Here is a 41,095-nt window from a genome sequence, read left to right as displayed (position 1 = left end):
CATCTCCCCCTCAAGGGGGGAGATTGGCAGTTCCGGCGCCGGTTCTTTCTTAGCAACGTCGAAGATTGGCGAAAGCGGAGACGAAAGCTTAATCTCCCCCCTTGAGGGCGAGATGTCCGGCAGGACAGAGAGGGTGAAGGAACTCGACCTATCCAGCCGCGCAATATTGCTCGACGATGCGGGATACGCACAAGTCACAGGGAGTAGCCCTCACACCTTCACCAACTGCTCCACCCGCCCCTTCTCGCCGAAGATGCGTAAATACCGCTTGATCTCCTTCTCGTCCCCCGTCGCCTTGGCGGGATTGTCGGAGAGCTTCACCGCTGGCCGACCGTTGGCCTCCGTCACCTTGCAGACCAGCGAAATCGCATCGAGGCTGTCGGTTTCGGTCGGGGCGCAGCCTTCGAAATCGTTGGTGAGGTTGGTGCCCCAGCCGAAGGACATGCGCACCTTGCCGCGAAAATGCCGGTAGGTCTCCTCGATGGTCTCGACCTCCAGACCGTCGGAGAAGATGAGCAGCTTCTGCTTGGGGTCCTTGCCCTTCTTGCGCCACCAGTCGATGATTTTTTCGCCGCCCTCGATCGGCGGCGCGCTGTCGGGACGGAAGCCGGTCCAGTCGGCGACCCAGTCGGGCGCGTCGCGCAAGAAGGAATCCGTGCCGAAGGCGTCCGGCAGCACGATCAGGAGATTGCCGCCATAATAGCGCTGCCAGTCCTGCAGCACCTTGTAGGGCGCCTCGCGCAACTCCGCCTCGGAATTGGCAAGCGCCGCGAAGACCATCGGCAGCTCATGCGCGTTGGTGCCGAGTGCTTCCAGGTCGTTGTCCATGGCCAGAAGCACGTTGGAGGTGCCGGTGAAGGCGTCGCCGATGCCTTCCTTCAGCGCCTCGACGCACCAGCGCTGCCACAGGAAGGAATGGCGGCGCCTGGTGCCGAAGTCGGAAATGCGGATGCCGGGCAGCGCCTTCAGCCGCTCGGTCTTGGCCCACATCTTGGCCTTGGCGCGGGCGTAGAGCACGTCCAGCGCGAACGGGCCGTAGGAGCGCATGGCCGCGCGGGAGCGCAGCTCGTTGATGATGGCCAAAGCCGGGATTTCCCAGAGCGTCGTGTACATCCAGGGGCCGGGGAAGGAGAGCTCGTACTGGCCGTCGCGCCTGGACAACTCGTAGTCCGGCAGCTGGAAATCCTCCAGCCAGGCGAGGAATTCCGGTTCGAAGATCTGCTTGCGGCCATAGAAGTTGTTGCCGCCCAACCAGATCATCTCCTTCTTGGAGAAGCGGAGCGTACGGGCATGATCGAGCTGCTCGCGGAGTTCCCCTTCGTCGATGTCGTCGGCGAGGCGCACCGAGGTCGTGCGGTTGATCAATGTGAAGGTGGCGTCGACCTTGGGATACATGCCCCAGATCATCTGCAGCATCAGCAGCTTATAGAAATCGGTGTCCAGCAGGCTGCGGACGATCGGGTCCAGCTTCCACGTGTGGTTATAGACGCGCCGCGCTATATCGGTCTTTGCCATGCTCGCTCATCCATAAAGCGCAGCGCACCGAAACGCAGGCGCCACGCTTCAAATCCTTGTTCGAGCAATTCCGGATGGAAGACCGCCGCGCGGTTTTCCTGGAATTGCCTTAGCCAACTGCCTCTTAGCATCGTATTTCCGAACGCGCTTGCTGCTTTGCAAGCTGGCCCGACAAAAAGCAGCTATGCAAGTCCAGCCATCAAGACGCGGTTCTGGCCCCGATAACCTTGAGCGACGGGCGTTTCCTGCGGCTGGGCACACGGCCGGCCACCGGCGCGTCGGCGCGGCCCTCGTCCTGCTCCTTCTCGGCGAACAGCCAGTCGACGAAAAGCTGGACGATCGGCGCCGAGCGCATCTCGTTGCGGCAGACGACGTAGAAATCGTCGACCGCCGGCACCGACAGGGTGAAGGGCGCGACGAGCATGCCCCTGGCGAGCAAGGCGCGCGCCGTGACGGAATCGCCGAGCGCCACGCCATGGCCGTGCACGGCGGCCTCCGTCGCCATGCGCGCATCGCCCAGATGGTGGCGGCGGCCGCGTTCCAGATCGAGCGCGTCGGCGGCGGCCAGCCAGGTGTGCCACTCGCGACCGTCGTCGCCATGCAGGAAGACATGATCGGCAAGGTCGCGCACGCTTCGGATCGGGCGGTTGTTGATCAGCGTCGGGCTGACCACGGGAAACAGTTCGAGCCCGGACCATTTGCGTATCCAGCAGTCGCTCCAGCTGCCGTCGCCATAATGCACGCAGACGTCGATGTCCGCGGCGCGGATGTCTTTGGGATCGTTGGACGGGATCAGCGTGAGCTGGATGTCGGGATATTGCGCGGTGAAGGAGCCGAGCCGCGGCGTCATCCAGAGCAAGAGCAGCGCCGGCACGCAGGATACCGACAGCGCACCGGCGCTTGCCGGCCGCGTCATCCGCTGCGTCGCGGCGGCGATGCCGTCGAAGGCGGCCGAGACCGCCGGCAGGAACTCGGCGCCATGCGGCGTCAGCTTCACGCGCTGGCCGGTGCGCTCGAAGAGCTTTACGCCGAGCGACTGCTCCAGCGCCTTGATCTGGTGGCTGACGGCGCCGTGGGTGACATTCAGCTCACCCGCCGCCTTGGTCAGCGAGGCGTGCCGCGCCGTGGCCTCGAAGGCGCGCAGCGGGTTCAGCGGCGGCAGGCGCTTGGCCATGGAAGGGCTCCTACATTGTGAGGTTTTCTCACAACCAGGACCCTAACAATATCAATTGATTTTTCAATGCGGCTGCCCGACACTTTTACCCGGAACAGCTTCAAGAGACGTGAAATCCGCAGCGCAGCCGGCGGGCAACGATCCAGCCCGACAACAGGCTGGCTTGGCAAATCGTCCATGCGGGCCACGCTGCAAGCAGGCAAGAGGAGGATTGGACATGGGTTACGATCGCGGCAAGCTCGAAGCGTTGCGCCGCAAATATGGCGATAGCCATGGCGGCGAGATGTTCGACCCGAAGTTCCGCAAGGTCGCCGACAAGATCTTCAACAAGTCGGGCACGCGCCTCGCCCCCTATTCCGGCATCCCGACCTTCCTCGCCGCGCCCTATCGCGAAATCGCCGCCGAGAACCCGGATTTCGGCGACCTGCAGGTGGCGATGATCGGCGTGCCGATGGATCTCGGTGTCACCAACCGCCCCGGCTCGCGGTTCGGGCCGCGCGCGCTGCGCGCCATCGAGCGCATCGGCCCCTACAATCATGTGCTGGAATGCGCGCCGACGCATGAGCTTCGCGTCGCCGACATCGGCGACACGCCGTTCCGCAGCCGTTACCGGCTGGAGATCAGCCACGAGGACATCGAAAAACGCACCAACCAGATCGTCGACGCCGGCGTGCTGCCGCTCTCGATCGGCGGCGACCACTCGATCAGTCATCCGATCCTGAAGGCGGTCGGCAAGAAAGCCCCGGTCGGCATGATCCATATCGACGCCCATTGCGACACCAGCGGGCTGTTCGACATGACCAAGTTCCACCACGGCGGGCCATTCCGCAACGCGGTGCTGGACGGCGTGCTCGATCCCTCGCGCACGATCCAGATCGGCATCCGCGGCTCGGCCGAATATCTGTGGGAGTTCACCTATGAGTCCGGCATGACGGTCGTGCATGCCGAGGAGGTGACCGGGCTCGGCATTCCGGCCATCATCGAGAAGGCGCGCAAAATCGTCGGCGACGGCCCGACCTACATCTCCTTCGACGTAGACAGCATCGATCCGGCCTTCGCGCCTGGCACCGGCACGCCGGAAGTCGGCGGTCTGACGACGCGCGAGGTGCTGGAGCTGCTGCGCGGGCTGAAGGGCCTCAACATCGTCGGCGGCGACGTCGTCGAGGTGGCGCCGCAATATGACGCGACCACCAACACCGCCCATGTCGGCGCGCAGGTCCTGTTCGAGATCCTGAGCCTGATGGTGTTCAGCCCCGCAATCAAAAAGGGCTAAAGCAAAACTAATTACGGCCGCCGCGCTGGAGCCGGCGGCCGGTTTCAACAACAAGCTTCCAGCAGGGGAACAACAATGACTCTTCATGCCAAGTTCAAATCATCCATCGCTGCGGCGCTGATGCTCGCGACGGCAGGCTTCGGCCTCGCCACCCAGGCCGCGAAGGCCGACGCCGTCGACGACATCACCAAGGCCGGCGCCATCAATGTCGGCATCTTCTCGGACTTCCCGCCCTTCTCCTCGGCCAGCGCCGACATGAGCATCAAGGGCTATGACGTCGACGTCGCGCAGGCGATCGCCGATTCACTCAAGGTGAAGCTCAACCTGGTCAGCGTCACCGGCCAGAACCGCATCCCTTATCTCACCGACAAGCGCGTCGATATTTTGATGAGCGTCGGCTACTCCAAGGAGCGTGAGCAGGTGATCGATTTCGCCGCCGCCTACGCGCCCTACTACATCGCCGTCATCGGCCCGGCCGAGCTCGCCGTCAAAGGCAAGGAAGACCTCGCCGACAAGTCGATCGCCGTCAACCGCGGCACGCTGGAGGACACCTCGCTGACCCAGGCGGCTCCCGCCTCCGCCGATATCCGCCGCTTCGACAACTACAATTCCGTCATCCAGGCCTTCATCTCCGGCCAGACCCAGCTGATGGTGGTTGGCAACGATGTCGGCGCCCAGGTGCTGGCCAAGCAGGATGCGCTGAAGCCGGAGCAGAAATTCCAGCTGCTCACCTCGCCCTCGCATATCGGCCTCAACAAGAACGAGGACCGGCTGAAGAAGGCGGTCAACGACGCCGTCGCCAAGATGCTGGCCGACGGCAAGCTCGACGAGAGTTCGAAGGCCTGGCTGAAGACGCCGCTCAATCCCGACAACCTCAAGGATTGATCTCCCGGGCGGTTCAGTTCGCATAAAGCGCTGAACCGCTCCCGCTTTTGTTTCCTGCGCAACGCGCTGTCCAACAAGGTCAATCGCCATGGGCTACAGCCTGGACTTCGGCTGGCTTGCGGGTGCGGCGGGCGCGATCGCGCGCGGCGCGGCGACGACGGTCCTTTTGATCGCCGTCACCACGCTCGCGGGAACCTTTCTCAGCATCCTCGGCGCTGCCGGCAAAAGAAACGGCCCCAAGCCGCTTCAGCTGGCGATCGGCTGTTATGTCGAGGTGATGCGCAACACGCCGTTCCTGGTGCAGCTGTTTTTCATCTTCTTCGGCCTGCCCAGCCTCGGCATCAGGCTCGACCCGATCCTGGCCGCGATGCTGGCGATGACGCTCAACATGGCCGCCTATACGATCGAGATCGTCGGCGCCGGGCTCGACGCGGTGCCGCGCGGCCAGACGGAGGCGGCGTTGGCGCTTGGGCTCAGGCCTCGCCAGGTGTTCGTCAAGATCGTGCTGCCGCAGGCGCTGAAAGTGATCTATCCTGCGCTGACCAGCCAGATCGTCATCATGATGCTGGAATCGGCCGTGGTGTCGCAGATCGCGGTGCGCGAGCTGACCTACGAGGCCGACATGCTGCAGGCGCGCACGTTTCGCGCCTTCGAGACCTATTTCGTCGTAACGATGGTCTATCTCGGCCTGTCGATGGGGCTGCGCCGGCTGCTGGTCGGCGGCGGGCGCCGCGTTCTTGGAGCCGGCGTGTCATGATCGAATTCACCTTCTGGGACATATTGCGCAACCTGCTGCTCGCAGCGCGCTGGACGGTGCTGTTGTCGCTCGCCGCCTTCGTCGGCGGCGCGCTGGTAGGGCTGGCGGTGCTGTTCTTCCGCATCGCCCGGAATAAATGGGTGAAGCGGATCGCTTCCGGCTATATCGCGCTGTTCCAGGGCACGCCGCTGTTGATGCAGCTGTTTCTGATGTTCTTCGGTCTGCCGATGCTCGGCCTTCGCATCGAGCCGTGGACGGCGGCGGTGCTCGGGCTGACCTTCTTCGCCAGCGCCTATCTGGCCGAGATCTGGCGCAGCGGCGTCGACGCGCTGCCGCGCGGCCAATGGGATGCCGGCGCCAGCCTCGGGCTGCATTATCTGCAGGAGCTTCGGCTGATCATCCTGCCGCAAGCCTTCGCGATCACCCGCGCGCCGACCGTCGGCTTCCTGGTGCAGCTCATCAAATCGACGGCGCTGACCTCGATCATCGGCTTCGAGGAACTGGTCAGGACCTCCAACGCCATCAACAACGCAACCTTCGAGCCGTTCAAGGTCTACGGGCTGGTGGCGCTGATCTTCTTCGTCCTGTGCTTCCCGCTGACGCAATATGCGCGGCGGCTGGAGCGGCGCGCAGGGGCGCGCTAGAAAGGCTGCCGGCTGGACCGGCAGCGTTTGTCGTCAATGCCCGAAGGACAGCGCCGGCGCGATCCGATCGCGCCGCAGCCAGCGCGCCAGCAAAAGCGCCGCCACCACGGCGAGCCCTGTGGCCAGGCCGATCCAGATGCCGACGCCGTTCAAGCCGAAGTGGAAGGCCAGCAGCACGCCGAGCGGCAGGCCGACGCCCCAATAGCCGATCGCCGCGTAGATCATCGGCACCTTGGTGTCGTGCAGGCCGCGCAGCATGCCGGCGGCCACCGCCTGGGCGCCGTCGAAAATCTGGAACAGGGCGGCAAATACAAGGAACGACACGGCCAAGGTGATCACCCTGGCATTGGCCGGATCGGCGAGATCGATGAAGGCGCTGATCAGCGCATGCGGCCACAGGATCATCACCAGGCCCATCAGCGCCATGAACGAGACGCCGATGACGAAGGCGGTCCAGCCGGCCCGCGAAACCCCTTCCGGATTGCCGGCGCCATGCGCCAGTCCGACCCGGACAGTGACCGCCTGGTTGAGCCCAAGCGGGACCATGAAGGAGATCGAGGCGATCTGGATGGCGATCGCGTGGGCGGCCAGCGAATCCGCGTCGATCAGGCCCATGAGCAGGGCCGCCGCGTTGAAGATCGTCACCTCGAAGGCGAGGATGCCGGCGATCGGCATGCCGAGCCTGAGCAGGCCGCGGAAACGCGGCCAGTCGGAGCGCCAGAAGCGCCCGAACAGACGGTACCGCCGGAACTTCTTCTCCTTGATCACCACCGCCGCCATGCCGATGAACATCAGCGTGCTGGACAAAGTGGTGGCGAGGCCGGAGCCCGCGATGCCCATCGACCTGATGCCGAGATTGCCGAACATGAACACCCAGTTGAAGAAGGCGTTGCAGGCGACCGCGACGAACACGATGATCAGCGCCCAGCCCGGCCGCTCCAGCGCCGAGATGAAGGAGCGCAGCACGATATAGAAATAGAAGGGCAGCACCGCCCATTGCAGCCAATGCAGGTAGATGCCGGCCTGATGCGCGAGCTCGGGCTTCTGGCCCATCGCCAAAAGCACCTCTTCGCCATGCGAGAGAAAAAGCCAGATCGGGATCGAGATAAGGATCGCCAGCCACAGTCCCTGGCGCACCGTGCGGCGCAGGTCGCGCACCGAATGACGGCGGCGGCCGAGCTCGGTCGCCATCATCGGCGAGGTCGCCAGCATCAGGCCGAGGCCGAAGATCAGCGGCATGAAATAGAGGTTGGAGCCGAGCGCCCCGGCGGCGAGCGTGTCGGACCCCAGACGGCCCATCATCATGACGTCGGTCGCGGTCATGGCGGTCTGGCCGAGATTGGTCAACACCATCGGCCAGGCGAGCGCGATCGTCGCCCTGATTTCCTGACGCCAAAGATTTTCCGGCGCGCGAGCGCCGGCTTCGATCGCAGACATTGTTCCGCTCTTTCAGAACACGGCGCGTCGGCCAAAGGGCCGGAAGCCGCACAGCAATGGCGCAAAATGGCGCCATTTGCGTCGCCTTGTGAACGAAATGCGACATGTTGGCAAGGGAGGAGGCCGGCTAGCGATTGATCCAGCCGCCGCCAGATGCGGCGGCGTTCAGGCCTCCGCGCGCGAAATCAGCGGTTTGCGGCCACCGAGTATATAGGCGACGGACTCCAGGATGATGCCGTTGGTGTTGATATCGCTGACCTCGATGCGCTTGCCCGTACGCTCAGACACTCCGGCGGAAAAACCCATTCCCTTCATCTTGGCGCGCTCCCTGACGTAGTCGACCAGCTTTTGCGCGTAGTCGCCCGGCCGGGCCGCGAGCCACAGATAGGCGCCCTTGGAATTTACCAGCCGCAGCGAGTCGGAAAGCTTCGCCGCCTTGTCGGGCGCGGAGGTCTTCAACGTGTCGACCGGGAAAATGCCGCCATCGTCGGTCAGTTGGTAGCCCTGATAGGTGAAGTAGGGAGGCCCTGCCATGGCGGACTCCGAGACGCAGGTCAGGATGCCGGTATCCTGGAAGCGTTTCATCTGGGCGGCGTAGAGGATATCGGCGATCAGGCGCCCGTGCGGCGATGCGCCCAGCTCGATTTCCTCGGTGACATGGGGCTCGGTCGCGATGCGGCCGCGCCGCTGCACTTCCGCGATGGTCGCGAGGGCGGCGTCCATATCGTTGCTCGGATCCGGCGTGGTGAAAACCGGCGCTATCGCCTCCCCCCACAGGCTGTATCCGCGACCGGCATAGCCGGCGTAGCTGTTTTCCTGGACCGACGAAATCCTGCCGGTATCGCTGACCACATGCATCTCGCCGTCCTTGAGGACCGGCCCGAACGACCAGTGCTGCACCAGCTTGAACACCGGAAAGGCGCCAGCCGTGTAGCTGTCCAGAATCTTCAGCGCGACCAACAGGCGTCCGGCGTCGGCGCTGTCGAAACCGTCGCGCTCGCCGCCCTTCGAGCTGAGCCGGCGCTCGGTATTGGGCAGCTTCACCCGCGCGAAGCTGAAATCACCCTGGCCCAGGAATGCGAGAATGCGATTTGTCATCTTCTCGAATGCGGTCTGGTCGATGATGCCCAGGCGGTGAGCCGAAACCGCCGCCAGGATGTTCGATCCGATATCCCACATCGTCGTGAACGGATATCCGGTCGACCTGCCAAATTCGACCCACGCCGTGGCGGGGGCCATGCCGTTGAAATTCTTGGCGCCCCAGTCGAAATAGGTCCAGGCCAGTTCGGCGTCGGCTTTCAACACGTCAGCATCCGGCTGCTGCGGATCGGGTCTTCTCCAGTCCTTCACCGATACGTCCGCACGCGCTTGCCTGATGCGATCCGCTTGCGGCATGGCCGGGCAGACGGCCCGGTAATATTCCGCGAAATTGACCAGCGTCGTGCCGGGCTCGCTCGACATCCTCGCGAAGGAGTCGAGGATAACCTTCTTTTTCTCCGGCGTGTTGGCGGTGTCCGGGTGGATGCAGAAGACCGCGTCATTATCCGCGCCGAGGTAATCGAAAAGCTGCTCCTCGGAGAAGTAGGGAATGTCGCCGGTCCAAGCACTTTCGAACTTGACCGTGTTGGACACGTGCAGGATTCCGCGCTTGTCCAGCCCGTTGAACCAGCGCAGGTCTCCCTTCTCCGCGGCGAACATCGGCGTCCCGGCGCCGGCTATGGCATCGAGCGTGTTGTCGTCGAAATCGTCGTTCGGGGGAATATAGGTCATCGGCAGCTTGCCGGTGGTGCGGTAGATTTCGCTCATGCAGTTTCTGATGAGGTCGACATCCTTCTCGAACGAATTTCCGAGCAGTTCGGACGGCGTATGGCGCCAGCCGTGCCCTGCGATATCGAACCGCCGCTCGGCGGACATCGATCGCAGATAGGCTTTGCAGCGCTCGTCCGCGGAAAGCATGCCTGTTTTGGGAGCCGGAATGATAGCGTCGGTAACTGGATAGCCGGCTTCAATAAGGCCGCGAACGAAGGCCATGTGGCTCGGGTCGGTATCCATGTCGACACGCAGGTCGTCCACCCGGACCACGATGTAGCGCCTGGCGGTGTCGCGGCTTTGCGCATAGAGCTTCTGCGGCGCCAGGACACGCACGGCGCCGGTTGCGGTGGCTGCCAGCACCGCTTTGGCGACACCGGCCGCATAGCCAGCCGCGTCGACGACGGACAGACCGGCCAGCGCCGCAAAGGGGATTTCGACGACAATCGGATCGTTGCTGGCGGCAAGAGCCATGATGTTTTGCGCAAGCGTGTCCGGCGCCGTCAGGGCGAGCGTCCCATTGCCCGATGTGGCGGAGGTGCGCGCCGAGGCAAAGGTGTTCACAAGGCCGGTGCTGCTCGTCCAGTAACCCCCATCCGAGGGCAGCGAGCCCACCTTGTCGTCCTGCGCTCCCGCGAGACGGATGACGGTGCGGATGCCGGCGGACCGCATCGATGCGGCGTCTTGAAGCGATTGCAGCGGCTGATTGGTGGTCAGCGTCAGCGCGGTGATGACAGCCTTGGCCTTGTAGCGCTCGAACGCGTTGATCATGTGCGAGAACGCGGCCTGCATTTCGCCGGCCTGACGGGCCTGAAGATAGGGATCGTCCGCCGCGATTGTCGCGGCATGGACGCCGAATTCAATGGCGTCCGGAGCCATTTCCACGGACTGCCTGATCCAGTTGGCCAAACCGGAATTGTAGTCCGGGATGTTGCTGGGGTCGCCGGCCATGTCGATGGTCATGGCGATTGGCAGCGTCGCGGACGAGAAGGCATTTGCGACAGCGCCGAGCTTGCCTGTATCGGCGCCGGCGTCGACGCCGCTGACGATCACCATCAGCGGATTGGGCAGGCGCGCCGCAGCCGTGGCGGCGACACTTCGGCCAGCAACGGCCAGAAGCGGGATGCTGATGCCGCCGAGAAGAACCGAACGCCGGCTTATGTTCATGAGTGCCTCCTGTCGGCAGCGGGGATCGCGTATCGCGCCGGGCTCACCCAGCGGCCATCGGATTTAGCGGTGAAGGATTTGACCAGGGCGCGCAGGAAAAGCGCGGCGTCGAGAAGCCGGATGGCCGGAAAGGCGATGCCGTAGAGCATCAGGCTCGGCCGTCGCTCGATGATCGCGACGACAAAAGTGAGCGCATAGTCGACCGCGAGGAACAGAGCGAGGAGAATGAGCGGCGAGACCGGCCGTATCGCCAATTGGCCGACCGACAATGCGGGGACTTCAAAGCCTGTCGTCAGATACGCCAGGGTGGCCAGGGGCAAAGCGAGGGCGAAAATCGATATGACGAGCAGTTCCGCCAGCAAGCCGCCGAGCGAAAGCCAGAAACGGCTTGGCCAGACCCCGTGCCGGCGCACCGTCTGCCAGAAGCCCAGATACCAGCGTTGCACCTGCTTGCGGTAGTCGGAGAGGTTGAACGGATCCTCCGACGAGCACCGCGCCCTCGGCGTATAGGCGACGCGGCCCAGCCCTTTGTGCTGCACCTCGAAGGTCATGTTGAAGTCTTCGATCACGAGGCCCGGGGCGGTGATGTCGATCTGGGTCAGCGCCTGGGTGCGATACATGCTTGCAAAGCCGGGCGCGATATAGCTCACTCCGGTCCATTTCCAGGACTGGCCATACTGGAACGCGGTCTGCAGGACCCTGTAGAGACGCGTCCGATAGGCGGCGAAGAGCATATCCAGCGTCGGCAAGCGTTGATCGCGCCAGCGCGAGAGAACATGGCCCGCGACGACGCAGACGCCCGGATCGTCGAACAGCGGAAGAGCGTAATCGAGATAGCGCGGGTCGATTTCGGAATCGGCATCCTGGATCAGCACGGCCTTGAACCGCTCGCAAAGGCGATAGTGCTTGATGGCCCGGTCTATGGCCTTGGCCTTGCCCCCGTTGGGCCGGATGTCGAGTGCCCTGCAGCCCATGCTCCGGGCGATGGAGACCGTGGCGTCTTTCGATCCGTCGCTGGCGACGTAGATCTGCCGAGCCGGGATGATCGCCTTGAGGGCGGCAATGCATTTGGGAAGCGCGATCTCTTCATTATGCGCGGGGATGACGACCGCGACATCGGCGACCTTAATCGCGCGAGGGCCAGCGGCTGCCTTGCGGCTTCCCAGCTCGGTGATGAAACGCAGCAGCCCGACCGTGCACCAGAACGTGATGTTGATGCCCAGCGACGCGCTGAGCACCATCAAGATGACATTGAGGACGGCCGTCGCGCTCATGGCTAAGCGAGCTGCGGCGCATCGCCCAGGACCAGGGCGCGGTCGGTCTTGCCATGCGCTGGGAAGGCCGGACGAGCCGGCTTGATGCCCAGCGAGCGAAGCAGGTCCTGATAGCTCTGGCGGATACCGGCTTCCAATGAGATGCTCGGTCGCCAGCCGAGGGCCCGGAGCTTGGTCGTATCCGGCCAGCGGCCGCGGTGGTCCTCGATGAAATGGTCGCGAAAGACCGCTTCGCCGGCGAGGCCGGTCGCCTTCTTCACCGTGGCGAAGAGATCGCGGACCGTGATCTGCTCGTCGCCGCCGACATTGTAGACTTCACCGCTGACGCCTTTCTCGACGACCGTGAGAAGTCCGTTCACGAGATCGTCGACGTGCAGGAAGGTTCGCGTCTGCGTTCCGTCGCCATAGATCGGCACGGGCTGGCCGGCGATGAGGCGGGTCAACATCTGCGGGATGACACGCTGGTCCTTGGGCGACATGGCGGGACCATAGGTGTTGAAGATGCGCACGATGCGCACCTCGATACCGTATTTGCCGCCCCAGAAGCGGGTCAGAGCCTCGCCGAAACGCTTGCCTTCCTCGTAAGGACTGCGCGGCCCGACGGGATCGACCCGCCCGACATAAGTCTCGGGTTGCGGGAAGACGTCCGGATCGCCGTAAGCCTCGGCGGTGCTGGCGAACAGATATGTCGCCTTGCACCTGCGGGCGATCTGCAACAGGTTCAGCGTCCCGGCGGACGAAGCCATGAGCATCTGCTCGCCCAGCCGCCTGATGTTGGGAACGCCCGTGGGACAGGCCAGATTGTAGACGTGGCTGTATCGACGGCGCTGCAACCGCCGGCAAATTGCCGGATCGGCGACATCCATCTTGATGAAGCCGAAGTTCGGGTGGCGCGACAGCTGGTCGACATTCGCCTGGCGACCGGTAGAGAGATTGTCGACGACATCGACATGCGCGCCCTGACCGAGAAGGCGACGGGCAAGGTTGGTTCCGAGACACCCCGCGCCGCCCGCGATAAGGTACCTCACTTCGTTGCTGTTCATGCTCATCGAGCGACAATCCTCACTTGCATAAAGAAGAAAGCCGCACCCTCATTGTGCGCCCTTCCTTCATCAAACGAGGATTTCCCCAGGCAACGCAACTGATAGTTAATAATATGCTAAACGACAGTGGTTAATTACCGCATTGTAATCGTTGCCTTTTTTGAGATTCACTTTTCAACGCGGCCTAAAACGACGCAGCTGTGTGCGAAATCGGTACAACCAGCGCGCTTGACAATCCGCAGGATCTTGATCCGCGCAGGTCGCGGCTTCCCCTGACTTTGCGGGCTCCGCGCAAGGCTCAGGCGCGGCAGAAACGTCGTGGCACAAGAGTTGCATAGCGACCTGCGGCAACGTGGGGTTATGACGCCGGCTACAGAAGTCCTGTTCCGTCAGAATTCACGTCATTGCAATGAGCGCCGGTTCCGGACCAGCGCCACTGATGGAGGCAACAATGGCTTTGGTCGAGCAGGCTCGCGGCGCGACAATTCATTCAAGACTTGAATCACGGACAGCCACGATCGGCGTCATAGGGCTTGGCTATGTCGGACTGCCGCTAGCCGCGGTGGCGGCGCGGGCCGGCTTCCGGGTGATCGGCTTCGATATCGACAACAGTAAGGTCGAGAGACTGAAGATGGGCCGCTCCTATATCGGCGCCGTTACCGACGAGGCGCTGCAGGACATCAGCGCCAGCGGATCTTTCCAGGCGACATCGGATTTCGCGGCCCTCGAAGAATGCGATGTCATATCCATATGCGTCCCGACGCCGCTGACAAAACAGCGCGAGCCGGACCTTTCCTTCGTGGAAGGAACAACGCGCGCCATCGCGGCTCATCTGCGCAAGCATCAGTTGATCGTGCTGGAATCGACCACCTATCCCGGCACCACCGACGAGGTGATGAAGCCCATACTGGAAGCGACGGGCTACAAATCCGGCAGGGATTTCTTCCTCGGTTATTCGCCCGAGCGCGAGGATCCGGGCAGCATCGGCTTCGAAACAGCCACCATTCCGAAGGTCGTCGCCGGCGACGGGCCGATCGCCGCGAAACTGGTGGCGCTCTTCTACGGCGCGATCGTGGAGAAGGTGGTGCCCGTCTCCAGCATCAAGGTGGCTGAAGTGGTGAAGCTGACGGAAAACATTTTCCGCGCCGTCAACATCGCCTTGGTCAACGAGCTCAAGGTGATCTATTCCGCGATGGGGATAGACATCTGGGAAGTCATCGAGGCGGCGAAGACGAAGCCTTTCGGCTACATGCCGTTCTATCCCGGCCCGGGGCTCGGCGGACATTGCATCCCGATCGACCCCTTCTACCTGACCTGGAAGTCGCGCGAGTTCGAAGTGTCGACGAAGTTCATCGAGCTTGCCGGCGAGATCAACGTCTCCATGCCGCACTACGTCATGTCGAAGCTGTCGGAAGCCCTCGACACGCAGCTTGGCCTGCCGCTGAGCCAGGCAGCCATCCTGATCGTCGGCGTCGCCTATAAGAAGAACGTGTCGGACGTGCGCGAAAGCCCGGCGCTCAAGCTGATCGAGCTGCTCGAGACACGCGCCGCCGACATTGCCTATCACGACCCCCACGTCGCGCGCATACCGAAGACGCGCAAGCACCCGACGCTGGCCGGCAAGGATTGCATCCGCCTCAACCGCGACTCCATCGCTGCCTATGACGCGGTCGTCATCGTCACCGATCACGACGGGGTCGACTACGGGCTCCTGGCAAATCATTCGCGCCTGATCATCGACACGCGCAATGCCATGCAGCGCAACGGCATCGTCTGCGACCGGGTGGTGAAAGCCTAGAGCGGCTCGCCGGAGACAGCCTCGGATTGGCGCCAAGGCTCGTTCACTTGGCTGAGCCAGCCTGCTACGGATTGCTCTGATGCGGACAGCCGGCGCGCCACGCCGGGAGGAATGGATGCCGTTCAGACGCAGAAAGAACACGGCCGCGATCCCGCGCACGGTGCCCGCCTTCGAGCACATCGTGACGGAGGCCAGCGACAGTTTCCTGTGGCGGCTGGACGACTATCCGTGGGAGCGCAATGTCTGGAATTTCCATCCGGAATACGAGATCCATCTGCTCAGGAAATCGTCCGGCGTCGTGCTGGTCGGCGACCATATCGGCGAATTCGGGCCAGGCTACCTGACCATCGTCGGCGGCGGCTTGCCGCATGACTGGGTGACGGCGGTGCAGCCGGGCGAGCTGATCGAAGGCCGCGATATCGTGCTGCAATTCGATCCCGAGCGGCTGCGCGGCTCGGCCGGGCTGCTGCCGGAACTGCGCGAGCTGGAGCCGTTCCTGGAACGCTCGCTGCGCGGCATGGTCTTCCATGGCCAGACCGCGCTCGACGGCGCCGAGCTGATGGAACGGATGGGAGAGGTGCATGGGCTGGCAAGGTTCCGCCTGTTCCTCGAACTGCTGGACCTCCTGGCCACCACAGACGAATACGCGCTGTTGTCGTCGCCGGATTTTTCCCCACTTCTCGACGCCGAGTCGCTCGACATCATCCAGCGGTCGCTAACCTATCTGTTCCAGCACTTCGCCGAGGATTTGAAGCTGCCCGACGTGGCTCAATTGGCCGGGATGAGCGAAAGCACCTTCTCGCGTTTCTTCCAGAAGAACACCGGCAATTCGTTCAGCGACCATGTCGCCAAGCTGAGACTCTGGCAGGCCTGCAAGCTGCTCGCCGATACCGAGATCCCGATCACCGACATCTGCTTCCAGGTCGGCTATATGAACATATCCAACTTCAACCGGGCCTTCCTGCGCAAGCACAAGATGACGCCTTCGTCCTACCGCAAGCTGTCGCGGCAGCGGCTGACGCTGCGGGCCTGATCAGGCCAGGTCCGACCACTTCTGCTGGTACTGATACTCGTGTGACGAGCAGACTCTGCCATCGCCATATTTTGCGCCGCACAATGCATAAAAGTACAGGTCTGCTGCAACGGGCCTTCTAGTCTCGCTCCTTCCAACCGCTCATTTTGGCGACGGATGGGAAGTCACAAAGGCGACGGTGAGGGTCGCTTAGCCCAAGGACTTCCTGCTTCCGCGAGTGTTCCTGGAGGAGAAAGTTCAATGAATTCAAATCGGCTAGCTGCCAGCCTCGGCGCAGCGTTCGTGCTTACCGCTTCCGTTTCAACCGCAGCACTTGCCCAGGCGCCGGTCTGCTCCGCGCCGGTCAAGGTGCTGGCGCAACCGCGCGACGGCCTGACGCTGCTGGAGGACTCCAAGGACGAGTTCAAGAAACTCTCCGGCGCCTCGTTCCAGATCGACTACCTCAACGAAAACGACCGCCGCGCCAAGTCGCGCGCCGACGCCTCCACCGTCGGCAATTACAACGTCTATTATGTCGACGAGGCCAATGTGGCGCTGTTCGCGTCCTCGGGCTGGATCGTGCCGCTGACCGATTATTATCCGGCCGACTACGACTACGCCGATTTCGACCCGGGCCGCCAGAAGGTCGCCACCTATGACGGCAAGGTGTGGTTCGCCCCGCTGACCGGCGGCGGCGACCTGATGGTCTACCGCAAGGACGTGCTGGAGGCCGCCGGCATCCAGCCGCCGAAGACGCTGGACGAGCTGATCGCCGACGTGCCGAAGCTCACCAATGCCGACAAGGGCATGTATGGCATTGCGCTGCGCGGCGCGCGCGGCTCGGGCGCCAATGTCTGGCGCTGGATGCCGTTCTTCAAGGCCTATGGCGGCAAGTGGTTCGACGGCGACAAGCCGGCTTTCAATTCGGACGCCGCCGTGAAGGCGACGGAGACCTACCTGAAGCTGTTCAAGGACTCGGCGCCCGGCACGCAGACCGGCAGCTGGGATGAATCGACCGGCGCCTTCCTGTCCGGCCAGGTCGCCATCCTCGTCGAATCGACGCCGCTGTCGGGCATGGCGGTGGACCCCAAGACCTCGCAGGTGGTCGGCAAGGTCGGCTTCCTGCCGCCGCCCTCGCCGCTGCCGGGCGGCGGTTACGGCCACGGACTCGCCATCGGCACCAAGGCCAATGCGGATGACGCCGCGAAGAAATGCGCCGGCCTGTTCATCGCCTGGGCGACGTCCAAGGAGAGCGAGAAACGCCGGCTCGACGCGCATCAGTTCGGCGAGCTCAACCGCACCAGCATCCTCACCAGCAAGGAATTCGCCGACATCTATGGCGCCGATCTCGGCAAGGCTCTGGCCGATACCGGCAAGGTGACGGCGGTGAACTTCTGGCAGGATCCGCGCTGGCCGGATCTCGGCGACCGCTGGGGCATCATCCTGGAGGAACTGGTCACCGGCACCCGCACCGACATCAAGGGCGGCCTCAACGAGCTCGAGGCCTATGCCAACGAGCTGGTGAAGAAGAAGTAATCCTCCCGCCCGCGGCGCGCGATCCACGGCATTCGAAGGAATGGCGGGATCCGCGCCGCGGGATCTTCACCAGACAGCAGCAAAATCCGAGGACAGGCCATGCGCCGACGCTCTTCCCTGCCAGTCACATTTCTCGTTCCGACTTTGGCCATCCTTCTGGTGCTGTCGATGGTGCCGACGCTCTACGCCATCGTCATCGCGCTGCAGAACCGCGAGCTGAGCACGACGGGCTATTCCTGGGTCTGGTTCTCGAACTTCGCCGATCTCTTTACCGACCGCCGCTTCCTCAACGCCGTCTGGGTCTCGGTGAAATGGGAGATCGTCACGGTCGTGGCGACGATGGTGGTGGCGATCGGACTGGGTGTCCTGATGTTCGAGGCCGCCGGCCCGCGCATGCGCAATTTCTATTGCCTCCTGTTCATCGTCCCGGTGCTTTTGCCGCGTGTGTCGGCCGCCTTCGTGTGGAAGTTCGCCTATCACCCGCTCTACGGCATCGCCACCTATCCCTACCGGCTGATCACCGGCGGGCTGATCTTCGACCCGCTGTCCAAGCCGGCAACCGCGCTGTTCGCCGTCGCTTCGGTGGATGTCTGGCAATGGGGGCTGTTCTTCGCCGTCATCGTGCTGAAGCGGCTCGAGACCTTGCCGCCACAGCCGATCGAGGCGGCCAGGCTCGACCACGCCAGGCGCTGGCAGATCCATGCCTATGTGACCTTGCCGATGCTGAAAGCGCCGCTGATCAGCCTGATGTTCGTCAAGATGATCGAGTCGCTGCGCTCCTTCGACCTCATCTATGTGATGACGCGCGGCGGGCCGGGCGTCGCGACCGAGACCCTCGACATGTACGCCTTCTCGCAGGGCTTCATCGAATCCGGCAAGGTCTCCTACGCCTCGGCCATGGCGGTGCTGATGATGATCGCGACGGTCATCACCTTCACCATGCTTTGGAAGCGGGTGCAGGCATGAAGCCCTATCCGATAAGACTGGGCCGCCTGATCGCCAAGGCCGTCCTGGCGCTGGCCGGATTCCTGGCCGTGTTCCCGCTGGTCTGGACGGCGCTCAACGCGATGAAGAACAATGTCGACATCATCACGCGGGTGCCGAAGGTGATCTTCACGCCGACGCTCGCCAACATCAGCTACATCCTCGGCCGCGACAGCGTGCTCACCGGCCTCTACAACTCGGTCGTCGCCTGCGGCTCGGCGGTGCTGATCGGCATCGCGCTCGGCCTGCCGGCGGCCTATGCCGTGGCGCGCTATCCGAACCGCTTTGCCGGCGACATCCAGTTCTTCGTCCTGTCGCTGCGCTTCCTGCCGCCGGTGGCGGTCGCCATTCCGCTGATGGTGATCTGGTTGCAGGTCGGCCTTTACGACACTTTGCCGGCGTTGATCGTCACCTATTCGCTGCTCACCATCTCGGTGATCATGTGGCTCGCGATTCCCGCCTTCCAGGGCGTGCCGAAGGAGATCGAGGAAGCCGCCTTCGTCGACGGCTACGGCGCCTATTCGGTGTTCTGGCGGATCGCGCTTCCCGTGGCGGCGCGCTCGCTGATAGGCGCCATCGCCTTCAGCTTCGTGCTGGTCTGGAACGAGTTCCTGATCGCGCTGATGCTGTCGAGCTCCAACGCCAAGACACTGCCAATCGTCGCTTCCGAGCTGTCGCAGCAAGGCATGAACGTGCCGTGGGGCATCCTCAATGCCTCGGTCGTGCTGCTGTCGCTGCCGCCGCTGCTGTTTCTCGGTGTTTTGAGCGGCTTCCTGAATTCCGTTTTCCGGCAAAAGAAAAATTGAAGCGAGGCTTACCCGATGCGGGCACTGGTGCTTGAGAAAAAAGGCGAACTGTCGCTGCGCGAGATCGCGCTGCCGCAGGACGTCGGACCGGACGACGTCAGGATCGCCATCCACACGGTCGGGGTCTGCGGCAGCGACGTGCATTACTACACGCATGGCGCCATCGGCAGCTACATCGTGCGCCAGCCCATGGTGCTCGGCCACGAGGCGTCGGGCACGATCGTCGAGGTTGGCGCCAATGTCGCGAGGCTGAAGGTCGGCGACCGGGTCTGCATGGAGCCCGGCGTGCCGAATCTTTCGTCACGCGCGACGAAGCTCGGCATCTACAATGTCGATCCGGACGTCCGTTTCTGGGCCACGCCGCCGGTGCATGGGGTGCTCGCGCCCTACGCCGTTCACCCGGCGGCCTTCACCTACAAATTGCCGGACAATGTCTCCTTCGCCGAAGGCGCGATGGTCGAGCCCTTCGCCATCGGCATGCAGGCGGCGGCGCGCGCCCGCATCGTGCCCGGCGACGTCGCAGTCGTCGTTGGCTGCGGCCCGATCGGCATCATGATCGCCTTGGCCGCGCTGGCGGGCGGCTGCTCCAAGGTGCTGATCTCGGACTTCTCCGCGCCGAAGCTTGCGATCGCCGCCCAGTATCCGGGCATCGTGCCGGTCAATATCGGCGAGCAGTCGCTGGTCGATGCGGTGCGATCCGCGACCGACAGTTGGGGGGCCGACATCGTGTTCGAGGCGAGCGGCAGCCCGAAGGCCTTCGCCAATCTGTTCGACATCGTGCGGCCGGGCGGCGCGGTGGTGCTGGTCGGGCTGCCGGTGGAGGCGGTCGAGCTCAACGTCCCGGCGGCCATTTCGAAGGAAGTGCGCATCGAGACCGTGTTCCGCTACGCCAACATCTTCGACCGCGCTTTGCAATTGATCGGCTCCGGCAAGGTCGACCTCAAGCCGCTGATCACCGGCACCTATGATTTCTCCGAGAGCATCAAGGCGTTCGAGCGGGCGGCGCAAGGCAAGCCGCAGGACGTCAAGCTGCAGATCCTGCTGACCGGCGAGAAGGGATAAGGGATGTCCGCGATCGTTTGCTCCCATGTCGACAAGGCCTATGGCGCCACGAGCGTCATCCGCGATCTGAACCTGTCGATCGAAGAGCATGAATTCGTCGTGTTCCTCGGACCCTCCGGCTGCGGCAAGTCCACGCTGCTCAGGATGCTGGCGGGGCTGGAGGATATCAGCGGCGGCGAGGTGTCGATCGGCGGCAAGGTGGTGAACGATCTCGACCCCGGCGACCGCGGCATCGCCATGGTGTTCCAGAATTATGCGCTCTATCCGCATATGACCATCTTCGACAACATCGCCTTCGGGCTGAAGCGGCAGAAGGTGCCGGCGGCCGACATCAAGAAACGGGTCGAGGCGGTTTCGCGGACACTCGGCCTGGAGCCCTATCTCGGGCGCAAGCCGACCGAGCTTTCCGGCGGCCAGCAGCAGCGCGTGGCGATCGCGCGCGCCATGATCAAGACGCCGAAAGTGTTCCTGTTCGACGAGCCGCTCTCCAATCTCGATGCCAAGCTGCGCAACCACATGCGCGTCGAGATCGCCAGGCTGCACCAGTCGCTGAAGACGACGACCGTCTATGTCACGCATGACCAACTCGAGGCGATGACGCTGGCCGACCGCATCGTGCTTCTGAAGGACGGCGTGATCGAGCAGATCGGCTCGCCGGCGGAGATCTATCGCCGCCCCGGCAACCTGTTCGTGGCCGGCTTCATCGGCACGCCCAACATGAACTTCATCGAGGCCATGGTCGGCCGGAAAGGGGATGGCTGGACGCTGACCGGCGCCGGCACGGTGCTGTCGCTGCAAGGCAGCGACTTCCATCTCACCCACGGCGATCGCGTGATGCTCGGCATCCGGCCTCCGGATCTGAAGACGGCACAAGCCGGCACAGCAAACCTGTTGCAAGGCACCGCCGACCTCATCGAGTTCCACGGCAACGACGCGCTGGTGACGTTCGGATCGGGCGGCAAGGAGATCAGCGCGCTGGTGCCGGCCCGCGAATGCCCCGAGCCGCGCGCGCCCGTGCGCTACACGTTCGACGAGGAGAGCCTCCATCTGTTCGACGCGGAGACCGGCAAGTCGCTGCGCAGACAATAGACGGATAGAGCGTTCCTGGGCGCCCTATCGAACCGCGTCGAGCGCCTGCCGCTGGCGGTGCATTTCGAGGAAGATGCGGTAGTCGCGGTCGAAGCGGGCGCCGGCTTCCTTGTTGGGGGCGCGGGTCTTGCCGCCCTGCTGCATGGCGACGCAGGCCGCGTTGAGATCGCCGTAGATACCGGCGGCGGTCGCCGCCACCATGCCGGTGCCGAGCAGCACCGCCTCGTCGGCCAGCGGCTCGACCACCGTGCAACCGGTGGCGTCGGCATAGAGCTCCATCAAAAGCGGGTTCTTGGTGTGGCCGCCGGTGACATGCAGCGTGTCGATCAGATAGCCGTTCTCGTTCAGCGCCTCGAGCACATGGCGCACGCCGAGCGCGATGCCGACGGCGGTGCGCCAGTAGAGCTTGCACAGGCTGTCGAAGGAGGAATCGAGCGTCAGGCCGCTGATCACGCCGACGGCATGCGGGTCGGCGAGCGGCGAACGGTTGCCGTGGAAGTCCGGCAGTACATGCAGCCTTGCGGCCAGCGCATCGCCGTCCTCGGCGCGCAGCTCGGCGACGCGCCCGGCGATCTTCATATGCATGGCCGCGTCCGGCTCGCCGCCGGCGCCATGCCAGCGGATGATGTGATCGAGCAGCGCGCCGGTGGCCGACTGGCCGCCTTCCGACAGCCACAGCGTCGGCAATGCGGCGCCGAAATAGGGACCCCAGACGCCGGCAAAGGGCTGCGGGTCGGGCGACATGGCCATGACGCAGGACGATGTGCCGGCAATCAGCGCCAGATGCCGGCCGATGTCTTTCTCGTCGCCGGCAAAGCCGCCCAAGACGCCGAGCGCGCCGGCATAGGCGTCGATGACACCAGCGCCCACGCGGCATCTTTCGGTCAGGCCTAGCTCGGTTGCCGCCAGCCGCGTCAGCGGGCCGATATCGGCGCCGACGGGGCTTGCCTTTTCCGGCAGGTTGCCATGCTCGAACAGATCGCCGAGGCCGACCAACTCGAAGAAATCGCGCCGCCAGCTTTTTTCCTCATGCGCGAGATAGGTCCATTTCGCCGTCAGCGTGCATTGCGAGCGGGCGAGCGAGCCCGATGCCTTCCAGGTCAGGAAATCGGCGAGATCGAATAGATAGCCGGCTTCATTCCATGTGTTCGGCAGATGGCGCTTCAGCCACATCAGCTTCGGCGTTTCCATCTCCGGCGACATCACACCGCCGATATAGTCGAGCACGGCGTGACCGCTCGTCGTGCATTCGTCGGCCTCGGCGATGGCGCGATGATCGAGCCACACCATCGTGTCCCAGCGCTGCTCCCCGGTGACCGAAACGCTGAGCTGGCCGCCCTGCCTGTCGCGCGCGACCAGCGAGCAGGTCGCGTCGAAAGAGATGCCGGCGACATCGCCGGCGGCGACGCCGGATTTCTGCAGCGCGGCCCGCACGGATTTGCACACCGCCGACCAGATGTCTTCCGAATCGTGCTCGGCATGATCGGGCTTGGGCTGATGCATGGCGATCGGATGATCGGCGCGGCCGAGCAGGTTGCCACGCGCGTCGAGAATGCCCGCGCGAGCGCTCCCGGTGCCGACATCGACCGCGCAAACGAAACTCTTCGTCAAGATGCTTTGTCTCTCGCTCCCAGGCCTGCAATCAGATCGGGCAATTGCAGCATGTCAGCGAATATAGAGTCCGGTTCCGTCGACGCAAGCCGCGCCTTCAGCGCCGGATTGGAGGCATGCGAGCCGCCGGTGAAAGCAAGCACCCGCATGCCGGCCGCGCGCGCCGCGGCAACGCCTGCCGGGCTGTCCTCGATCACCAGGCACTTGCGCGGATGCGCCCGCATCGAGGCGGCGGCATGGAGAAAAAGATCGGGGGCCGGCTTGCCGCGCTTGACCATGGCGGCGCTGAACAGATGCGGCTCCAGCAAGGGCAGCAGGCCGGTGACGTCGAGCGCATAGCGGATGCGCTCCAGCGTGCCGGACGACGCGACGCAGCAGGGCAGGCCGAGCTTGGGCAGAACATCCTTGACGCCCGGGATCGGCTTCAATTCCTCGCGGAATTTGCGCATCAGCTCGACGCGCATGGCCGTCAGATGCCGGTCGCTGATTTCCAGTCCGAAGTCGCGGCCGAGGATCTCGCGCACGCTCTTCATGCTCTTGCCGAGGAAGTGCTCGTAGGCGGCGTCCTCGCTGACCGTGCCGCCGGCGAGCTCGATCATGTTGAGCAGCGCCGACACCGAAAGCGCCTCGCTGTCGACCAGCACGCCGTCACAGTCGAAGATGACCAGTTCCGGCGTCATGGCTGTGCTTCCAACTATGCAAGGAAAAGTGTGAGCGGTTTTCCGTCCGGAATTGCGTCAAAGAGATTTCAGAGCTTGCCGGCGAGATAGCGCGTCAGGGTTTCGCGCGCGCCGTGCGCCCACAGCGCCTTCAAGGCATGGGCGAAGGCCTCGGCGAAGACGGGTGAGCGGCCGACATCGCCATAGATGTCCTCCATCGCCAGCCAGGCCTTCGGGTCGTCCTTCGCCGCCTTCGCGGTCGCCTGCATGCGGTCCCAGCTCGGGTCGTTCGGCTCGATGACGGCGCCGCTGTCGGTGGTGCCGAAGCAGTAGCGGCACCAGAGCGCGGATTCCAGCGCGAGGCCGGCGACGCCCTTGCCCGCCTTCAGCCGGTCGGCGATCGTCGGGATGATGAATTTCGGCTGGCGGTTGGAACCGTCGAGGCAAAGCCGGCGGATGGTGTCGCCGATCTTGGGATTGGAGAAGCGGCGCTCGATGAGCTGGTAATACTCCTCCAGATCGGTGTTGGGCACCGGCGGCACGGTCGGGATGATCTCATCATGCTCGAGCTTCGACAGGAAGGCCCGCACCAGCGGCTCCTGCATGCCTTCATGAACGAAATGGATGTCCATCAGCCCGGCCGGATAGGCGATGGTGGCGTGGCCGCCATTGAGGATGCGGATCTTCATCAGTTCGTAGGGCGAGACATCCTTGACGAACTGCACGCCGACCCTTTCCAGCGCCGGGCGGCCGGCGGTGAAACGATCCTCCAGCACCCATTGCTTGAACGGCTCGCAGAACACCGGCCAATTGTCCTCGAGCCCGAAATCGTCGGCGAGGATCTTGCGCTCGCGGTCGCTGGTAGCCGGCGTGATGCGGTCGACCATGCCGTTCGGGAACGCGACCTTGTCCTCGACCCATTTGGCGAGATCCTCGTCGATCAGCCGTGCCAGGCCTATGACGCCGTCGGAGGTGACGTGGCCGTTGTGGGGGATGTTGTCGCAGGACATCACGGTGAACGGCACGATGCCATCGGCGCGCCGGCGCAGCAGGCCGGCAAGGATGATGCCGAAAACGGTTTTCGGCGTTGCACCCGGCTGCGCGTCGGCAACGATGTCGGGATGGGCCGGGTTGAACTTGCCGGAAGCCGGATCGATGAAATAACCGCCTTCAGTGATAGTCAGCGACACGATCTTGATCGCCGGATCGGCAAGCCGCTCGATGATCGCGGCCGCGTCCCCAGGCGTCAGGAAATCGATCATGGCGCCGGTGACGCGGGCGCTCATGTGACCCTGGTCCTGCTCGACGACGGTGGTCAGCCAGTCCTGTTCCTGCAGCTTGGAACGGCCGATCTTCTCGCCTTCGAACACGCCGGCGCCGATCAGCGCCCAGTCATGACCCTCGCCGGTGCCGAACAGGTCGTCGAGATAGACCGCCTGGTGCGAGCGATGGAAGTTGCCGACGCCGAAATGGACGATGCCGGCCTTGAGGGCGGAGCGGTCGTATTTCGGGCCGGCGACCTTGGCCGGCAGCTTGGCGAGGTTCGAGGAGGAGAGTTTCACGGTCATCTCATTTACCCTTTGGCCGATCTGCAGCCCGACTGATTACGCCTCCTGCGAGAGAGCGAGGATGAGGGGCAACACCCGGTGTTCCAGTATGCTGCCCCTCACCTGCCCCGCGGCGTCTTCTCCGGAGGAAAGAAGAGAAGCGCCTCCCCCTCACATTCCCGTCAACTCATCCCCATCAACTCATCCATTGCCCGCCATCGACATTGTAGGTCTGGGCGACAATGTATTCGGCCTCGTCGCTGGCGAGGAAAACCGCCATGCCGGCGAGGTCTTCCGGCTTGCCCATGCGGCCATACGGAACGCCTTCGCCGACCAGCCGCCTCTTTTCGCCTTTCGGCCGGTTCTCGTATTTGGCGAACAGCGCGTCGACCTGATCCCACATGTCGCTATCGACGACGCCCGGCGCGATGCCGTTGACGTTGATGCGATGCTTGATCAGGTCGAGCCCCGCCGACTGCGTCAGCGAGATGACGGCGGCCTTGGTGGCGCAATAGACCGCGACCAGCGGCTCACCGCGGCGGCCGGCCTGGCTCGCCATGTTGATGATCCTGCCGCCCCGGCCAGCGGCGATCATCGAGCGGGCGGCGGCCTGCAGCATGAACAGCGTGCCGGCGACATTGACCGCGAACAGCTTTTCGTAGCTCGCCTTGGTTATCTCGACGATCGGCGCGAGGTCGAAGATCGCCGCGTTGTTGACCAGCACGTCGAGCCCACCGGTCTTCGCCTCGACCGCTTTCACCGCCGCCTCGATCGAGGATTGGTCGGTGACGTCGAGTTGGACAGCGTAAGCTCGTGGACCGATCGTTTTCGCCGTCGCTTGCGCCGCTTTGAGGTCGATGTCGGCAATCGCCACCGTCGCACCTTCGCGCGCATAGGCTTCGGCGAAGGCCCTGCCGATGCCACGCGCCGATCCGGTGATCAGCGCCGATTTGCCTTTCAGCCTCACTGTCCCGTCCTCACTGGATCAGCGCCTTGCCGTCGGCGCCGAAGCGATGCAGCTTGGCCTTGTCCGGGGTCAGGTAGACGGTGTCGCCATGCCTCACCCCAACCTCGCCATCGGCGCGCACATTGACGGTGCCGATGCCGTCCGCCTGGACGTGCAGGAAGGTGTCGGAACCGAGATGCTCGGCAACGCCGACCGTCGCCTTCCAATCGCCTGACGTGGTCGAGATGTTGAGATGCTCTGGCCGGATGCCGATGGTCTTGGCGCCATACTTTTCCGCCGGCGCGCCTTCGATCATGTTCATCTTGGGCGAGCCGATGAAACCGGCGACGAAGAGATTCTTCGGCGTCTTGTAAAGCTCCATCGGCGAGCCGACCTGCTCGATGTTGCCGGCGTTGAGCACGACGATCTTGTCGGCCATGGTCATGGCTTCGACCTGGTCGTGGGTGACGTAGATCATGGTCGTCTTCAGCTGATGGTGCAGCTCGCTGATCTCGAGCCGCATGGTGCCGCGAAGCGCGGCGTCGAGGTTCGACAACGGCTCGTCGAACAGGAAGGCCGAGGGCTGGCGCACGATGGCGCGGCCGATGGCGACGCGCTGGCGCTGGCCGCCGGACAACTGGCCGGGGCGGCGCTCGAGATAGTTGGTGAGGTTGAGCACGCGGGCGGCGTCCTTGACCTTCTTGTCGATGGTCGCCTGGTCCTCGCCGGCCATCTTCAGCGGGAAGGCGATGTTCTTGGCGACCGTCATATGCGGGTAGAGCGCGTAGGACTGGAAGACCATGGCGAGCTTGCGCTTGGCCGGCGCCTCCTGAGTGACGTCGCGGCCATCGATGGTGATGGTGCCACCGCTGACGTCCTCAAGCCCGGCGATCAGCCTGAGCAGCGTGGACTTGCCGCAACCCGAGGGGCCGACGAACACGACGAACTCGCCGTCCTCGATATTGAGGTCGATATCCGGAATGATCGTCGTCGACCCGAAGGACTTGGAGACGTTCTTGAGCGTGATGTTTCCCATGGTTTCCTCCCGGGGGTAGTCTTCGTCGTCCGCCGCTTGGGCGTTGTTACTTCACGGCGCCAAAGGTGAGGCCGCGCACGAGCTGCTTCTGGCTGAACCAGCCCATGATCAGGATCGGCGCGATCGCCAGCGTCGAGGCCGCCGACAGCTTTGCCCAGAACAGGCCTTGCGGGCTGGAGAAGGAGCTGATGAAGGCCGTCAGCGGCGCGGCATTGGTGGTGGTGAGCCGGATGGTCCAGAACGCTTCATTCCAGGCCAGGATGATGTTCAAGAGCATCGTCGAGGCAATACCGGGAACCGCCATCGGCGTCAGCACATGGATGATCTCGTTCCACAGCGAGGCGCCGTCCATGCGCGCCGCCTCCAGGATCTCGCCCGGGATCTCGCGGAAGTAGGTGTAGAGCATCCAGACCACGATCGGCAGGTTGATCAGCATCAGCATGATGGTGAGGCCGATGCGGCTGTCGAGCAGGCCGGTGTCGCGGAAGATCAGGTAGATCGGGAACAGCACCGCGACGGCCGGCATCATCTTGGTGGAGAGCATCCACATCAGGATGTCCTTGGTGCGCTTGGTCGGCGAAAACGCCATCGACCATGCCGCCGGGACCGCGACCAGGAGAGCCAGGACGGTCGAGCCGACCGACAGGATCACCGAGTTCAGGAAGAACTTGAAATAACCGCTCTGCGCCTGCACCTCGGCGTAGCTTTCCATGGTGCCCGACGGGATCAGGGCAAAGCCCTGGATCGCCTCCTGCTCGGACTTGAACGAGGTGATGATCGTGTAAAGGATCGGAAAGAAGATCAGCAGGGCGACGATCCAGGCCGCGGCCGTGGCGATCGTCTTGTGCTGGGTGGTGACTGCGCGTGCCATCTTGTCCTCCCTTATTTGTCGAGGTTCTTGCCGACGGCGCGCATGGCGAAGAAGGCAACGATGTTGGCGAGAATGACGGCGATCACGCCACCGGCGGATGCCTGCCCGATTTTGAACTCCAGCAGCGCCTTCTGGTAGACGAGGAAAGGCAGGTTGGTGGAGGCGTAGCCCGGGCCGCCATTGGTGGTGACCAGGATCTCGGCATAGATCGAGAGCAGGAAGATCGTCTGGATCAGGATGACGACGGTGATGGCGCGCGACATGTGCGGCAGCGTCAGATAGATGAAGCGGCTGATGAAGCCGGCGCCGTCCATCTCGGCCGCCTCCTTCTGCTCGCCGTCGAGCGACTGCAGCGAGGTCAGCAGGATCAGCGTTGCGAAGGGCAGCCATTGCCAGGCGACGATGATGATGACCGCCGTCAGCGGGTGCTGCCCGAACCAGTCGATCGGCTGGGCCCCGAAGAAGCGCGCAATGTCGGCGAAGACGCCGTATTGCGGATGCATGATCATGTTCTTCCAGACCAGCGCCGCCACCGGCGGCATGACGAAGAACGGCGAAATGACCAGGATGCGCACGATGCCCTGGCCCCAGATCGGCTGGTCGAGCAGCAGCGCAAGAAGGATGCCGCCGATGATGGTGATCAGCAGGACCGCCACAACGATGGTCAGCGTGTTGAGAATGGCGGCGAAGAACGCCGGATTGTCGTAGAACAGCCTGTAGTTGGAGAAGCCGACAAAGCCGTCACGGATCGGGTTCAGCGGATTGTATTGCAGGAACGAGAACCACAGCGTGAAAGCCAGCGGCACGATCATCCAGACGAACAGCAGGATCACCGATGGCGCCATCATGAAACGCGCGAGCGAACGGGTTTGCTGAGTAGCCATGACGGTCACCCTCCCAAGGTCAGCCGGATTTTCAGAGTTGTGCCAGAATTTTCCCGATTTTGAAGGGTGGCCGCCCGAACTGGGTTTCGGACGGCCACCTGCCGGTCATGATGCGCGACCGGCCTTCGGCACCGGGAGGAGCCTTACTTGATGTAGCCGCCTTCGGTCATCGCCGCGGTGGCTGCGTCCTGGGCCTGCTTGAGCGCGTCGTCGACGCTCGACTGGCCGGCAAGGGCGGCCGAGAAGAGCTGGCCGACAGTGGTGCCGAGACCCTGGAATTCAGGAATGGCGACGAACTGCACGCCGACATAGGGCACCGGCTTGACGGTCGGATGCGTCGGGTCGGCGGCGTTGATGGAGTCCAGCGTCATCTTCGCGAAAGGCGCTGCCTTCTGGTACTCCGCATTGGCGTAGAGCGAGGAGCGCGTGCCCGGAGGAACGTTGGCCCAGCCTTCCTTCGAGGCGACCAGCTCGGCATAGTGCTTGCTGGTTGCCCAGGAGACGAACTTCTCGGCGGCATCGGCCTTCTGGGTGCCGGCGGGGATCGCCAGCGACCATGCCCACAGCCAGTTGCCGCGCTTGCCGAGGCCATTGTCGGGGGCCAGAGCATAGCCGACCTTGTCGGCGACCTGCGAGGCCTTCGGATCGGAGACGAAGGACGCCGCGACGGTGGCGTCGATCCACATGCCGCACTTGCCCTGCTGGAACAGCGCCAGGTTCTCGTTGAAGCCGTTGGACGAAGCGCCTTCCGGACCGTCGGCCTTCATCAGGTCGACATAGAACTGCAGCGTGTTCTTCCATTCGGGCTGGTCGAACTGCGGCTTCCAGTTCTCGTCGAACCAACGGGCGCCGAAGGAGTTCGACATGGCGGTGAGGAAGGCCATGTTCTCACCCCAGCCGGCCTTGCCGCGCAGGCACACGCCGTTCACGCCATTGGCGCGGTCGGTCATCTTGTCGGCGGCCTGCTTGATGAAGTCCCAGGTCGGCGCGTCGGGCATCTTCAAGCCCGCCTTCTCCATCAGGTCCTTGCGGTACATGACGAAGGAGCTTTCGCCGTAGAAGGGCGCGGCATAGAGCTTGCCGTCGACCGAAAGGCCGCCGGCGATGGCCGGGATGATATCCTTGACGTCGTAGTCGTCGCCGAGCTTGTCGAGCGGCAGAAGCCAGCTCTGCTTGGCCCAGATCGGAACCTCGTAGGTGCCGATGGTCATGACGTCGTATTGGCCGCCCTTGGTGGCGATGTCGGTGGTGACGCGCTCGCGCAGCACGTTTTCTTCAAGCGTGACCCAGTTCAACTGGATGTCGGGGTTGGCCTTGGTGAAGTCGTCCGTCAGCTTCTGCATGCGGACCATATCGCCATTGTTGACGGTGGCGATGGTGATGGATTCGGCATGCGCGGCGAAAGCGAGAGCGCTGGCCGACAACAGGCCCAGGGTGAGCGTGCGAAGTTTCATCAAATTCCTCCCATAAACCAAGATGAGCATTTGCCTTGGCTTTGGGCAATTACTCACTTGGAGTGAATTATGTCAAGGAGGAATCGATGCTGCAGCGCAGCAGAAATGACGCAACGTGACCCGTCCGGCGACGTGGCCGGCCTGCTGGAAGGGGGAACTTGGAGTGGCCGGCTTACGGGCAGGCGATCTCGGCCAGGATCCAATCGCGGAAGGCGCGTATCTTCGGCACGTTGCGGCGCGCCGTCGGATAGACCAGCCAATAGGCATGGCCGTCGTCGCCGACGAGATCGAAAGGTTGGACCAGGCGGCCGTCGGCGATCTCATTCTTGAACAAGGCCCTGGTCAGGATCGCCACGCCATGGCCGGCCATCGCCGCGTTCGCCTCATAGGCCTGCGCGCCCATGCTGGAGCCGGGCCGCTTAGCGAGGTCATGCCCGGCAACGCCGGCGGCCTCGAACCATTGCGACCACCAGATGTCGCCGGGATCGAGGATCGGCAGGCGCAGCAGGTCGGCCGGCTCGCTGACGCCGCCGATGCTCGCCGCGAGCCTGGGGCTCAGCATCGGCGTGAAATCGGCGTCGAGCAGCTTATGCGCCTCCAGGCCCGGCCACTTGCCGCCGCCGGAGCGGATGGCGAGATCGACGTCCTCGCGCGCGAAATCGGTCAGGCGGCTCGACGTGTCGCCCCCCACGGCAAGCGCGGGATGCTCGAGTTGGAACGAGCCCAGATGCTGCGCCAGCCAGTTCGAGGCGAAGGTCAGCACGGTGGTGACGCAGAGCAGGCCGTCGGCGCCGCCGCGCGCCGCGGCATAGGCCTGGCCCAGGATGGAAAAGGCCTCGCTGACGGCGGGCGCCAGGCGCTGGCCGGGCTCGGTCAACTCGATCTGCTTCGGCCTGCGCAGGAAAAGCGGCCCGCCGATGCGCTCCTCGAGCAGCTTGATCTGGTAGCTGGCAGCCGCCTGGGTCATGCCCAGTTCCTGCGCCGCCTTGGTGAAGGACAGGTGCCTTGCCACCGCCTCGAACACCCGGATCGCCTGCAGCGGCGGCAGCGGCGCAAGCTGCGGGGGCTTCAGATCGGGCATAAAACCTCCTTATGGGTCATGATCGAGGTTTAATTGGAAGGACGAACCAGCCAACCCGATATTTGGGGTCGACGATCAATCCAGTTCAAGCACTAGAGCGCTTCACCGTTTCACAGAAACGGTAAACCGCTCTAACTCTTTGATTTTACGCAATTCCGGACGGAAAACCGCTCACACTTTTCCTGGAATTGCTCCAACGAAGGCTGAAGATCATGACCACGATCCCGGAAAAGCTCGTTTCCACCCCGGCGCAAGGCTGGTTTTTCACGCTGGTGCGGGAATTTGCAAGGTTTTCGGGCCGCAGGCGCGGCTATATCGATGTTCGGGAGCTATCCGAGCATCTGCAGCGCGACATGGGTTTCCTCGACGGCAACGATCCGCGCGGGCCCTCGCAATAGGCGGCTGTTTTTATCGGCAGTCAGCCTGCGAGCAGCGCCGCGGCCGTCCGTTCATCGGTGATGAGGCCGTTGACCAGCCGGCGATTGACCGCCGCCAGAATGCCCGGCAGCTTGCGTTCGCCCATGGCCAAGGCGATGACCAGCGACTTCTCCCGCGACGGCAAGGCGGCCGATGAGACACGGTCGTTGGTGATGCCTTCGATCATGCGGCCTTCGCGGTCGAACACCCAGCCGACGATCTCGGCGATGCCGCCGGCCTTCTGCAGCGCCTTCAACTCGCTTTCGGAGATGAAGCCGTCCTCATAGAGCGGCGCCTTCGGACCGAGATCGCCGATACCGATAAAGGTGACGTCGGCCTCGGCGGCCAATGCCAGGGTCGGCTGGATCATCGGCTGGTTGAGCAGCATCTCGCGCTCTTCCGGCGAGGAGGCGATGACCGGCAGCGGCATCGGGAAGGACCGCGCCTTGACGCGGTCGGCCATGGTAAAGATGACGTTGTAGAAGGCGGCCGAGCCGTCGGGCGAGATGTTGCCGGTCAAGGACACGACCTTGTGCTGCGGACATTCCATCGGCGGCAGCTGCTCGATCGCCGCCTTCAGCGTGCGCCCGGTACCGATCGCCATGACGATGGGGGCTTCCGAGCGCAGCCGGCGCTCGATCTCTGCCGCTGCCGCCTCGGCGATGCCGATCGTCGTCGAGTTCGACGTCGGATCGCTCGGCACCACTTCGACAAGGTCGAGCGCGAAGCGTGACTTCAGCCGCGCGGCGAGGTCGAGGCAGTTGGCGATCGGATGATCGACGCGTACCTTGATCAGGCCCTCCGACATGGCGAGCGACACCAGCCGCTGCGCCGTCTGCCTGGAGATGCCTAATTTGGCGGCGATCTGGTCCTGCGTGTTGCCGGCAACATAATAAAGCCAGCCGGCGCGCGCGGCGTCGTCCAACCTGGTGCTGCCGGTTTCCTGTCGCGAATTCACGTCCTGCCTCCCCGCCCGCGAGAATGCTGAAACGGGCGCCATAGCTTACAGCGAATACGCCGACGCGCAATTGTCTATCGAAAGGGCAATTGCTTGGAGGCATCCATGCCACCCGAAAGTCGATGCATCGCTTGCCCAACCATTCGCCGGCGGGACGGTTTATCTCGACTGGGAAACGTACTAAAGCGCGTCGCGATCTTTCAGATTCGCTCCATGCGCTTTAGTTTTTGTTTTGCGCATGTCTTTGTCCCGAAACCGGTTACCACTTTCGGGAGACATGCTTTAAGGGGATCGGCGAAGGAGCCGCGCATGACGCCGAAAGCCGTTTTCTGGGATATGGACGGAACGCTGGTCGACAGCGAGCCGCTGCATGAGGCTGCCCTTGTGGCGGCGCTGCGCAGCGTCGGCGTCGCGCCGCCGCACGACCTGCATGAGCGCGTGCTGGGTATCGCCGCTTGGCCGGTCTACGAGATGCTGCGCGACGAGTTCGGCCTCGACCTGCCGTTCGACGACTGGATCGTGCGCAAATACGATCACTATCTGCCGATGGCCGAGACGCTGAAGCCGCGTCCCGGCGCGATCGAAGTGTTCAACGAATTGCGCGCGCTCGGCGTCGAGCAGGCGGTGGTGTCGAATTCCGACCGGCTGATCGTCGACGCCAATCTGCGCGCCGTCGGCCTCACCTATCCGGGCATGATGACGGTCAGCCGCAACGACGTGATCGACGGCAAGCCGCTTCCCGAACCCTTCCTGCGCGCCGCTTATCTCGCCGGCGTCGATCCGGCAGATGCGTTTGCCGTCGACGACAGCCTGACCGGCGCCATGGCCGGGCTGGCGGCCGGCATGAAGACGATCTTCTGGCCGGAAGCGCCGATGGAAGGTCCGCCCGGCGCCATCGTCATCAACAGCGCCGCGGAGTTGCGGGCGCAGTTGGGGCTCTAACCGCAGGCGTCGGCGCTGCCCCTCATCCGCCTGCCGGCACCTTCTACCCGTGAACGGGGAGAAGGAAGGAGCTTCAGTTCCGGTAGACCGGCTCTTCCTCGTCGAGGATCGCCTTCAGCTCGGCCAGATGGCGCTCGGCCTGGCCGGGGTAATCGTCCATTTCGCGCGCGGTCTTCTCGGCGATCTCGTCGGAGAGCGTGCGCAGCGGCCGGCCGGTCCACAGCGCCTTGATGTAGGTCTCGGCGGCGCGCTCGAAATAGAACATGCGGTTGAAGGCGTGGGCGACGGTGTCGCCGATGACCATGACGCCGTGATTGCCCATGACCATCACCTTGACCTTGGGGTCGGTGAGAAGCTGCGAGCAGCGCTCGCCCTCCTCCTCGAAAGCCAGCCCGCCATAGTTGGCGTCGACGACATGGCGGTTGAAGAACATGGCGGAGTTCTGGTCGACCGGCGGCAGCGTCGAATCGGCGAGCGAGGCGAGCACCGTGGCATGGATCGAATGGACATGCATGGCGCAGCGCGCATGCGGGACATTGCGGTGGATGGCGCTGTGCAGGCCCCAGGCGGTCGGATCGGGCGCATTGGGACCGGACAGCGTTTCGGGATCGTTGGCGTCGATCAAAAGCAGGTCGCTCGCCTTGATGCGCGAGAAATGCACCTGGTTCGGGTTCATCAGGAATTTGGTGCCGTCCTCGTTGACCGACAGCGAAAAGTGGTTGGCTACCGCCTCATGCATGTTGAGCCGGGCGGTCCAGCGGAAGGCGGCGGCGAGGTCGACCCGCTCCTCATAATAGGGCAGGTTGCTCAGCGGTTCCTTGTGCAGGCGGGCAAGGCTCATCGAAAATCCTCCTGTTTGGGTGAGAATGCCGTGCCCGACGGCTGCCAGCAACCGCAAACTGGTAGGTCAGCGGCTCAGGCAGCAGGCCGTTCCGACTGCAGCCCGCCATGCTCGACGATGAAGTCGATCACGTCCTGCAGACCCTTGCCGCGCGACAGGTCGGTGAAGCCGAAGGGCCGCTTGCCGCGCATGCGGCTGGCATCGGACTCCATGATTTCGAGGTTGACGTTCACATAGGGCGCTAGATCGCTCTTGTTGATGATCAGGAAGTCCGAGCGGGTGATGGCCGGGCCGCCCTTGCGAGGGATTTCCTCGCCCTGGCAGACCGAGATGACATAAAGCGTCAGATCGGCAAGGTCGGGCGAGAAGGTGGCGGCGAGATTGTCGCCGCCGGATTCGATGAAGATGATGTCGAGGTCGGGGAATTTTTTGTTCAGCTCGGCAATCGCCCGCAGGTTGATCGAAGCGTCCTCGCGGATGGCGGTGTGCGGGCAGCCGCCGGTCTCGACGCCGACGATGCGTTCTTCGGGCAATGCTTGCAGCCGCGCGAGCATCATCGCATCCTCCTTGGTGTAGATGTCGTTGGTGACGACGGCGATGGAGAAGTCGTCGCGCAGCGCCTTGCAGAGCTTTTCGGTGAGCGTCGTCTTGCCGGAGCCGACCGGGCCGCCGATGCCGATGCGAAGAGGGCCGTTTTTCGACGTCATGCCGGGAACTCCGAGATAGCGAGAACTGCAAAGCCCAACCCGATCAACAGGCAGAGCGGCGAATAGAGACGCTGGTCGAGCCGCGCGAAAGGCTGGTCGGGCGCGAGCCGGCGCCACCAGGGCGTGAAGCCGGCAATGCCGCGACCGAGGAAGACGAGGCCGATCATCAATGCGGTGGCCGCCAGGCCCTCTCTCGGAAAGGGCGTCGCAAAGACACCCGCGAGCGCCAGCGGCCAGAGCGTCGCGAGCGTGAGGCACGCGGCGACGGCAAAACTCGCGAAGGACGACGGCATCTCGTCGACGCCGCGGAAACCGACCACGGCGCGCGCGCAGGACGCCTGGTCCGTGCCCGGCCAGATGCCGCCTATGCCCCAATAGACATGCAGCGTGGTGATCAGGAGCAGGACGAAGGAGAGGGTGACGGCAAGCACGATCATGAGCGGAACAGCCTGGAGTATTGCGTCTCATGCTGCATCGCCGTGATGTCCGACATGAAGGCCGCGCCACCGAGATCGTCGAGCGTCGAGGCGGCGGCGCGCGATGCAGTCATCAGCGCCAGAGATTCGAAGCCGGCTAACAATTGGACGGCGTCGGCCTGGCCAACGACGCCGAGCCTGATCGCCGCCTGCACGAGATTGGAGAAGAAAGCCTGGAGGAAGGCGGACAGCGCCTGCGAAAGATCGATGCCGCCGCTCCCGGCAACAGCGCCGACTGCCACGCAATAGGGGCAATCGGCCGGCAAACGCTGCAGCACCGGAGACGGCCAGGCGGACGCCGCCTGGAGAAAGGCCGTGCCCTGCAGCATGGTTTCGAGATGACGCTCCCGCGAGCCGGCAATCGCCTCGGCCAGCGCGGCGACTTCCGCCAGATCACCACCGTCGCGCGCGCGGCGCCAGCTTTCGGCGAACAGCACGGCATCGTTCCAGCCCGAGCCGACCTCGACCAGCGTCTCCAGCCAGCCGGCCAGATCCTCGCGATTGGCGATCAATCCAGCGTGCACGGCGTACTCGAGGCCATGGCTGTAGGCGAAGCCGCCGACCGGAAAGGCCGGCGACAGCCAGGCCATCAGCCGCAGCAGAGCGACGCTGGAAAGCCGCTCAGTCATGATGATGATGGTGACCGTGGTCGTGGTGATCATGCGCGTGATCATGGCCATGGTCATGATCATGATGGTCGTGCGAATGGCCATCGTGGCCGGAATAGGCACCGCGCACCGGACTGAATGGCTGCGATACTTCGTTCACCGTGGCGCCGAGGCCTTCCAGCATCGCCTTGATGACATGGTCGCGCAGGATGAGGATGCGGTCCGCCTCGATAGCCGCCGCGAGATGGCGGTTGCCGATGTGCCATGCAAGCTCGGTGAGATGAAGGGTGTCGCGGGCGCGGATGTCGTAGACCTCCTCGGGCGCCGCGACGATCTCGAGCTGGCGGCCGTCCTCCAGCACCAGTCGGTCGCCATTGGCTAGTACGACCGGTTCGGGCAGGTCGACCAGCACCTTGTCGCCCGCCGCGGTCTCGATGGCGCGGCGGCGCAGATGACGCTCGTCATGGGGCAGCACAGCCTTATCGTAGGGCGTCGCCGAGCCAGCTTCGCCGGCTAGCAGCACCGAGACGGCGCGTGGGAATTTGGTGAAATCGGTGTTGATGTTGAGCTTCATTTCATGGCTCCGCCATTAGCTTGGGCGCGGGCACGAGCGGGTCGCGACAGCACACGGTCGAAATAAGCATTCATCGGGTCCGACTCGATCGGGAACCGGCCGGCGCGGGCCCAGCCGCCCATGTCGCCCAGCAAGACGTCGACGGCCGAAAAGCGGTCTCCCAAGGCAAAGGGCTTGTCGCCAAGCCGGCGGTCCAGCGCCTTTATTTCGGAGGCGAAATCATAGGCCGCGGCCGGCCCGACATCGACGCGAACATCCTTTGGCAACAGGAAGCGGTGGCGCAGCTTGTTCCACAGTGGCGCTTCCAATTCGCTCTGGGCGAAGTGCATCCAGGAGTCCATCTCGGCGCGGCCGGCGAGACCAGGGTTCGCGCCCATGCCCTTATCGGCGTGCTTGTCCGCCAGATAGACGCAGATTGCCGCCGAATCCGTAACTTCGATATCGCCGTCGATCAGGATCGGCACTTTGCCGGAGGGGTTGAGCGCATAGGCTTCCGGCGAGCGCAATTTGACCTCGACGAACGCGTAGGGCTGCTCGAGCTCCTCGAGCATCCAGAGCACCCGGCTGACGCGGGAGCCGCGCGATCCGACGGCCTTGTACATGGTTGAACCTTGCTTTTCCGAGACCCTAGACCATACGCAACGTCAGCCCAATGCCGCTCAGACGATGGTGTCGAAGAGCCGCAGGATGAAGGATATCTGGTAGATCAGCGCGGCCGCGACGAAGGCGATATGGAAGCGGCGATCGCGCACCAGGATCGCGATCAGGCAGAGCGCCACGAAGACCGGCGTGCGGAACAGATATTCGTTGCCGAAGCGGGCGAAATGCTCCGGCCCCTTGAGCAGGGTGTCGATGACGTCGAGCAGATAGGTCGCCGCCAGCAGCCCGAAGAACCAGGCGCGGCGCGAATAAAAGTAATCCTCGTAGCTGGTGTAGTCGAGCATCGAATCCGGAAACAGCAGCGCGCACATCAGGAACAGCGTGATGGCGTAGAAGATGATGAAAAGATATTTGCCGAAGGTCCAGTTCTCGATGGCGTAGAGGCCGAACTCCCACCACCAGAAATGCACCATCATCAACAGCACCGACGCGACCCAAGCGAGATGCACCACGTAGAGCCGGTACTGGCCGGGATGCTGGACAAGGCGGGCGACCCCCGACAGCAGCCGGGTGACGCCAAGGCCGATCACCATGCCCATGACGATGCGGATATGCGGGAAGATGTCGTGCGGAGAGGCGATTTCGGTGGCCATGGCCTACTGACAGGGCTCTCAATGCTGGGAGGCCAGCCAACGGGCCGACGCAAAGTGATGTTTCATTCGCGGATAAGTTTGTCCGATGACCAGGGAATGCCGGGGAAAAAATCATGATCGAGAATTTGGCTGATCGTGTACGGGCAATCGACGGGAAAATCCCGCTCTCTCAGACCGGTCTCGTCGGCCGCTTTCAACTTCGCTATTTTGAATTCCTGACCAAGTTGTTTTCCTGGATAGGTTTTCAGGCTAGGACTCTCATCGAGTAGATTTTCGATCCGAAATCGCTGTTCGTGGATCGTCGCCAACCAACCGGTTTTGCGTTTTTCAGGCTGAAATTCCCATTTGAGCAAATGCTGGAGCAAGGTGCCCAATCTGCTCGCAATTTCCCTCTTGTCGCTCCGCCCCAGGCTCTCGATCTCCTCGGCAAGATTCTCGCGATCGAGGTCAGAGAGACGACCTTCGCGCAATAGTGCGCCCTGCTCGGCGCACCACACAGCATAGTCGGTCTCGTAGGGTGTAGACTTATGCCGGCGCTGTATTTGGATCTTGTTCATAGTCGCATAATGCGCCGTTTTCGATCTCAAGCCAACCGTAGCTGCGCCGGCCCACGATTCAGTATCAGAACAGGAAATACCGCTGCGCCATCGGCAGCACGGTCGCCGGCTCGCAGGTCAACAACTCGCCGTCGGCCCGCACCTCATAGGTTTCGGGATCGACCTCGACATGCGGCGTGGCGTCGTTGAGCACCATGGAATGCTTGCCGATGCCGCCGCGTGTGTTCTCGACCGCGATCATCGCCTTGTCGACGCCCAGCCTGCCTTGCAGGCCGGCGTCGAGCGCCGCCTTCGAGACGAAGGTGACCGAGGAGTTGGTCAGGGCCTTGCCGTAGGCGCCGAACATCGGCCGGTAATGCATAGGCTGCGGTGTCGGGATCGAGGCGTTCGGGTCGCCCATCGGCGCCGCGGCGATCGAGCCGCCGACCAGCACCATCTCCGGCTTGACGCCGAAGAAGGCCGGGTTCCACAGCACCAGATCGGCGCGCTTGCCGACCGTGATCGAGCCGATCTCCTTCGACAGGCCATGCGCGATCGCCGGATTGATCGTGTATTTGGCGATGTAGCGGCGGACGCGGAAATTGTCGTTGTCGCCGGTCTCGCCGGGCAGCGCGCCGCGCTGGCGCTTCATCTTGTCGGCGGTCTGCCAGCAGCGGATCGCCACCTCGCCGACACGGCCCATGGCCTGGCTGTCGGACGAGATGATCGAGAAGGCGCCGAGGTCGTGCAGGATGTCCTCGGCGGCGATGGTCTCCTTGCGGATGCGGCTCTCGGCGAAGGCGATGTCCTCGGGGATCGACGGCGACAGATGGTGGCAGACCATCAGCATGTCGAGATGCTCGGCCAGCGTGTTGACCGTGTAGGGCCTCGTCGGATTGGTCGAGGACGGGATGACGTTGGGCAGGCCGCAGACCTTGATGATGTCGGGCGCATGGCCGCCGCCGGCGCCCTCGGTGTGGAAGGCGTGGATGGTGCGGCCCTTGATGGCGGCAACAGTGTTCTCGACGAAACCGGACTCGTTCAGCGTGTCGGTGTGGATCATCACCTGCACGTCATAGTCGTCGGCCACCGACAGGCAGCAGTCTATTGCCGCGGGCGTCGTGCCCCAGTCCTCGTGCAACTTCAGCGAACAGGCGCCGGCCAGCACCATCTCTTCCAGCGCCGCCGGCTTCGACGCATTGCCCTTGCCGGACAGGCCGATATTCATCGGGAAAGCGTCGAAGGACTGGATCATGCGCGCCATGTGCCAGGGGCCTGGTGTGCAGGTGGTGGCCAGCGTGCCATGCGCGGGACCCGTGCCGCCGCCAAGCATCGTCGTGATGCCGCTCATCAGCGCTTCCTCGATCTGCTGCGGGCAGATGAAATGAATATGCGCGTCGAAGCCGCCGGCCGTCAGGATCTTGCCTTCGCCGGCGATGATCTCGGTGCCGGGGCCGATGATGATGGTGACGCCGGCTTGCGTGTCCGGATTGCCGGCCTTGCCGATCGCCGCGATGCGACCGTCCTTCAGGCCGATATCGGCCTTGACGATGCCTAGGAGCGCATCGACGACAAGCGCGTTGGTGATGACGGTATCGACCGCGCCGCCCGCCCGTGTGACCTGGCTCTGGCCCATGCCGTCGCGGATCACCTTGCCGCCGCCGAATTTCACTTCCTCGCCATAAACAGTGAGGTCCTTCTCGACCTCGATGAAGAGCTCGGTGTCAGCAAGCCGCACCTTGTCGCCGACCGTCGGGCCATACATCTGCGCATAGGACGCGCGGGTTATCCTGGCCATCAGCGATTGCTCCCGGAATTCAGGTTGCCAAAAACAAGGTTGCCAAAAGTAAGCTTGTCTGAGCCAGGGCTGCACATTGTCGCCATCCAATGGTCACGCAATGACCCGTTCGGCGACACCTTGCGCGCCCATTTGGCGGTTGAGGTGCGCGAGTCAGCCCAAAATGACCGTTTGCCAAACCGTTGGCCAAATTGATGATGGAAGGAATATCCATGCGCAAAACGATAGTCATCGCCGCCGCCACCTTGATGATGGCGGGCACTGCCGGCGCCCAGCAGCAGCCGACGCCGCAGCCCAGCCCGGCGCCGACCGCGCCCGCTCAGGCCACGCCGAAGGGCCAGCCCACGGTGCCGGCGATCCAGAGCGTCAACATCGTCGACATCACCGAACTGCCCAAGGACACGCAGACGCAGGTCAACCAGATCGTGGCGCAGCGCGGCGACGCCGGGCTGCAGACCTTGCGCAAGTCGATCGACGCGACGCCCAAGGTGAAATCCGCGCTCGAAGCCAAGGGCGTCAGCTCGGCGCAGGTGATCGCCGCCAGCATGCAGCCCAACGGCGCGCTGACGCTGATCACCAAGAAGGCCAGCTGATTGCGCGCCCTGGCGGGCCGCCTTGCGGGGCCCCCACC

39 protein-coding genes are annotated in these 41,095 nt (G+C 63.7%); 14 read left to right on the top strand and 25 right to left on the bottom strand.

Features of this window, described 5'->3' with window-relative positions; genetic code table 11:
• Nucleotides 1-210: 210 nt before the first annotated feature.
• Both pncB and gcvA read right to left on the bottom strand, forming a co-directional pair.
• Nucleotides 211-1,515 carry a nicotinate phosphoribosyltransferase gene (gene pncB, locus LB572_RS32605; RefSeq protein WP_140802173.1) on the bottom strand — a complete coding sequence of 435 codons (1,305 nt, stop codon included), beginning with the start codon at nucleotides 1,513-1,515 and terminating at the stop codon, nucleotides 211-213.
• A gap of 199 nt (nucleotides 1,516-1,714) precedes the next feature.
• Nucleotides 1,715-2,689 (bottom strand): transcriptional regulator GcvA, encoded by a 975-nt coding sequence (gcvA, locus tag LB572_RS32600; protein WP_224670676.1) that lies wholly within the window; start codon nucleotides 2,687-2,689, stop codon nucleotides 1,715-1,717.
• Between the two features lie 217 nt (nucleotides 2,690-2,906).
• Here gcvA and speB point away from each other — a divergent pair, with 217 nt between their 5' ends.
• From speB to LB572_RS32580, 4 genes are all read left to right on the top strand, one after another.
• Entirely contained in the window at nucleotides 2,907-3,962 is a 1,056-nt protein-coding gene (gene speB / locus LB572_RS32595; RefSeq protein WP_224670675.1) for an agmatinase, read from the top strand.
• Between the two features lie 75 nt (nucleotides 3,963-4,037).
• Nucleotides 4,038-4,847 carry a transporter substrate-binding domain-containing protein gene (locus LB572_RS32590; protein ID WP_140802170.1) on the top strand — a complete coding sequence of 270 codons (810 nt, stop codon included), beginning with the start codon at nucleotides 4,038-4,040 and terminating at the stop codon, nucleotides 4,845-4,847.
• Nucleotides 4,848-4,935: 88 nt separating this feature from the next.
• A complete protein-coding gene (locus tag LB572_RS32585; protein WP_224670674.1) occupies nucleotides 4,936-5,604 on the top strand; it encodes an amino acid ABC transporter permease in 669 nt (222 codons plus the stop codon).
• Nucleotides 5,601-6,248, top strand: a complete 648-nt coding sequence (locus LB572_RS32580) for an amino acid ABC transporter permease (RefSeq protein WP_224670673.1) — start codon at nucleotides 5,601-5,603, stop codon at nucleotides 6,246-6,248. The genes LB572_RS32585 and LB572_RS32580 overlap by 4 nt, the downstream gene beginning before the upstream one ends.
• A gap of 33 nt (nucleotides 6,249-6,281) precedes the next feature.
• Here the strand turns inward: LB572_RS32580 and LB572_RS32575 are convergent, their stop codons facing one another.
• From LB572_RS32575 to LB572_RS32560, 4 genes are all read right to left on the bottom strand, one after another.
• The gene (locus tag LB572_RS32575; RefSeq protein ID WP_224670672.1) at nucleotides 6,282-7,685 is read right to left on the bottom strand and encodes an MATE family efflux transporter; all 1,404 of its coding nucleotides are present in this window, start codon (nucleotides 7,683-7,685) and stop codon (nucleotides 6,282-6,284) included.
• Between the two features lie 165 nt (nucleotides 7,686-7,850).
• Nucleotides 7,851-10,661, bottom strand: a complete 2,811-nt coding sequence (locus LB572_RS32570; protein ID WP_224670671.1) for a DUF3131 domain-containing protein — start codon at nucleotides 10,659-10,661, stop codon at nucleotides 7,851-7,853.
• A complete protein-coding gene (locus LB572_RS32565; protein ID WP_224670670.1) occupies nucleotides 10,658-11,935 on the bottom strand; it encodes a glycosyltransferase in 1,278 nt (425 codons plus the stop codon). Before LB572_RS32565 ends, LB572_RS32570 begins: the two co-directional genes overlap by 4 nt.
• 2 nt (nucleotides 11,936-11,937) lie before the next feature.
• A complete protein-coding gene (locus tag LB572_RS32560; protein ID WP_224670669.1) occupies nucleotides 11,938-12,984 on the bottom strand; it encodes an NAD-dependent epimerase/dehydratase family protein in 1,047 nt (348 codons plus the stop codon).
• 445 nt (nucleotides 12,985-13,429) lie between these two features.
• On the opposite strand from LB572_RS32560, the gene LB572_RS32555 reads away from it, so the two are divergent.
• The 7 genes from LB572_RS32555 (at nucleotide 13,430) to LB572_RS32525 (ending at nucleotide 21,265) form a co-directional block, all read left to right on the top strand.
• A complete protein-coding gene (locus tag LB572_RS32555; RefSeq protein WP_140802164.1) occupies nucleotides 13,430-14,776 on the top strand; it encodes a nucleotide sugar dehydrogenase in 1,347 nt (448 codons plus the stop codon).
• Nucleotides 14,777-14,891: 115 nt separating this feature from the next.
• Complete coding sequence (locus tag LB572_RS32550) at nucleotides 14,892-15,809, top strand: AraC family transcriptional regulator (RefSeq protein ID WP_140802163.1); 918 nt, start codon at nucleotides 14,892-14,894, stop codon at nucleotides 15,807-15,809.
• Between the two features lie 240 nt (nucleotides 15,810-16,049).
• Nucleotides 16,050-17,324 carry an ABC transporter substrate-binding protein gene (locus tag LB572_RS32545; protein ID WP_224670668.1) on the top strand — a complete coding sequence of 425 codons (1,275 nt, stop codon included), beginning with the start codon at nucleotides 16,050-16,052 and terminating at the stop codon, nucleotides 17,322-17,324.
• Nucleotides 17,325-17,423: 99 nt separating this feature from the next.
• Nucleotides 17,424-18,290 carry a carbohydrate ABC transporter permease gene (locus LB572_RS32540; protein ID WP_224670667.1) on the top strand — a complete coding sequence of 289 codons (867 nt, stop codon included), beginning with the start codon at nucleotides 17,424-17,426 and terminating at the stop codon, nucleotides 18,288-18,290.
• Nucleotides 18,287-19,114: a carbohydrate ABC transporter permease gene (locus LB572_RS32535; RefSeq protein WP_224670666.1), complete on the top strand. Its 828-nt coding sequence runs from the start codon at nucleotides 18,287-18,289 to the stop codon at nucleotides 19,112-19,114. The genes LB572_RS32540 and LB572_RS32535 overlap by 4 nt, the downstream gene beginning before the upstream one ends.
• A 15-nt stretch (nucleotides 19,115-19,129) precedes the next feature.
• Nucleotides 19,130-20,176: an NAD(P)-dependent alcohol dehydrogenase gene (locus LB572_RS32530; protein WP_224670665.1), complete on the top strand. Its 1,047-nt coding sequence runs from the start codon at nucleotides 19,130-19,132 to the stop codon at nucleotides 20,174-20,176.
• A 3-nt stretch (nucleotides 20,177-20,179) separates the two neighbouring features.
• Nucleotides 20,180-21,265: an ABC transporter ATP-binding protein gene (locus LB572_RS32525; RefSeq protein ID WP_224670664.1), complete on the top strand. Its 1,086-nt coding sequence runs from the start codon at nucleotides 20,180-20,182 to the stop codon at nucleotides 21,263-21,265.
• Nucleotides 21,266-21,289: 24 nt separating this feature from the next.
• Here the strand turns inward: LB572_RS32525 and LB572_RS32520 are convergent, their stop codons facing one another.
• From LB572_RS32520 to LB572_RS32480, 9 genes are all read right to left on the bottom strand, one after another.
• Nucleotides 21,290-22,876, bottom strand: coding sequence for an FGGY-family carbohydrate kinase (locus LB572_RS32520; RefSeq protein ID WP_224670663.1), 1,587 nt, complete (start codon nucleotides 22,874-22,876; stop codon nucleotides 21,290-21,292).
• On the bottom strand, nucleotides 22,873-23,556 hold the full coding sequence (locus LB572_RS32515; RefSeq protein WP_140802157.1) for an HAD family hydrolase: 684 nt from the start codon (nucleotides 23,554-23,556) through the stop codon (nucleotides 22,873-22,875). The genes LB572_RS32520 and LB572_RS32515 overlap by 4 nt, the downstream gene beginning before the upstream one ends.
• 68 nt (nucleotides 23,557-23,624) lie before the next feature.
• Nucleotides 23,625-25,103 carry a mannitol dehydrogenase family protein gene (locus tag LB572_RS32510; RefSeq protein WP_224670662.1) on the bottom strand — a complete coding sequence of 493 codons (1,479 nt, stop codon included), beginning with the start codon at nucleotides 25,101-25,103 and terminating at the stop codon, nucleotides 23,625-23,627.
• Between the two features lie 175 nt (nucleotides 25,104-25,278).
• Nucleotides 25,279-26,049: an L-iditol 2-dehydrogenase gene (locus tag LB572_RS32505; RefSeq protein WP_224670661.1), complete on the bottom strand. Its 771-nt coding sequence runs from the start codon at nucleotides 26,047-26,049 to the stop codon at nucleotides 25,279-25,281.
• A gap of 10 nt (nucleotides 26,050-26,059) precedes the next feature.
• On the bottom strand, nucleotides 26,060-27,064 hold the full coding sequence (locus tag LB572_RS32500; protein ID WP_224670660.1) for an ABC transporter ATP-binding protein: 1,005 nt from the start codon (nucleotides 27,062-27,064) through the stop codon (nucleotides 26,060-26,062).
• 46 nt (nucleotides 27,065-27,110) lie between these two features.
• On the bottom strand, nucleotides 27,111-27,935 hold the full coding sequence (locus LB572_RS32495; protein ID WP_140802153.1) for a carbohydrate ABC transporter permease: 825 nt from the start codon (nucleotides 27,933-27,935) through the stop codon (nucleotides 27,111-27,113).
• Between the two features lie 11 nt (nucleotides 27,936-27,946).
• Nucleotides 27,947-28,819 carry a carbohydrate ABC transporter permease gene (locus tag LB572_RS32490; protein WP_140802152.1) on the bottom strand — a complete coding sequence of 291 codons (873 nt, stop codon included), beginning with the start codon at nucleotides 28,817-28,819 and terminating at the stop codon, nucleotides 27,947-27,949.
• Between the two features lie 143 nt (nucleotides 28,820-28,962).
• Nucleotides 28,963-30,273, bottom strand: a complete 1,311-nt coding sequence (locus LB572_RS32485; RefSeq protein ID WP_140682453.1) for an ABC transporter substrate-binding protein — start codon at nucleotides 30,271-30,273, stop codon at nucleotides 28,963-28,965.
• A 172-nt stretch (nucleotides 30,274-30,445) separates the two neighbouring features.
• Entirely contained in the window at nucleotides 30,446-31,354 is a 909-nt protein-coding gene (locus LB572_RS32480) for a LysR substrate-binding domain-containing protein (protein ID WP_224670659.1), read from the bottom strand.
• A gap of 212 nt (nucleotides 31,355-31,566) precedes the next feature.
• Between LB572_RS32480 and LB572_RS32475 the strand changes: the two genes are divergently transcribed.
• Nucleotides 31,567-31,752, top strand: coding sequence for a hypothetical protein (locus tag LB572_RS32475; RefSeq protein ID WP_224670658.1), 186 nt, complete (start codon nucleotides 31,567-31,569; stop codon nucleotides 31,750-31,752).
• A gap of 20 nt (nucleotides 31,753-31,772) precedes the next feature.
• Here the strand turns inward: LB572_RS32475 and LB572_RS32470 are convergent, their stop codons facing one another.
• Nucleotides 31,773-32,729, bottom strand: coding sequence for a sugar-binding transcriptional regulator (locus LB572_RS32470; RefSeq protein WP_140802149.1), 957 nt, complete (start codon nucleotides 32,727-32,729; stop codon nucleotides 31,773-31,775).
• 309 nt (nucleotides 32,730-33,038) lie between these two features.
• Here LB572_RS32470 and LB572_RS32465 point away from each other — a divergent pair, with 309 nt between their 5' ends.
• Nucleotides 33,039-33,671 carry an HAD family hydrolase gene (locus LB572_RS32465; RefSeq protein WP_140802148.1) on the top strand — a complete coding sequence of 211 codons (633 nt, stop codon included), beginning with the start codon at nucleotides 33,039-33,041 and terminating at the stop codon, nucleotides 33,669-33,671.
• Nucleotides 33,672-33,744: 73 nt separating this feature from the next.
• Here the strand turns inward: LB572_RS32465 and LB572_RS32460 are convergent, their stop codons facing one another.
• The 9 genes from LB572_RS32460 to ureC form a co-directional block, all read right to left on the bottom strand.
• A complete protein-coding gene (locus tag LB572_RS32460) occupies nucleotides 33,745-34,512 on the bottom strand; it encodes a class II aldolase and adducin N-terminal domain-containing protein (RefSeq protein ID WP_224670657.1) in 768 nt (255 codons plus the stop codon).
• Between the two features lie 74 nt (nucleotides 34,513-34,586).
• A complete protein-coding gene (gene ureG, locus LB572_RS32455; protein WP_224670656.1) occupies nucleotides 34,587-35,219 on the bottom strand; it encodes an urease accessory protein UreG in 633 nt (210 codons plus the stop codon).
• Complete coding sequence (locus LB572_RS32450) at nucleotides 35,216-35,656, bottom strand: DUF3995 domain-containing protein (RefSeq protein ID WP_224670655.1); 441 nt, start codon at nucleotides 35,654-35,656, stop codon at nucleotides 35,216-35,218. Before LB572_RS32450 ends, ureG begins: the two co-directional genes overlap by 4 nt.
• Nucleotides 35,653-36,369, bottom strand: coding sequence for an urease accessory protein UreF (locus LB572_RS32445; protein ID WP_412033616.1), 717 nt, complete (start codon nucleotides 36,367-36,369; stop codon nucleotides 35,653-35,655). The genes LB572_RS32450 and LB572_RS32445 overlap by 4 nt, the downstream gene beginning before the upstream one ends.
• On the bottom strand, nucleotides 36,317-36,877 hold the full coding sequence (locus LB572_RS32440) for an urease accessory protein UreE (protein WP_224670654.1): 561 nt from the start codon (nucleotides 36,875-36,877) through the stop codon (nucleotides 36,317-36,319). The genes LB572_RS32445 and LB572_RS32440 overlap by 53 nt, the downstream gene beginning before the upstream one ends.
• The gene (locus LB572_RS32435; protein ID WP_224670653.1) at nucleotides 36,874-37,479 is read right to left on the bottom strand and encodes a glutathione S-transferase family protein; all 606 of its coding nucleotides are present in this window, start codon (nucleotides 37,477-37,479) and stop codon (nucleotides 36,874-36,876) included. Before LB572_RS32435 ends, LB572_RS32440 begins: the two co-directional genes overlap by 4 nt.
• A 57-nt stretch (nucleotides 37,480-37,536) precedes the next feature.
• Nucleotides 37,537-38,130: a hypothetical protein gene (locus LB572_RS32430; RefSeq protein ID WP_224670652.1), complete on the bottom strand. Its 594-nt coding sequence runs from the start codon at nucleotides 38,128-38,130 to the stop codon at nucleotides 37,537-37,539.
• 62 nt (nucleotides 38,131-38,192) lie between these two features.
• A complete protein-coding gene (locus tag LB572_RS32425; protein WP_140802141.1) occupies nucleotides 38,193-38,687 on the bottom strand; it encodes a DUF29 domain-containing protein in 495 nt (164 codons plus the stop codon).
• A gap of 64 nt (nucleotides 38,688-38,751) precedes the next feature.
• Nucleotides 38,752-40,464 (bottom strand): urease subunit alpha, encoded by a 1,713-nt coding sequence (gene ureC, locus LB572_RS32420; protein ID WP_140802140.1) that lies wholly within the window; start codon nucleotides 40,462-40,464, stop codon nucleotides 38,752-38,754.
• A gap of 212 nt (nucleotides 40,465-40,676) precedes the next feature.
• Between ureC and LB572_RS32415 the strand changes: the two genes are divergently transcribed.
• Nucleotides 40,677-41,057, top strand: coding sequence for a hypothetical protein (locus LB572_RS32415; RefSeq protein ID WP_224670651.1), 381 nt, complete (start codon nucleotides 40,677-40,679; stop codon nucleotides 41,055-41,057).
• The last annotated feature ends 38 nt before the right edge of the window (nucleotides 41,058-41,095 follow it).

It is taken from the genome of Mesorhizobium sp. BH1-1-5 (genome assembly GCF_020165615.1).
Lineage (GTDB): Bacteria > Pseudomonadota > Alphaproteobacteria > Rhizobiales > Rhizobiaceae > Mesorhizobium.
The sequence above is the reverse complement of the archived record's forward strand: the minus strand, read 5'-3'. Positions and strand labels throughout refer to the sequence as shown.

Coding starts and splice junctions, on each gene's coding strand:
- pncB (WP_140802173.1), bottom strand. CDS start 1,515: ATGGCAAAGACCGATATAGCGCGGCGCGTCTATAACCACACGTGGAAG.
- gcvA (WP_224670676.1), bottom strand. CDS start 2,689: ATGGCCAAGCGCCTGCCGCCGCTGAACCCGCTGCGCGCCTTCGAGGCC.
- speB (WP_224670675.1), top strand. CDS start 2,907: ATGGGTTACGATCGCGGCAAGCTCGAAGCGTTGCGCCGCAAATATGGC.
- LB572_RS32590 (WP_140802170.1), top strand. CDS start 4,038: ATGACTCTTCATGCCAAGTTCAAATCATCCATCGCTGCGGCGCTGATG.
- LB572_RS32585 (WP_224670674.1), top strand. CDS start 4,936: ATGGGCTACAGCCTGGACTTCGGCTGGCTTGCGGGTGCGGCGGGCGCG.
- LB572_RS32580 (WP_224670673.1), top strand. CDS start 5,601: ATGATCGAATTCACCTTCTGGGACATATTGCGCAACCTGCTGCTCGCA.
- LB572_RS32575 (WP_224670672.1), bottom strand. CDS start 7,685: ATGTCTGCGATCGAAGCCGGCGCTCGCGCGCCGGAAAATCTTTGGCGT.
- LB572_RS32570 (WP_224670671.1), bottom strand. CDS start 10,661: ATGAACATAAGCCGGCGTTCGGTTCTTCTCGGCGGCATCAGCATCCCG.
- LB572_RS32565 (WP_224670670.1), bottom strand. CDS start 11,935: ATGAGCGCGACGGCCGTCCTCAATGTCATCTTGATGGTGCTCAGCGCG.
- LB572_RS32560 (WP_224670669.1), bottom strand. CDS start 12,984: ATGAGCATGAACAGCAACGAAGTGAGGTACCTTATCGCGGGCGGCGCG.
- LB572_RS32555 (WP_140802164.1), top strand. CDS start 13,430: ATGGCTTTGGTCGAGCAGGCTCGCGGCGCGACAATTCATTCAAGACTT.
- LB572_RS32550 (WP_140802163.1), top strand. CDS start 14,892: ATGCCGTTCAGACGCAGAAAGAACACGGCCGCGATCCCGCGCACGGTG.
- LB572_RS32545 (WP_224670668.1), top strand. CDS start 16,050: ATGAATTCAAATCGGCTAGCTGCCAGCCTCGGCGCAGCGTTCGTGCTT.
- LB572_RS32540 (WP_224670667.1), top strand. CDS start 17,424: ATGCGCCGACGCTCTTCCCTGCCAGTCACATTTCTCGTTCCGACTTTG.
- LB572_RS32535 (WP_224670666.1), top strand. CDS start 18,287: ATGAAGCCCTATCCGATAAGACTGGGCCGCCTGATCGCCAAGGCCGTC.
- LB572_RS32530 (WP_224670665.1), top strand. CDS start 19,130: ATGCGGGCACTGGTGCTTGAGAAAAAAGGCGAACTGTCGCTGCGCGAG.
- LB572_RS32525 (WP_224670664.1), top strand. CDS start 20,180: ATGTCCGCGATCGTTTGCTCCCATGTCGACAAGGCCTATGGCGCCACG.
- LB572_RS32515 (WP_140802157.1), bottom strand. CDS start 23,556: ATGACGCCGGAACTGGTCATCTTCGACTGTGACGGCGTGCTGGTCGAC.
- LB572_RS32510 (WP_224670662.1), bottom strand. CDS start 25,103: ATGACCGTGAAACTCTCCTCCTCGAACCTCGCCAAGCTGCCGGCCAAG.
- LB572_RS32500 (WP_224670660.1), bottom strand. CDS start 27,064: ATGGGAAACATCACGCTCAAGAACGTCTCCAAGTCCTTCGGGTCGACG.
- LB572_RS32495 (WP_140802153.1), bottom strand. CDS start 27,935: ATGGCACGCGCAGTCACCACCCAGCACAAGACGATCGCCACGGCCGCG.
- LB572_RS32490 (WP_140802152.1), bottom strand. CDS start 28,819: ATGGCTACTCAGCAAACCCGTTCGCTCGCGCGTTTCATGATGGCGCCA.
- LB572_RS32485 (WP_140682453.1), bottom strand. CDS start 30,273: ATGAAACTTCGCACGCTCACCCTGGGCCTGTTGTCGGCCAGCGCTCTC.
- LB572_RS32480 (WP_224670659.1), bottom strand. CDS start 31,354: ATGCCCGATCTGAAGCCCCCGCAGCTTGCGCCGCTGCCGCCGCTGCAG.
- LB572_RS32475 (WP_224670658.1), top strand. CDS start 31,567: ATGACCACGATCCCGGAAAAGCTCGTTTCCACCCCGGCGCAAGGCTGG.
- LB572_RS32465 (WP_140802148.1), top strand. CDS start 33,039: ATGACGCCGAAAGCCGTTTTCTGGGATATGGACGGAACGCTGGTCGAC.
- LB572_RS32460 (WP_224670657.1), bottom strand. CDS start 34,512: ATGAGCCTTGCCCGCCTGCACAAGGAACCGCTGAGCAACCTGCCCTAT.
- ureG (WP_224670656.1), bottom strand. CDS start 35,219: ATGACGTCGAAAAACGGCCCTCTTCGCATCGGCATCGGCGGCCCGGTC.
- LB572_RS32450 (WP_224670655.1), bottom strand. CDS start 35,656: ATGATCGTGCTTGCCGTCACCCTCTCCTTCGTCCTGCTCCTGATCACC.
- LB572_RS32445 (WP_412033616.1), bottom strand. CDS start 36,369: ATGATCACGCGCATGATCACCACGACCACGGTCACCATCATCATCATG.
- LB572_RS32440 (WP_224670654.1), bottom strand. CDS start 36,877: ATGAAGCTCAACATCAACACCGATTTCACCAAATTCCCACGCGCCGTC.
- LB572_RS32435 (WP_224670653.1), bottom strand. CDS start 37,479: ATGTACAAGGCCGTCGGATCGCGCGGCTCCCGCGTCAGCCGGGTGCTC.
- LB572_RS32430 (WP_224670652.1), bottom strand. CDS start 38,130: ATGGCCACCGAAATCGCCTCTCCGCACGACATCTTCCCGCATATCCGC.
- LB572_RS32425 (WP_140802141.1), bottom strand. CDS start 38,687: ATGAACAAGATCCAAATACAGCGCCGGCATAAGTCTACACCCTACGAG.
- ureC (WP_140802140.1), bottom strand. CDS start 40,464: ATGGCCAGGATAACCCGCGCGTCCTATGCGCAGATGTATGGCCCGACG.
- LB572_RS32415 (WP_224670651.1), top strand. CDS start 40,677: ATGCGCAAAACGATAGTCATCGCCGCCGCCACCTTGATGATGGCGGGC.